The organism is Staphylococcus sp. GDY8P126P (genome assembly GCF_017891965.1).
Classification (GTDB): Bacteria; Bacillota; Bacilli; order Staphylococcales; family Staphylococcaceae; genus Staphylococcus; species Staphylococcus saprophyticus.
In genome coordinates, this window is record NZ_JAESKG010000001.1 from 173,015 (window position 1) to 230,685 (window position 57,671).

Consider the following 57,671-nt stretch of genomic DNA (forward strand, 5'->3'; position numbering starts at 1 on the left):
CGTACCCTGGATGAACACCGTCGCATCCAGTAGAAGTTGCTATTGATAAAATGTTTGGGATGTTTAAGTAAGAATCTTTAGATTGAGTTGGGCCAACGCAATATGCTTCATCAGCAATTTGAGTATGTAGTGCGTCTTTATCTCCTTCAGAGTATATTGCCACTGTTTGCAATCCAAGTTCATGACATGCACGAATGATTCTTACTGCAATTTCTCCTCTATTTGCTATTAAAATTTTATTCATTATTTCACCTTAAATAACGGTTGGCCATACTCTACCATTTGACCGTCTTCTACTAAAATTTCTGCAATTTCCCCAGTTACTTCGGCTTGAATTTCATTAAACAATTTCATCGCTTCTAATATACAGACAGTTGATTCGTTTGTAACAGAATCACCAACTTGTACGTAAGCACTTTCTTCTGGTGATGGCGATTTATAAAATGTACCTACCATTGGCGCATTAATAGTTTGTAGGTTATCGTCAGTTGTACTTGCATCGCTAGTAGTTTCTTCTGTACTACCTGTAGCTACTGGATTTGATGCTACACCTTGTTGCGGCGCTAATTGTTGCATCGGTTGTTGTGAAATTTGTGGTGTAATGATTTCAGTTTCTTTTTCTTTTTTTAAATTAACAACATTGCCCTTGTCTTCTATATTAATTTCAGTCAAACTTGATTGATCAAGAATTTCAATTAATTCTTTAATTTCTTTAAAATTCATAAATACTGACTCCTTCAGATTGTTTTCATTTACCTAGTTTATTTTACTTTAGAGATATGCTCAATTCAAGCATATACATACTCTCTATATTAAACTGATTCACTTTTGTAGTGTTCCATATAACTATACCTTATTTCAAAAGTAAACTATTAGTGCAATTTTAAATAATATTATTTGATTCTATCTATTTTAACACAATAAAAACCTTTCCAAAGTATAGCGCATTGGAAAGGTTTTTTTAAATGTAATTTCGATAAGTAAATACAAAATTAAACTATTATGCTCTTGAGATGTAACTACCGTCACCAGTATTAATCACAAGTACATCGCCTTCATTTACAAATAAAGGTACATTTAACGTATACCCTGTTTCTACTGTTGCTGATTTAGTTGCACCATTTGCAGTATCACCTTTGATACCAGGTTCTGTTTCAGTTACAGTAAGTTCAACTGTTTTAGGTAATTCAACACCTAATGTTTCATTTTCATAAGACTGAATTTGAACTTCCATGTTAGCTTTTAAGAAGTTAAGTTCATATTCTAAATAGTCAGCTGGTAATTCTGTTTGTTCAAACGTTTGATTATCCATGAAAACATGTGTATCACCATCTGCATATAAATACTGCATACGACGGTTTTCAATTAAAGCAGTTTCTACTTTCTCTCCGCCTCTAAATGTTTTCTCCTGGATTGCACCCGTTCTTAGATTACGTAACTTAGAACGTACAAAAGCAGAACCTTTGCCTGGTTTTACGTGTTGGAAATCTAATACTTTCCAAATACCATTATCTACTGATATTGTTAAGCCTGTTTTAAAATCATTAACCGAAATCATTCAGTTTCCTCCTCGATTATAAGGTCTTCTATAAAATAATAAGGTTTTTAGTGCATTTAGTAAAGCGTTCACAGCCATTTTCTTTAATTAAAATGTCATCTTCTATACGAACGCCACCTAGACCATCTATATAAATGCCAGGTTCAATTGTAACACAATTATTGACGTCTAATTCAGTTTCAGATTTTCTAGAAAGATTGGGACCTTCGTGAACATCTAACCCTATACCGTGACCTAACGAATGTCCAAAGGCATCTCCATACCCTTTTTCCGTAATGTAATCTCTTGCTACTGCATCTAGAGCTTTACCTGTAATGCCTTTTTTAGCTGCTTCTATTCCTTTTAAGTTCGCTTCTAAAACAATATTGTAGATTTCTTTAAGTTGTGGGTCTGGCTCACCGATTGCAAATGTTCGTGTAATGTCCGAACTATAGCCCTTGTAATAAGCACCAAAATCTAAGGTGATCATTTCACCATGATTAATTACTTTATCGCTAGCTACACCATGTGGTAAAGCTCCTCTTACGCCTGAAGCAACTATGGTATCAAACGATGTCCCTTCTGCGCCTAATTCTAACATTTTACTTTCTAACTTTGCTTTTAGTTGCTGTTCCGTCATACCAGCTTTTGCAACAGTTAATATATACTCAAATGTTTCATCAACAATGTCTGAAGCTTTTTGTATTAGCTGAATTTCTGCTTCATCTTTTACTTCACGAATTTTTTCAATTACACCACTAATACTAATTAAACTAATGTAGGCTTTACTCAATTGTAAGTAAGTATCATAACTAACTAGATTACCTTCAAATCCGACATTTTGCACACTTAAGTTTTCAAGTTGTTGCTTTATTTCATCAATTAAGAAACCTTGTTGTTTGATGATTTTAAAATCTGGTGCTTGCGCAGTGGCTTGCTCTATGTATCTAAAGTCAGTAATTAATAAATTTTGTTCTTTCGTTATTATTAATGCACCACTTGTACCTGTGAAACCGGATAAATATCTTCTGTTAAAATCTGATAATATGACTGCTGCTTCTAAATGTTTTGTTTCTAATGCAGAATTTAATTTTTCAATTCTAGTCATCTTTCTTCCTCCTATTCAATAAATTTGTACATTTTCTATTTATACATTAAAATGATAGCATAATTATTATATAAATTTATAGTTTTTGAATTAGGAGCGTATTATGAAGAAAAAAATTGTAGCTATTTTAGGTGCTTCATGTTTGTTAGTTGGTTGTGGTAGTCAAAATTTAGGGCCACTAGAAGAAAAGACCACGCAACTTCGCGATGAAAATCATAAGTTGAAAAGTAACATTCAGGATTTAAAACAACAAATTAGTAAAGAAAAAAGTAACATCACAGCTTTGGAAAAAGATAAAAAAAACATAGCTACAGCTAAAAATAACAATAAGAAAGTTACAAACTTAAAAGCATCTTCTACATATTATCAAGACATTGCTAAATCTATTAAACAGTACGATGAAATTGAAAGTGATGTCACGAAAAATAAAGGTGATAAAAAAATTCAAGAAAAACTTACCGATATCACTAATAAAATTGATACAGCCTTTACTACGTACAAAAACGATATAAATAAAGAAAAAATGAGTAGTGATGACAAGGAAAAAAATAAAGACATTACTAAACTTAATAAAAAATTAAGTGATGCAATGAGTGATATTAGAGAAGGTTACAATGGCAAAGATAAGAAAAAAATTCAAAAGGGACAAAATGCTTTATCAACTATAAGTATCAATAATAGTCAAAGTTAGAATCACATAGGAGTGTTTTAAGTGAAACAAGCGATATTTTATATTGTCATCGCTGTGGCAGTAGTTGGATTAATTCTTAATTTAGATGCATTTATTTTTAGTTTTGTAAGAATGGCAATTAGCTTAGCGATATTTGCTGGAATTATTTACGCAATTTATTATTTCTTCTTTTTGACAGAAGACCAACGTAAATATAAGCGTGCGCAACGTAAATATAAAAGACAAAATAGAAAGAAAAAATAAGTGCTATTTTAAAAGCGCAACGACATTGAATGTCGTTGCGCTTTTTAATACTTTTTCATTTATTTTCTATAATTCCATTCATCCGATTTATACTTTTCAATTAAGGTATTTATTTCTTCTTTTTGGTTTTGATTAAGCTCTAGTGGTTTGAAATTGATGTCTAAGCCTTTTTTAAATCCAATTTCAAAAGCTTCTTCCATCTCTTCTAGTGTAATATATCGATCTGAAATATCATTAATGGCGACTGCTTTGTCTACAAAGGCTTGTTTCATTTTATCTTTTAAACGCTCATTTTTGAATATAAACATGTCAAATAGATCGTCAATGTCCACATCTTGCAATAACGAACCGTGTTGTAAAATAACGCCTTTTTGTCTAACTTGGGCGCTACCTGCTATTTTTCTACCTTCTACTACTAATTCATACCAGCTCGGAGCATCGAAACATACAGCACTTCTTGGTTGTTTGAGTTTAGCTCTTTCTTCTTTCGAGCGAGGAATGGCAAATGAAGCATCAAAACCTAAATGCTTAAACCCTTCTAACAATCCCTCAGAAATTACTCTATAAGCCTCTGTAACCGTCGAGGGCATGTCTGGATGTGATTCTGGAACAATGACACTATAAGTTAATTCTTTGTCATGTAGCACACCTCTACCGCCTGTTTGACGTCTGACAAGTCCATATCCTTTTTCTTCAACTTTATCGATATCAATTTCTTTTGTAAGCCTTTGAAAGTAACCAATAGATAATGTTGCAGGATCCCAAGTATAAAATCTAATGACAGGATCTATTTCCCCTCTGGAAACAAAATTCAGTAAGGCTTCATCCATCGCCATATTAAAATAAGGATCTTTACTCCCAGTATTGATAAAATTCCATGTTTCTGTCACATTCAAAACTCCAATCGCTAAATTAAATTGTGATAACATATATTTTGTGTTATCGTTTTCAATAATTGTATAAGTTTGTCAGTCTTTCTTATTAATCAAAAGCAAAAATATTTTGATAAATTGGGCTAACAGTCTTATAATATATAATATCGGTTAATTAGGGAGGATGCAAGATGAGTAATTTTTGGTTTATAGCGTTAGCAGTTTTAATAATTATTATCGCTTACATGCTAATCAATTATCTTCTTAATAAAAGAGCAGTCACAGAATTAAACCAAAATGAATTCCATAATGGTTTGCGTAAAGCTCAAGTTATTGATGTAAGAGAAAAAGTAGATTATGATTACGGCCACATCAATGGTGCGCGTAACATACCAATTACTATGTTTAAACAAAGATATCAAGGTTTGAGAACAGATCAACCTATTTATCTGTGCGATGCTAATGGCATTGCCAGTTATCGTGCCGCTAGAACTTTAAAGAAAAATGGGTATAAAGATGTTTATATGCTTAAAGGCGGATACAAAAAATGGACTGGTAAAATCAAATCTAAAAAGTAGTTTAAATATTTCACTTAATAATAAGCGAGTAACTATATTTCATATATAGTTACTCGTTTTTTATTAAAATAGACAAAAATAAATCCGGATAATTAATTATCCGGATTTATTTAATATAATACTTATTCTTTTTCAGAACGAAGATTTTCAAATTTTAAAACAGGTTGTCTAGCTGCTTTAGTTTCATCTAATCTATCAATGATTGTTGTATGTGGTGCTTCTAAGACTTTATCTGGATCTTCTTTTGCTTCATTTGCAATTTCAATCATTTTATCACAGAAATAATCAAGGGTTTCTTTAGATTCTGTTTCAGTTGGTTCAATCATCATACCTTCCTCAACATTAAGTGGGAAGTAAATTGTTGGTGGATGAACACCGAAATCAAGTAATCGTTTAGCCATATCTAACGTTCTGACACCGTGTTCTTTTTGTTTTGAACCACTTAATACAAATTCATGTTTACAAAATTGTGGATAAGGGATTTCGAAATGATCCTTCAATCGAGCTTTAATATAATTTGCATTTAATACAGCTGCCTCAGAAACTTCTTCAAGTCCTTTATTCCCCATCGTACGAATATAAGTATAAGCTCTTAGATAGATACCAAAATTACCGTAAAAAGGTTTTACGCGTCCTATAGAATTTTCGATATCATTATCATATTTATATACATCGTCTTCTTTGACTACCATTGGTTTTGGTAAGAAACTAGCTAATTCTTTTTTCACACCGACTGGTCCAGAACCTGGTCCACCGCCACCATGAGGCCCAGTAAATGTTTTGTGCAAGTTAAGATGTACCGCATCAAACCCCATGTCTCCTGGTCTTACTTTGTCCATAATGGCATTTAAATTCGCACCATCATAATATAATAATCCGCCAGCTTCATGAACAATATTTCTTATATCCATAATATTTTTTTCAAATATACCTAATGTATTAGGATTTGTAAGCATAATTGCTGCAGTGTTTTCATTTACAACTCTTTTTAAGTCGTCAATATCAACTTCACCGCGTTCGTTCGATTTAACTGTAACCGCTTTGAAACCAGCAAATGCTGCAGAAGCTGGGTTAGTACCATGTGCGGAGTCAGGTACAATAACTTCATCACGATGTCCTTCACCATTTTTTTGATGGAATGCCTTGAATATCATCAATGCAGTCCATTCACCATGCGCACCGGCAGCTGGTTGCAACGTTACTTCATCCATACCGGTTATTTCTTTAAGTTCTTCCTGTAAACTATGAATTATTTCTAAAGAACCTTGAACTTGTGATTCATCTTGCAGTGGATGTGACTCGGCGAATCCTGGTATTCTTGCTATTTTTTCATTGATTTTTGGATTGTATTTCATTGTACATGAACCTAAAGGATAAAATCCTGAATCAACACCGAAGTTTTTATTTGAAAGCTCAGTATAATGACGTACTAAATCTAATTCAGCGACTTCAGGTAGTTCTGCTTTATTTTTTCTTATAAATTTGTCGTCTAATAATTTTTCTACTGCACCGTTATCTATTTCTTTTTTGGGTAACGAATATGCATAACGACCTTTTTTAGAACGTTCAAATATTAATGGACTAGATTTACTTACTACCATTTAATTCACCTGCTTTCTTAACAAATGTATCTATCTCATCTTTAGTTCTTAATTCTGTCACTGCTACTAACATTTGATTTTCATAATCCTTTGAGACTTCACTTAAATCAAAACCGCCAATAATATCTTGTTGTAGTAATGCATCATTAATATCTTTTACAGGTTTATTAAACTTCACGACAAATTCATTAAATGATGTGCCATTTGAAACTTCTAAACCAGCTTCTTTAAATTGTGCTTTTGCATAATTAGCATTTTCAAAGTTTTGTACTGAAATGTCATAAATACCTTGTTTACCTAATGCAGACATGCAAATTGAAGAAGCTAATGCATTTAACGCTTGGTTTGAACAAATGTTTGAAGTGGCTTTATCTCGACGAATATGTTGTTCACGTGCCTGTAGCGTTAAAACGAAACCACGATTTCCATCTCCATCTTCAGTCTGTCCAACCAAACGTCCCGGTATTTTTCTCATTAATTTTTTCGTTGTTGCAAAGAAACCACAATGCGGACCACCAAATTGCGCTGGTATACCAAATGGTTGTGTGTCTCCTACAACAATATCCGCTCCAAAACTACCTGGCGGTGTCAATAAACCTAAAGCAAGTGGATTGGCATAAACAATAAACAGTGCCTTTTTGTCTTCAATAAATGAATGTATTTTTTCTAAATCCTCAATAGATCCATAAAAGTTTGGATACTGCACAGCAACTGCCGCTGTATCATCGTCAATTGCATTTTCTAATTTTTCTAAATCTGTAATTGTACCATCAAGGTCTACTTCTACAACTTCAAATTCTTCTCGAGTTTTAACGTAAGTTTTTAATACTTGCAAAGCTTGATAATGTAGTCCTTTTGAAACAACTATTTTATTTTTACGCGTTTGATTAAATGCTAAAATACATGCTTCTGCGAAACTTGTAATACCATCATACATAGATGAGTTTGCAATATCCATATCTGTTAATTCGCAAATTAATGTTTGGAATTCAAAGATAGCTTGTAATTCACCTTGCGAAATTTCTGGTTGGTATGGAGTATAAGCAGTATAAAATTCAGAACGAGAAATCATTGCATCTACAACTGCTGGTGCGTAATGATCATAAACACCTGCGCCTAAAAATGAACTATGCGTTTCTTTAGTTACATTTTTGCTTGCAATTCTGCTTAAGCGTTTTGTCAATGTCGTTTCAGCTTCACCATCTGGTATGGCCAACTCTCTATTTAATAAAATATCTTTTGGAACATCTCCAAATAATTCACTTATAGAGCTTGCTCCGATTGTATCCAACATTTCTTTTTTATCTTGTTCAGTTAATGGAATATAACGATGACTCACAGTAACACCCCTTTGATTTATTTACTAATCTGATTTTTTTTAACAATTTTAGCTTTAACTTGTCTTTTTCTAACCTGTACAACAACTTCTTTTCCCATTTCAAAAGCATCTCGATTGATTAGGGCTAGTCCAATTGATTTACCAGTTAAAGGTGATTGCGTACCTGAAGTAATTTCTCCAATTTGATTACCGTCTAAATCATATACTTCATACCCTGTTCTTGGAATACCTTTGTCGATCATTTCTAATCCTACTGTTCTTCGTTTAGAACCATTCTCTTTTTGATCTTTTAGTACTGATTTACCAATAAAATCGGCTTCTATTAATGGTTTTGCAGCAAATGCTATACCCGCTTCATATGGTGTGATTTTTTCGCTTAAATCTTGACCGTGTAATGGCAGTCCAGCTTCTAATCTTAATGTGTCTCTAGCACCTAAACCGCATGGTGTCACATCATTTTTTAGAATTTCATCCCACAAATATGGTGCATCGTCTGCATTACAGTATATTTCAAATCCATCTTCACCTGTATATCCAGACTGTGACAGTATTACATTTTTACCAAAGAATTCAACGTTTTGTTCAAATTCAAATGGTTTCATTTCAGATACATCAATATTTACATGTTGTTGGACTAAATCACGTGCTTTTGGTCCTTGTATAGCTAGTTGGCCATATTCAGTTGATACATTAATAACTTCAGCATCAAATACTTTAGCTTTTTCGCACATCCACTCAAAATCTTTTTCAGTATTTCCAGCGTTAACAACTAAAAGATAAACATTTTCTTCTAATTTATAAGTAATTAAATCATCAATGATGCCACCTTGTTCATTACATAAAGCTGTATACTGCGCTTTATGCGTTGTTACATTGTCTGTATCATTTGAAAGCAAATATTGTACTAAATTAGAAGCATCTGAACCTTTTATGATAATTTCTCCCATATGACTTACGTCAAATAAACCTATTTCAGTTCTAACTGCATTATGTTCTTCTTTAATACTAGAAAATTGGACTGGCATTGCCCATCCACCAAATTCTACTATTTTAGCCCCACTATCTACAAAAGTTTGATATAGTGGTGTTTTTTTAAGTTCATTGGACATGAAGAAACCTCCTAAAAATTATATAATAAAAAAACAGGGTAGCCTAAACTACCCTGTTGTAATATTCCAGGAATGCGTTACAGTATTATCCTTTTGCCTGAGAGTTTCGTAAAAACTTGCACCTTCGGCGATGGACTAAAGTTAAGTTATATTAAGTATAACTACCATTCTCTCTAATACTGATCATTCGCAAACAATCGCTTCCATGATATCATTTTGTAAATCTGAAAGAGATTGACTACTATTTACTTTTATGAATGCGATTTCATTATATCTTGAAACCCTAGATGAATACAAGCTTTTTAATTCAAATAACGATTTATTATTTGCATTTGGTCTATTGCTGTCATTTTTAATTCTTTTGTAAAGAATTTCTATATCACAATCTAACCAGATTACTTTTGGCTGTTCTTTTAATATTCGGAATGATTCATCGCCTTCTATTATACCACCACCGGTTGAAATGATATCATAACGTTGAACACATTCTTGTAGATATTCATTTTCTAATTTTCTAAATCCTTGCTCACCAATGGCTTCGAAAATTTCAGGGATAGATTTATTTTCCTGTATTGCTATATGTTCATCTAAGTCAATATAGGAGAGTTGATTATTACTTGCTAGAAATTGACCCAAAGTTGTCTTACCTGTTCCCATAAATCCAATAAGTATGAGTGGTTCTATTTTATTATTCAAAACTAACTTCCTTTTTTATGTATGTGTTTATTTGATCTTTATAATACGATTCAATATTATCTAATGTTTTTAATTGTAATCCAATTTGAAATGTATAAATCGTAATTAAAGATAAATATAGCATAAATATGACTAGCATAAAAGGATACATATAAGCAGGATGATTAGAAAACAATTTTCTTTTCATAATAAATACCTTTCTCAAAAATTTTAAAATTAATTACTACAGATTTATCATTAATAATTTTGAACTTTGCACTAACAACATTATGTAATGTAGTAATGTTTCCTTTTCCATCTAACGTTTTAATTAATTTGTTATTTTTAAATTCATAAATGATGTTTCTCTGTTTATTTCTAATTACAATATGGTGTTCATCGGATTGATTTTTAAGAACATAAGCATTTTCTTTAATTAAATCTTGTGTCAAATCTCTTGAGAAAAATGCCAAGTCTACTTCTTGAGCATTCATAATTTGCTCATTGATGGTGCCTGTCGTTCTAATTAATGTGGGTAATATTGAAAAAATGAGTATAGTTATAAAAAGTGCAAACAAGACTTCTATATATGTAAAAGCTCTAAATTTATTTGAAGAAACATTTTTCATATGTTTCTCCCTTTTTGAAAATACAAATTTTGTCGTTACTCATTTTAACGCTATAATCTTCAATCATAATTCCACTTTTCAATTCCTGTCTTTTATAGTGGTAAAGTGAATTAAGTAATATTCTAGTTAGATCTATTTCATGGCTTTTGTGTTGAATATCCAACTTTAATTGCAATATCATAGGTATAAATAAGATACAAATCAGTGTGATAATTGAAAAAGATAAAAGACTATCCATCAATAACGAGGCATTAACATTAAATTTTCTCATATCTAATACGTCCTTTTTCAATATGAAATATGATTTTATAAAGATTTTTATTCGTTTTTAGGTAGACACTTCCAAATTTGTTTGTTTCTCCTTTTTTGTTAAATGTTATAAATTTCAAATTTGTTCTTGGATGTATAAAGCTATTTAAAGGGAGTATTATTGCTTTGGCCCTTTTATTAGAGGGGAATTGTTCATTAATAATAATTTTATTAGAGTAATCATTAAAGACCAGTGTAATTGATTGGTTATCTTTAATCGCTTTAGATTTAATATAGTTGAATTGCATAATTAAATTATTAATTTTACGCTGTTCTATTTTGTTATTATTAGTATCGAAAGCACTGATATTAGATAGTTGGAAATATAAGAGTAAACTAATAATACAGACCACAAAAAGCATTTCTATATAAGTAAATGCGCTTTTAATTTGCAACAGCTTCACCATTGTTAATAGTGATGGCTGCACCAGATTTACATGACTTTTGATTTTCTTTAATGTATCCTTCTGTAACTAAGTCTTCTATAGACGATGGCTTTTTATTAAACTTTAAAGCATACGCTTCAATTTGGCTATCAATCATTTTAAGTTGTGCCTCACATCCAGTATTTTGCAAGTGAGACGATTGTTTAGCTATATTGGGTATAATTAATATTAATAATAAGCTAATTATCAATAATACAAGTAACATTTCTATTAATGTAAAAGCTTTTCTATTAATTTTTAGTTTTTTCATAATTGATTTAACTTCCTCTATTCGTAATTATTTAATCGTTTGCATTAAATCAAACATAGGCAACATAATAACTAGATATAATGACACTATTAATATAGCAATTAAAGAGAAAACAATAGGTTGTATGAACTTTATGATTAAATGAATCAACTGTTCTATTTGAGACAGTATCATTTCACTATATAGTTTCATTTCTATCTCTAGCCTTCCTTTTTTCTCACCTTCTTCAACAAAAATAATCAAATTTTTTTCAAAACACTGTAAATGCTTTAATACTTCACTTAAATTTAATCCTTGTTGTATCCCTTTTGAAATTTCATTTGCTAAAAATATTAAATATTCATCTTGCTGTTTAGCGTATATTTCAACAATCTTTTGTAAAGTTATACCATTTTTATAGAATAAAGATAATTCAGAAGCTAAGCAAAATGTTTTATAATACTTGAAAAATTTCGAAATAATGGGTATTGATAAGAGGATTTTATGCTTTATTTCTATAGATGACTTTCTATATATGATGAAAATACCTAAAATGATTAGTATAAAAATTATTGAACTATATAGGAGATACGATGGGAGGTTTGTGATGAATAAAGATAGATAGAGTTGTAATGGGGAAATACTTACATCCATACTACTATATAAATTTTGAAACTCGGGGATGATTGTATGGTTTAAAATAATTAACATTATCAAAAAAACGATAAGTAACAACGCGGGGTATTGTATTGTTTTTAAAAAGCGTTGCTTCGATTTATAGTTTTTTACTAAATATTCATAAGCGTGTGGCAAAGTAATAGTTAAATCTCCAAATATTTCTGCAAAATTGATTAACGTTAAGATGGATTTAGGATAATTTAGTAACCTTAATATTTTTGCGCAGCCAGCACCATTATTTAATTCTGCTTCAATTTGCAACTTTAATTGGCGATTTTTAATGTTTGTATATTGAATTAAAAAAAGAAATGCTTCACTTAGCGTATAACCGCGGTCTAACAAATCTTTTAATTTTATCAATAACGTTATTTTGTTTTTTTCTGATAAATTGAAAATATTTTTAAATTTAAATATAGCGCTCCATAGTTTCCTCACAAATAACACCTGCTTTGGCTAATTGAGTTAATTGAGTAGACAAATTAGAAAATGAACTAGGTAATGTATAGTCATTGTCTATTAAATGATTTATTTGTGCTTTAGTAAGTTGTTCATATACAAGTTTTCTTTGATTATTATAAGTCGTAATTAGTCTTTGGTTTAAAACGGTTAATAAAGCTTGTTTCATTTCTTGCATCGTTAGTCCCATTTCTTTAAGCCTTAATAATGCGCCTTTACAGTTATTAGCGTGAATTGTTGTTAATACTAAATGACCACTTAGACTCGCATGCATTACTTGTTTAGCTATTATGGCATCTCTAATTTCACCAATCAAAATAATGTCAGGATCACATCTTAAAATCGCTTTAAAAGTATTTGCATAATTGATACCTGCTTTTTTATTAATCGATACTTGTGTAATTCCAGATACTAGCTGCTCCACTGGATCTTCAACTGTTATGATATTTAAATCTAACTGCTCTTTTGCATGCATGACCATTTGATACATTAAAGTGCTTTTTCCGGAACCAGTGGGTCCACTTAATAATATAAGCCCCTGTTTTTTATTCATTAATTTATATAATGTACCTAAATTACTTGTATCACTTCCTTTTTGAAAATACTGTGGAACAATTCTGATAACACAACTTTCTATTCCCAGAGATAAAGGTAGCGTGGATATTCTTAAAAAGTAAATTTGCTTGAATTTGTAAGTATATCTACCACTTTGAGCAACATTATGTTTAGACACATCTAAACCAGCTTGATATTTCATATAGGTTAATAATTTCAAATAAATATGTTGCTGTATGGATTCAATTGGTGCAAGCGTATCTTGAACTCTGAATTTAATATATATTTTGTCATTTGAAGGAATAAAGTGCACATCAGTGGCCTTTGTACTAATCGCTTTTTTAAGTATATTATTAAATAAAAGTTTCAAAAAATCCACCTCCTACTTATATACACGTAAGAGATGGATAAATTACTTCTAATCTACTTATAAAGTTTGCGTTAAATTGAAAGCTATTCACCCATGCAAATATGGGTTAAGTTGTTCATCTTCAACAGTTGTATATGGTCCATGTCCAGGGAATAATGGTAGGTCCTCTTCAAGCGTAAATAATTTATCAAGTATCGAATCTACTAAAGTTTCATAATCTCCTTTATATAAATCCGTTCTACCGATACCTTGTTTAAACAAGGTGTCTCCTACAACTGCAAAATCTTTAAATACAAAAGTTAAACTACCTGGTGAATGACCTGGCGTATGCAGGACATTGAAATCAAAGTTAACAATATTTGTCTGGCCTTCAGTTAATGATTGTGGTGTGACTGAACTAATAACTTGTGGAAGGCCATATTGTTTGAATTTTTCTGAACCGTTTTTTTGAGTATCTGTTAAAAAATCAAATTCTGCTTTATGCATGTACACGGGTACTTGATACTTTTCTACAATAGCATCTAATGCACCTATATGGTCAAAATGTGCATGCGTTAATAAAATTGCAGATAATGGCTTATTAATTTGATTTAATTTTTTAATAATCAAGTCGCTATCACTTGCAGGATCAACTAAAAGTACATTTGTCTCATTTTCTATAAAATAAGCATTTGTATCGACCAATCCTAAAGTTAAACTTGATATTTTCATTATGCTTGCCCTCCATTATTCAAATGGTTTTCCACAGATTTTAGTTTATCATTCATTTTACGTGATTTATCTCTTCTATCATCAATTCTAATATTTGTACAAACACGATCTAATCCTTTGTCAAAAGGTAACTCATGAATTGCTTGCACAACTTCGAATAAATCTTTCAAGTCACCTTCAATTAAAGTATTCATAGGTGTCAGTTGATAATCTATTTTCCCTTGATTTTTATACTCTTTTAATTTCGTTTGTATTTCAGCAATATATTTACTTACACTTGGCCCTTCTGTACCAACTGGTATAACGACTACATCTACAATTGCCATTATTTTGCACCTTCCTTTTCAATTACATAAGTATATATTAAACCTGCAGCACCTGTAATGCCTGCATCATTGCCAAGTTGCGCTTGTACGATTTCAGTATCTTTCTGTGCTGGAGTGAAAGCTAAATTATGATATTCCGTTTTAATGTTTTCAATCAAAATAAGTCCCGCAGTTGACATACCACCACCTAAAACAATGTATTTAGGGTTACTCGTTACACTTAAAATACTACATAAATAAGCAATATAATTAGCAACGCGTTCTGTGATAAATATGCAGAATTGATCTCCTGCTTTCGCCGCATCAAAAACAGCTTTTGCAGTTACATTATTTTCTTTTATTAATTGGAGTATAGATGACTTAAAAGTTAATTTTGGATAATAAAAGTTAACAAGATTAACTACGCCTGTAGCAGATGCAACTGTTTCAATACAACCCGATTTACCACAATTACATTTAAAACGTTGGTCATGGTCTACTCGGAAATGACCAATTTCAGCTCCTGAACCATTGTGTCCATGTACGATTTCGCCATTCGAAATAATACCTCCGCCAAGTCCTGTGCCAAGTGTAATTGCAACTACATCATCAGCACCATTACCTGCACCTTTATGTTTCTCTCCTAGTGCAGCTACGTTAGCGTCATTATCAACATAAACTGGACAATCAACAAATTGTTTGAAAATATTCCTAACATTTACTGGTTCCGTCCAATATAAATTGACTGCACCGTTAACTTCACCCGTTTCAAAATTAACAGGACCAGGAACTCCTATACCAACACCGATAACATCAGAAAAAGTATAATCAGATTGATCAATATATGCGACAAAAGTATCATAAATATTTTTCAACAATTGATAACCCGTTGTATCTGATGTATCCGTGTTAATTGACCATTTTGAAATACGATTTAAATTTTCATCAAAACAACCTAATTTACAAGTTGTACCACCTATATCTGCTGCTAGTATGATTTTATTCATATATTACTTACTCCTTCTCTGACTAATGATTAATCTGCATTTTAAATATTCATCTTTTGATATAAGATTATAATCATATAAAGATTTTATCTCTTGTTCCATCATTTCATACATATCCACTTTATCTTTAAAGTATATAATAAAGCCGAATTTTTTTAAAAGTTGCTGAACATCGTAAAATGAATTAATTTTCTGAATCACTATTATCGCTCAATTCTTTATTTAAATTAATATAGTCTCTATTATTTGGATCAGCTTTTAATGCATTTTTGATATACTTTTTAGCTTTATCATTATTATCCAATGATCTATTTGCAATTGCGAGTTGGTAATTTAAGATACCTGAATTAGGGAAATATCGTAAGCCACGTTCCCAAGATGCGATGCCCTCAGCTTTAGAATTTTGTGTTGTTTTAATCAATCCACTTAAATAATATGTTTCATCATCTGCATAGCTTTTATTGATTGTACGTTGAACCATATTTTTCGCTTCATCATAATTACCTTGTTTCATTTCTTTAGTAATAATGCTGTTATAGATATTATCTTCCTTAATGGTGAAAATTCTAACCTGAGCAGCTAAAAATAAAACAAGAATAGTAATTAAAATAATCCAAAAACGTGTTTTATTCATTTTGAAATAATATCCCATTAATGTAATCAATAATCCGCCAATAAATCCACCAATATGGGCCACGATATTTATATTTTGCATAAATAAAGATAAACCAATCATAATGACAAGTACAATTAATAATTGACCGATAAGCTTACGATTAAATTGTTTGCCTATATACATAAATGTGAAAATTGCACCAATAAGGCCAAAAATCGCACCGCTAGCACCTACCGAAACGGTATCAGTATTAAAAGATAAAGAAGCAAAGTTACCAAATAAACCAGCTACCAAATAGATAACGAACATACGCCAATGACCTACAATTGATTCAACTATTTTACCAAATATGAATAAACTCAACATATTCATTAATATATGTTCAAAATTATAATGTAAAAATATAGATATTATTAAACGATACCATTCACCATGAACAACATTAAAATGCACTAATCCACCAACATCTAAGAGCTTTAAATCTGAGAAACGATTTAAAAACAATACCATAAATAACCAAATCACAACATTTAATATGATTAAAGCATAGGTCACTGGTGAAAACTTCAACATGTGTTTTTCAATTGGATTCGTATTTAAAGCACGCTGTTTATAATACCCTTTTGTTTGCTTTGTATTTCTTTTATATAATTGTCTGATAAACACATTAGGGAGCAAGCGTTCCATATGATCTGCTTCTCTAATTATCTTGACCTTAAATTTTACTGGATGATTTTCATTTAAATTTTCATCTGTAAAATGCTTATCAGTAAAAATAAACAATTCATAATTATTAGGTTCAAAACCTAGAAAAGTACTGATATCTTGCTGATTTTCTTGGATTCTGCTTTTATCAAATCTCACTTCTTGGGTTGAATTTGCTCCATATTTGAAAATAACGATACTACGCTTACGTTGATTCGCTAACCAAACTTCGTTAGTTTCTTGATTTTTATGTACAACATGATAATTTAGATATTTAATCCAAGTGTAAATACACTTCCAATAATGCTTTTCTGTAATCATTTTCCCCTCCATTATCTTGTTGTCGCTATGATTAGTTTTTCTACAGGTTGATCATGTGTTTCAACTTTAAAGTCACTTAATTGAAAATCATAAATTAAACTCATCGTTGGTTGATTATATGTACTGATAAATTTATCAAAGTAACCGCCACCATAACCAATTCTATAGCCACTATCATTAAAAGCTACCCCAGGAACAACTAATAAATCTAATTCATTGGATATTTCAGTCTTTGTATTTACATGATTCATCCCTTTAGCATCTTTACCAATATGCTTTAAATCGTCAATATGTTTAAAAGACATTTCACGCAATTGGTAATTTGTTTCAGGTACAAATACTTGTTTACCATCGTCTAGCATCTGTTGAATCAAAGTATATGTATTAACTTCGTGCGGCATGGATAATACAATACCTATACGAGAAGCAGTGCGGTATTCATCGGTATTAAAAAATTGATTAGCTAAAAACTGATCTGCTCGTTGTTTTTCCTGTTTGTTTAACATAAAAGATTTCATTAATTCAATATGTTTTTTTCTCAATAATTTTTTATCCATTTTGTACACCTTCCCGTAATTCATACTTTTATTATTATAACGTTAATGAATCATAATGTCATTAAACTGCAATTTGAATCACAATTTTTTTATAAGATTTAAGTTATGAAAATTTAAAATGTTAATTATAAATTGATTTATTCACTCATTTTAATAAACCACATAAAAATAACCAGATTCTAATAGAATCTGGTTTAAATAATATTAATTATTTTGTTTCACGGTGCATAGTGTGCTTATTATCACGTGCACAGTGTTTTTTCATTTCTATACGTTCAGGATTAGTACGTTTATTTTTTGTAGTGATGTAGTTTCTTTCTCCACATTCTGTACAAGCTAGAGTTACGTTTACGCGCATGCTAATTCCTCCTTACCTTTTCAAAATACGACTAATTAATCATACCATTTAGTTATAAAATTGAAAAGTATTATTTTTCAATAAAGGCGACTATACCAGTATTTTAAATAAAATTGATGCTAAAATATTAATCTTTTGACTTTTCTTTGAAATAGTAATTAATAACATCTCGTCCTAAATCGCCACCATTTAACCATGGCTCAGGTACTGGTTGGTTTGTATATACAATAGAAAATGCAAGCTGTGGATTTTTGATTGGCGCATAACCAATGTAAGTTGAATTAACTCTTGGTTCGCCATCTTGAAATACTTCCGCAGTTCCAGTTTTACCAGCTGATGGCACTTCTGTATCTTTGAAACTTTGATAACCAGTTCCATCTTTTTCGTTAAATGCCATTTTGAATCCTTCTTGTACTTCATTCACTTCATTTTGTGTATTATTAACTTTATTCAACACTTGACCTTTCACTTTTTCTTTAACTGGCCCAAGCGTTTCTTTGTTAGTCGCTTTTCTAATTTCTAAACCAACATGTGGTTGAACTCTATAACCATTATTACCGATTGTTGAAACGTATTGAGATAATTGCATAGGAGTGTAGGTATCATATTGTCCTATGGCTAAATCAAGGTAATTACCAGGATTGTCTGTTAATGGCTCAATTTGTCCGTTTGTTTCATTTGGTAAATCAATACCTGTTTTCACTCCTAAACCAACCTGATTTAAACCTTTACGCAATTTTTGTCCAGCACTCGTAATATCGGTTGGTAATGACATATTCGGAGTATAAGGTGATCCGGCTAATTTTAATGCTGTTTTGAACATATAAACGTTTGATGAATGCATGAGTGCTTCTTTATCGTCAATTCTTACTTTACCATCTTGGTTGAAATAAGAATGTTTTGTTAAACCACCAGCGAATTTAAGCGGCTCATCAATCATTTCTTCTCCAACTTTAATTGCATTATTTTGATAGCCAGCAAGTAGCGTGCCGCCTTTTACTGAGGAACCAACTGCATATTGAGAAGTAAATGTTCCAATATCATAATCTGTTAAATCACCATTTTTATCTATTTGCTTACCTGCCATTGCTAAGATATCACCATTATTTGGGTTTTGCACAACAATTAATGCATTGTCCATATCTTTAGCGCCTTCACTACGCAATTTTGAGATTTGCTTTTCTAAATATTCTTCAGTTTTCTTCTGTAAATCTACATCAATACTTAATACAAGATCATCGCCACGTGAACCTGGATTAATTACTTTAGAGTCTATAACTTCACCTGATTTATCAGTGGTATATTTCATTTCTTTTTTCTTACCTTTTAAAATATCATCATATTGATATTCTAAATATGATTTACCTACACGATCGTTTCGAGAATACCCTTTGGCTAAATACTGCTCAGTCAATTCTTTTGGAATACCTTCTTCAGTCGTAGAAACGTCACCGAAAATGCCTCTTAACGTATCACCATATGGATATTTTCTATCCCAATCCATAGTCGTATTTACACCCGGCATATCAGATAATTTTTGCGAAACGGCTGCATACTCTTCATCACTTACATCTTCATTTTTAATTGTTTGTGGATCAAGTGCAGAACCAGACATCATTTCTCTATAAATAGCAAGGATTTGTAAATCTTTATCATTTAGTGAGTTAATTTGATTTTTACCTACTTTTTTATATAAAGCATCATCATATTCATCTTGGGTAATATTACCGTCATCTAACAATACTTGCTCGTTTTTCATTAAACTTTTAGCTTTATTTGGATGAAGTTGTATCCAATAATCTTGTTTATCACGATCAGTAATTTTATCTGTATCCATTTTAATAAGTTTTGATAATTTTTCAGCAGTTTTCAATACTTCTGATTGTGAAGTTTTTCTTCCTCTTGCATATGTAATCGCTTTTTTAGAAGCATTGTCGACAAGGACTTTGCCATTCCTATCTAGAATACGACCTCTAGGAACAGCTTCGTTAACTGTCAGGTTTTCACTATTTTTAATAAGTTGCTTATAATGAGAACCTTGTGCAATTTGTAAATATCCTAATCTTAAAATAATTATCGCAAAAATGAATACAATGATTCCAAATATAAAGCTAATTCTTTTATTCATCGTATTTCTAATTTTTTCATCATTTGATTTTTCTTTTAATCTTTTTAGCAAAACAGCATACCTCTATTCAATAGTTCTCACTACAAATGATATATGAAATCAGTCAATATTTCTATTATTTTAGTTAAAAAAAATGACGACCTTTGAAAAGGCCGTCATAATCGTACGCGCAATTATTTTGCAGCGTTATATAATTCGTCAACTTTTTCCCAATTAACAACATTCCAGAAAGCACTAATATAGTCTGGACGTTTATTTTGGTATTTAAGGTAATATGCGTGTTCCCAAACATCTAATCCTAAGATTGGTGTTTTACCTTCAGTTAATGGGTTATCTTGGTTAGGTGTTGTAACGATTTCTAAGTTACCGTTATTCACAACTAGCCATGCCCAACCTGAACCGAAACGAGCTGCTGCTTTGTCAGCAAATTCTTCTTTAAATGCATCTAAAGAGCCCCATTGTTCTTTAATTTTATCAACAACAGTACCTTTTTCTTCTGAGTTTGGAGTTAATAATTCCCAGAATAGTGAGTGGTTTAAGTGTCCACCACCATTATTTCGAACAGCTGTTTGAATATTTTCTGGAACACTGTCTAAGTTTGCAACAATTTCTTCGATTGATTTAGATTCTAAATCAGTTCCTTCTACTGCTGCATTTAATTTAGTTACATAAGTGTTATGGTGTTTGTCATGGTGAATTTCCATTGTTTGTTTATCAATGTGTGGTTCCAATGCATCAAAACCATAAGGTAAATTTGGTAATTCAAAAGCCATAAATAATCATCCTCCTAATTAATCTTTAAATAAAGCATAACAATTATTAATGATGACAACAATTAATATGCTTAAACATTAATTGTAATGTCATAATATAGTATTTGTTATCTTTAGTTACTTTATTAGTATATCTCAAAAACAGCTTATTTAAACATGTTTAGCAAACAATTTTAAAAATTCACTTTAATTCATACTAATGACCTATGTTTAAAAAGAGATAAGCTTGTAGAAAGAATGAATTTTTCACGTTTTACAATAAATCAATTACTCATATATTATGCTTTTTGGCACGATTCGCATATGCCATAAACTTCTAATTTATGTGTGTGAATATCTACTTTTGGTAAAAATGCTTTAATTTGATCAATTGGACAAAAATCTATTACTTTTGTATCGCCACAGGATTCACAAATAAAGTGATGGTGATGATGATCAGTACATGCAATTCTGAATTTCATTTCTCCATCTAGTTCAGTACCTTCTACAATACCTAAATCTTTAAATAAATGTAAGTTTCTATAAATTGTATCGAATGAAATGCCAGGGTAATTTTTGTCCATTTTTTGTTGTATTATTTTTGCATTGATGTATTTATCTTCTTCTACAAAAATATCAATCATTTCACGTCTTTTATTTGTATATTTGTGTCCATGATTTTTAATAATGCCAATAGCTTCTTCAGTCTTCATCTTTAGCAACTCCTTTAATCGATTTTACTTTTAATCTTTGATACATCATCGTTATTGCTAAAATAAGTACAAGTAGTACTACTATTACACCGCCAGGAGATATATTCATATAAAATGCTAGAACAAGTCCAGCGATAACAGAAAACTCTCCAATAATCACGCTCAATATAATTAATTGTTTAAATCCTTTAGTTATTCGCATTGAAACTGCTACTGGTAACGTAATTAAAGCACTTACCAATAATATGCCTACAACACGCATAGAAGCAGAAATTACCATTGCAACGATAATTATAAATAAAAATTGTATCCATTTTGGAATTCCAATTACTTTACTATATTCCTCATCGAACGATAATATAAATAGTTCTTTATAAAATGAGAAAATAAATATGAGTACGATAACTACAATCACGATAATAGTTGATAAATCACTTAATGTAACAGCACTGATTGAACCAAATAATAGCCCAACTATTTCTTGGTTAAATCCATCAGCGAGTGATATAAAGATAGCACTTAATGCAATACCTGCGCTCATGATGATAGGAATCGCAATTTCCTGATAATTACTATAAGATGTTCTTAAATTCTCTATAAGTAAAGCGCCTATAATAGCAAATAAAATACCAAACCACATTGGGTTAATAAATACAAATGCAGGTATCACCGTTATAATGAACATGCCAAAGGAAATACCTCCCAGTGTAACATGACTGAGTGCATCGGCAATGAGTGACAATCTTCTAACAACGATAAAAGCACCAATAAGTGGTGCAATGAAACCAATTAATATACCACTGATAAGTGAATATCTCATAAAATCAAAATTCAGTAGGGCTTCTATCATGATGAACAACACTCCCTACTATGTTGATGATCAACAAATTGTATTGGATGACCATAAATTTTTGAAATTTCTACTTCGTCTAGAGATTTAAATGCTTCTGTTGTTCCATGGAAATGTATATGTTTATTGAGACATGCAACCTCTGTAGCTGTATCGGCAACCACACCAATATCATGAGTTACTAGTATAATTGTTACGCCTTCATTTTTGAGTCTTTCCAACGTTTCATAAAATTCACTAACATGTTTTGCATCAATACCACTTGTCGGTTCATCTAAAATTAATACCGAAGGCTCACTTATAAGTGCTCTAGCTATTAACACGCGTTGTTGTTGACCTCCGGATAATTCAGCAATGTTTTTATCTATTAAATGTTTTATATTCAGTCTTTTTAATACAATTTCTACTTTTCTCTCATCTTTTTTATTGAACCATTGAAACAGTCTTTTACGTTTAGTTAGACCACTTATCACAACTTCTTTAACACTTGCAGGGAACCCCGCTTTAAAGGCTTGTGCTTTTTGTGAGACGTAACTTATTTTTAACAATGATTGTTTGCCATTATAATCTTTTCCATCCACATATATTTGACCTTTTTGGATGGGTAATAACCCTAGGATAATTTTCAATAGTGTTGATTTTCCAGCACCATTGGGTCCTACAATTGCAACAAACTCTCCTCGATTAATTTTTATATTTATATTTTCAAGTACTTGTTTGTTATCAAAATAATAATCAATATTTTTTAATTCGAATACTGGTGTAGTCATGTTTTCACCTCATTCCATACTATACAACGTCCAATCCAATATGTAAATAGTAATGTTTCCGAATTAACAAAAAAAGAGTAAGCACAAGTACCCTATTTTATATCTAGGATACTTACGCTTACTCAATTCAATATATTAATTTAATTTTAAACAAACATTATTGTTGTAATATTTTATTTTTTAAATCTTCATCAAATTTTTGCTGTTTTAACATTTCAATTTCTAATTTATATGGTGGTTTTTTATTTTTTTTATCTTCACCTACATAAGGTGTTTCTAATATCTTAGGTATATCTTTAAATGTATCATGATGTACGACATAATTTAATGCATCAAAGCCAATATATCCAAAACCGATATTTTCGTGTCTATCTTTATGTGCACCAATATCATTTTTACTATCATTGACGTGTACTACTTTAATTCTATCTACACCGATAATTTTATCAAATTCATTTAGTACACCATCAAAATCTTCTTTAACATTATAGCCAGCATCATGTGTATGACATGTGTCGAAACAAACCGATAAACGATCATTATGGTTTACACCATCTATAATTCTTGCTAGCTCTTCAAAGTTTCTACCTACTTCAGAACCTTTTCCAGCCATCGTTTCTAATGCAATTCTTACATTATTATCGTTCGTTAAAACTTCGTTTAAACCTTCTATAATTTTTTTAATACCAGCATCTGTACCTTCTCCTACATGAGAGCCTGGGTGTAAAACAATATCTTGTGCACCAAGTGCTTGTGTTCTTTCGATTTCACTTTGAAGAAACTCTACCCCCAATTCAAAGACATGGGGTTTAACAGTATTTGCGATATTTATAATATAAGGTGCGTGAACAACAATATTGGAAAGACCATGTGCTTTCATTATCTCATGACCTTTTTCAATATTTAATTCTTCGATAGGTTTTCTTCTAGTATTTTGAGGTGCACCCGTGTAAATCATAAAAGTAGATTCGCCAAATTTATGTGCTTCTTCAGCTGAACCTTCTAACATTTTTTTACCATTCATAGATACATGTGATCCTACTAACATAAAATTCACCTATCCTTTTCTATTTTTTCTATCTTGACGACTTTTCTGTTTACTAAATTGTTTACGTTCCTTACGTTTTAAATCATCTAAATCTCTTTTGAATTTTTTCTTATAGCCTGGCTTTACTTTTTTCTTATTCGTTTTAACTTTATATTTCAATTGATTTGTTAAGTGATCGTCTTTATTTTTACGCGTTTGTCGCATATTATGCGCTTTTATTGGTTTTAATTCATCGTCTTTGATATCTACATTTTCGAATTTATAACCTCTTTGCTCAATTAATGCAATATTATGCTCTTCATCAGGACTGTACAATGTAATTGCTACACCTTTGTATTGACCACGTCCTGTACGTCCAACTCTATGTGTAAAGAAATCAATATCATTAGGCACATCGAAGTTAATTACATGGCTTACACCGTCAATATCTATACCACGTGAAGCTAAATCACTTGCAATCACAAATTGGAATTCTAAATTTCTAATTCTTTTCATTTGTTGTTTACGTTCTCTAGGTGTAAGACCACCGTGAATCATCCCTAATTTTAAACCAGCAGCATTTAATTGTTTTGCTAATTCATCTGCACTATCTCTACTGTTACAGAATATAATACATAAATATGGATTTAATATATCGATCAGTTTTAGTGTTTTTTCTATTTTTGCTTCACCTTTTGTAGGTATTAAATAAAATTCGATATTTTTCTTATTTTTTTCTGTGTTTTCAATTTCTACAAATTCTGGATTTTCTAGATATTTATTTAAAAATGGGTGCAATGACTTAGGAATAGTTGCACTAAATACTGCAATATGTGCATTTTCATCTAGTCTTGTTGCTACGTAATCCACTTCATCTATTAGTCCTAAATCAATCATTAAATCTGCTTCATCAATCACCAAATAAGAAGCTAAGTGTACATGTAAATCCCCATGTTTAGCTAAATCGTTAATTCGAGTTGGTGTGCCTATGATAAGTTGCGGTTGGTTCTTAACTCGGCTACGATCTTTTTCGATATCTGTGCCGCCAATGAAGAGTTTTACAGATACGTCTTCTTTGAATCTTGTTAAATGACTTGCTACATCAAATAGTTGTTGTGCTAGTTCACGTGTTGGTGCAACAACTATTGCTTGTGGTTCTTTATAGTCTGTATCGATTGAATTTAATAATGGTAATAAAAACGCATGTGATTTTCCTGTGCCTGTTTGTGATTGACCAATTAAATTCACTTGTTTAATTATCTTTGGTATGACACGTGTCTGTATTTCAGTTGGTTGATTAAAATTCAAATCTTTCACAGCATCTATAAGACCTGCTTCTAAATTAAATTTTTCAAATGGGTGATTTGCCATGTCTTGGCCTCCTTAAATCTTCATCTTGTCTATTATAAAGCAAAACACTATAATTTTGAACTAAATTATTGATTTGGAATCTGACTTTGAACCTTTAAGTAGTCTTTGTAGAGAAATACGCACCTTATCAAAATAATTTCGCAGAACAATCTTACTTTTTACTCTACAGCATTTAAAATGGTTGAGATACTTATTTATATCTCAACCACTTATTAACTTATTTAGTGTATCTACCATAAAAAAGTATCCCTAATAATTCATATAGTATTTTACTATTTGTTGTTTCTATTGATTCAGGCATATTTTGGTTTAAGATAACCTATAAATTTTTAAAATTTTAATTATAGATAGTTGAAGGGATCTGTATTAAGTTTTGACGCTATAATTTTAAAATCTTCTGTTTCATTATTTAACCAATCTACTAATAACTCACATAAACCTTCTTTCATTACATATTCGCTGTAATGATTAATATCTAATAGATTCATACCTGCGATTTTTGCATCTAAAGCATCATGGTGTTTTATGTCTCCTGTTACAAATATATCTGCACCTTTATTTATAGCGTCAAATTCAAATCCAATACCTGAACCACCAATAATTGCTACTGTTTTAATGTCTGCATCTAAATTACCTGTAAATCTAACACTAGGCATTTTCAAATTCGTTTTCACATGGTTTACAAATGCCATTGTATTCATCGTTTCTTCCAATTCACCAAGCATTCCCAAGCCATAATCAGCTTCTTTTTGTAATTCTATAAAATCAAATACAGGTGTTTCATATGGATGGTGTTGCATTATAAGTTGTTGAGCTAGTTGTTTCTGATTATAATCAATCATAAATTCTAATTTATATTCTTCAACAGATGAAATTTGGTCTAATTCACCAATGTGCGGATTGGCACCCTCAATCGGTTTGAATTGTCCATTTCCTGGGGTTTCAAAGAAACAATATTGATAATCCCCTTCTTCTGCTAATCCTGCTTCACTTAATTTATTTTTAAAGTCTATTAAATTTTCTTTAGGAATAAAGACTTGAACTTTATAATAGGAGCGTAACTCAGGATTTAAAATACGTTGATGATTTAACTTAAGTTTATTGGCAAGCATTGCATTAACGCCTTTAGGGTAAACATCTAAATTTGTATGTAGTGCAATGACATTTATATCATGTTTAATTAATTTTCTTAAAATTGCACCATAACCATCATCTTGTGTTATTTGTTTGATTCCTTTGAAAATAAGTGGATGGTGGCAAATAATGGTATTACAGTGATTTTTTAATGCGTCATCTACTACTTCTTCCGTACAATCAAGTGCAGTCATAATGCCTGAAATCGTTGCGTTTTTATTGCCAATTAACAATCCTACATTATCCCAAGATTCAGCAGAAGCAAATGGAACATGCTTATTAATGATATTCAGTAAATTTTCTATGTTCATTTAAATCACCTCATTAATTAAATTAATATCCTTATCAATTTCTCTTAAACGTTCTGTATGTACATTTGGATTCAAATTACTTTTTATTTTTAACAATGCGTCATGTTCGCGTTCCCATTTTTTATAAAATAATGGGGTTTTATTTTGGAGTAATTTTGGGCCAAATTTTATTTCTTGTTCAGTCATAGGTTCACAATGATTATTATAATCAGCAACAAGTATTTCATAGATGTGACCTTTTTCTTCCAAAATTTCTTCTGCGATTATAGTGTAGTTTAACTTTAATAGTTGCTCTCGTATTGCGCTAGATTGAATATTACTTTGTAATATCAGTCTAGGTTTGTTTTCTAATTTTTCAGTGCCTTCATTTAATATTTTAGCGATTAATGGACCACCCATGCCACAAATTGATACAGAAGTGACATGGTCTTCGGGTCTTATAACAGTTAAGCCATCTCCGAGCCTAACATCAATTTCATGACTCAGTTTATAATCTCGTACATTGCGAATAGACGCATCAAATGGTCCTTTAATCACTTCCCCAGCAATTGCAAAATCAATTAAATGATTTTCAATGGCATAAATTGGTAGGTATGCGTGATCTGATCCAATGTCAGCTAAACAATTACCTTGAATAAAAGTACTTACTTTTTTTAATCTCTGATTTAATGGAATCATATTGTTACTCCTCTGATATATGTAAAAAAGGAGCGGGATTGAAATCTAAAAATGTAATTAGATTTCGTATGCCCGCCCCCTACAAAGATAAATTGATTTCAAAATACTTAGCGTGAGTGAATTTAGAAATCAGTCAGTCATTGCTTTAACAATTTATACACAATAACGTGTGGTTTCCAATTTATGTTTATATTACTTGTTAGTCCATAAAGTCTTTTAGACGTTTACTTCTGCTTGGGTGTCTTAGTTTTCTAAGCGCTTTTGCTTCTATTTGACGAATACGTTCTCTAGTAACGCCAAATACTTTACCTACTTCTTCTAATGTGCGCGTACGTCCATCATCCAAACCAAAACGTAAGCGTAGTACATTTTCTTCACGGTCCGTCAATGTGTCTAAGACATCTTCTAATTGTTCTTTTAACAATTCATAGGCCGCATGATCAGAAGGACTTTGAGCCTCTTGGTCCTCAATAAAATCACCTAAATGACTATCATCTTCTTCACCAATTGGTGTTTCAAGTGATACAGGTTCTTGAGCAATTTTTAAGATTTCTCTTACTTTTTCTGGTGGTAAATCCATTTCTTCCCCTATTTCTTCAGGTGCAGGATCTCTACCTAAATCTTGTAATAATTGTCTTTGAACACGAATTAATTTGTTAATTGTTTCTACCATGTGTACTGGTATACGAATTGTACGTGCTTGGTCAGCAATCGCACGAGTGATTGCTTGACGAATCCACCAAGTTGCATAAGTTGAAAATTTAAATCCTTTATTAAAATCGAACTTTTCTACTGCTTTGATTAAACCCATATTACCTTCTTGAATAAGGTCAAGGAAAAGCATGCCACGACCTACATATCTTTTAGCAATACTTACTACAAGTCGTAAATTGGCTTCAGCTAATCGAGATTTCGCAACTTCATCGCCCTGCTCAATTTTTTTCGCCAATTCAATTTCTTCTTGAGCGTTTAATAAATTTACTCGTCCGATTTCTTTTAAATACATACGCACTGGATCATTTATTTTTACGCCTGGAGGTGCACTTAAATCATTTGGATTTAATTTAAAATCTTTATCTGAACTATCTTTTTCATTAACTAAACTTATGTCATTATCAGTTAATTGATCAAATAATTCGTCCATTTGATCAGAATCCATTTCGAAATTTTGCAGTTTTTCTGCAATTTCTTCATGACTAAGGTGCCCTTCTTTTTTACCTTTTTCAATTAATTGTTTTTTTACATCTTCTAAAGTTAGAGATGGATCAATCGTTTGTTTTTTAACTTTAACGTTATTTCCAGACATGAAATGGCCTCCCGAATATAATATCAAATTGATATCAAAATATTTTATAGATAAAATTAGTGAAATCTACTCAAAATATTTACTTAGTATACATTTTAGCAACCCCATATAAATAAATATACAGACAAATACATAAAAAATTAATTCATTCTATTTTTATTGTGATTTACAATTTTTTCTAAATAATATTTTTGCAGTTCTAAATCACCTAACCTGGAAGCTTCCCGCAACTTTTGATTAAGCGATTCAATCGTTTCTTCATTTCTATTAGATGTCAGTGTATTTATATAATCGTCAATCTCATATTCATAAGGTTCTTCATTTATCATATAATTATCTAATGATATAAATGCTTCTTTGATTTCATTGATATCGATATACTGTAACACATCACTAATATTAAACGTATCATTTTCAGAGTAAAACTCATGTAAAACATTAAATATACGCTTAAAATATTGATTTGTAAAGTCTTCTGTTTGAAGTAATTTATGATAATTCAAGAAAGTGTCTTTATCGTTCATAAAATGTTTTAATAAAGCACGTTCTGCTTTTTCATGTTTGCTCAAATTATTAAATTCAGGAACAGTGGGTATTTGATAATTGTGTGGCTGATAATAATCTTGTTGCTGTCCTACTTCATTATTTAGACTATCCAAGCTAACTTTAAACAATTCAGATACTTCTTGCAATATTTTTTTGCGTAAAATCGTTGATTGCATAAATGAAATATCATTAGTTATCTCTTTTAAATATCTTTCATATGCTAGATCATTGTTTTCTATTTCGTCTTGATGCGTGTGAATTTTGTAAATGATGAATGACTTCTTCTCATGTTCAACAAAATAATTAAAAGCGTCTGCGCCATGTTTACCAATATATTCATCAGGGTCCATATTTTTAGGAAGTTGTACTACAAAGACGTTAAAGCCTTGTTGTAGTAGAGCCTGTCCTGATTTCAAAGTAGCTTCAGTACCCGCAAAATCACCGTCGAACATCAAAGTGACATTTGTTGTTAATTTCTTTATAAAGGCAATATGTTCATTTGAAATCTGTGTACCCATACTAGCAACAACTTGTTTCAATCCTGCTTGATCTGATTTGATTACATCCATAAAGCCTTCTAATAAAATAATTTCATCATTTTTACGTATTGATTTTCTTGCTTTATCTACATTGTAAAGTAATCTTCGCTTTTGAAATATGGGTGTTTCTGGACTATTTAAATATTTTGGTTCTTGATTTGTATATGTTCTACCAGAATAACCAACAGTTCTTCCTTGTGCATTATTTAATGGAAACATGACACGATCACGAAATCGATCATAATAACTAAAATTCTCTTCATTTCGTGACAACAAACCAGATTCATAAGCTAGTTCAATGTCATATTCTTTTTTCTTTAAAAAATCATGACAGAAATGCGCATTATTAGGTGCATAACCAATTTTTCTTGCATCTATTAATTCATCTGTAAAACCACGTTCTTTTAAATAATTTAATGCCGCTTCACCTTCAACAGTTTTCTTCAGTGCGTAATGGTAATAATCTTGCATTAATTCATGCATTTCAATCATTTTTAAATCATCTGAAGCGACTTGATGCCCATTGTCTTGATTAGCATAACTTTGATCGGTTTCAACTTTAATATTTACACGTTCACCTAATTCTTTTACTGCTTCTGTAAATGGGATATCTTTAATTTCTTGTGTGAATTGAAAAACATTACCACCTTTTTTACAACCGAAGCAGTGACAAATTTGTTTATCTTCAGAAACAGTAAATGAGGGTGTTTTTTCATCATGAAAAGGACACAAACCTATATAATTGCGTCCTCTCTTCTCTAACTTCACATACTCACTAACTAAATCAAGTATATCCGTTTTATCTTTTATTTCATTTATCGTGGATTGATCGATTCTCAATATTATCACCTATTAAACATTAGTCATACTATTATAATTGTTTTCGTTAATTTTTGAAATTATTTTGCTCAATAAGACTGATAATATCATTTGCTGTTTCTTCAATAGCCTTATCTGAAACATCAATTACAGGACAACCAATTTTATCAACTAATTCATGGAAATAATTCAGCTCTTCTTCTATGCGTTGTTCAGTAGCATATCTTGCACTTTCACCTAAGCCAAGTTGTCTGAGTCTTTCTTTACGAATTCTATTTAATTTTTCTTCACTAATTTTTAAAGCGATACATTTAGAAGAATCTATATCAAATAAATCATCTGGAGGTGTTACTTCAGGTACGATTGGAATATTCATAACTTTGTAACTTTTATGTGCTAGATATTGTGATAACGGCGTCTTAGACGTTCTTGAAATCCCTAACAATACAATGTCAGCCTTGAATAAACCTTTTGGATCTTTACCATCGTCATATTTAACTGCAAATTCAATTGCATCAATTTTTTTGAAATAAGCTTCATCTAGTTGATGGACTAAACCTGGTTCAAAATACGGCTTTTCATCTATTTGATCTAATAAAATATTCATTAGTGGCCCCATAATATCCACTGCTTTAATTTTAAATTCTGCTAATTTCGCTTCCATGTATTTTCTAATTTCTGGTTTAACTAGTGTATATACCACTATCGCTTCGGTATCTTTCGCTACTGAAATCACTTCATCCACATTTTCTAGTGCTTCTATATAGGGATACCTACTTATTTCACTTTCACATTGTTTAGGATTAAATTGTGAAATACAAGCTCTTGCTACAAGTTCGGCTGTTTCACCTACCGAGTCGGACGCCACGATTATTTTAATATTTTTCATTTACTTAAAACCACCTATTCATTTAGTAAGGATACAAAGATTTTAGTGATCGTAGTTTTAGAAATACGACCTTTAACTTCATATTTATCATTATCTTTCTTTACTACAATTGGTAATGAATCAATTTCTTTTTCGATCATAAGATTTGCTGCATGTATGACTTTCTCACCTTCAAGTACAAAACTCAAATTCGGCATTCGTGTCATAATAATATTAACTGGCATTGTATGTATATCATCACCAATCATAGAAGCTCTCAGTAAATCTTTACGAGAACAAACACCCATAAAGTCACCATCACTATTAATAACAAACAATGTGCTGACATCTTCTAAAAATATGGTGCAAATTGCATCATAAACTGACGTCTCACTTTTAACGACGACAGGGTGAGACGCATAATCTTTCACAACATATTGCTTCAATTCATCCGCAATTAATTTATTCTGAGGTTTGCCAGAATAATAATAACCTACACGTGGTCGAGCTTCTAATATGCCAGACATTGTTAATATGGCTAAATCCGGTCGCAATGTAGCTCTAGTCAAGCTCAGACGATCAGCAATATGTTCTCCTGTAATAGGCCCATTACTCTTTACTATTTCAATTATTTGTTGTTGCCTTTTACTTAGTTCTATAACACTCACCCCTTTATTCATTCTTCTTAATTATACATTGAATTTTTAATTGCTACAAATACATATATTTACTTGCTTATAAACTATCAATACATTAAAATTAGACTTAAAGCGAGTTAAGGATGGTGAAAGCTTAACAAGTAACAATGGCTACAATTAAATGATAGTTAAAAGCGAGTGTACACACTAATTTGGGTGGAACCGCGGGTTAACATGAATCTAGTAAATAAACACATATATTACATATGTGATTAAAAAGATTAACTCGTCCCAAGATATAGATTAAACTTTTTGGCTTATTCTGTGTCTTGGGGCGTTTTCATGTAAAAAAGGAGAGTTATATTTAATGACAAAAGATATGGAAACAATCGTCTCATTAGCAAAACATAGAGGTTTTGTATTCCCTGGTAGTGACATTTATGGTGGTCTATCAAATACATGGGACTACGGCCCACTTGGTGTCGAATTAAAAAATAATGTTAAAAAAGCATGGTGGCAAAAATTCATTACACAATCACCATATAATGTTGGTATTGATGCTGCAATTTTAATGAACCCTAAAACTTGGGAAGCATCAGGTCATTTAGGTAATTTTAATGATCCGATGATCGATAACAAAGATAGTAAAATTCGTTATCGTGCAGATAAAATCATTGAAGACTACATGTTAAATGAAAAAGGTGACGAAAACTTTGTCGCTGACGGTTTAAGCTTTGATGAAATGAAACGCATTATTGATGAAGAAGGTATCGTTTGTCCTGTAAGTGGCACAGCGAATTGGACTGATATTCGTCAATTCAACCTTATGTTTAAGACTTTCCAAGGGGTTACTGAAGATTCTACTAACGAAATTTTCCTACGCCCTGAAACTGCACAAGGTATTTTTGTTAACTATAAAAATGTACAACGTACTATGCGTAAAAAATTACCTTTTGGTATAGGACAAATCGGTAAATCATTCCGTAATGAAATTACGCCTGGTAACTTTATCTTTAGAACACGTGAATTCGAACAAATGGAATTGGAATTCTTCTGTAAACCTGGTGAAGAAATTGAATGGCAAAATTATTGGAAAACATTCGCGAGTCAATGGCTTAAAGATTTAAATTTAAGCGAAGAAGCAACGCGTTTACGTGATCACGATGCAGATGAATTGTCTCACTATTCAAATGCGACTACTGATATCGAATATCGTTTCCCATTTGGTTGGGGTGAACTTTGGGGTATCGCGAGTCGTACAGATTTTGACTTGAAAAAACATAGTGAACATTCTGGTGAAGATTTCCAATATCACGATCAAGAAACAGGAGAAAAATATATCCCTTACTGTATAGAGCCTTCATTAGGTGCTGACCGTGTTACTTTAGCATTTTTATGTGATGCTTATGATGAAGAAGGAGTTGAAGGAAGCAAAGATTCAAGAACAGTACTTCACTTCCACCCTGCACTTGCACCATATAAAGCAGCTGTATTACCATTAAGTAAAAAATTATCAGGCGATGCAATTAAAGTGTTCGAAGAATTAAGCGCTGATTTTGCAATTGATTTTGATGAATCACAATCAATTGGTAAACGTTACCGTCGTCAAGATGAAATTGGAACACCATACTGTATCACTTTTGATTTTGATTCTTTAGAAGATGAAAAAGTTACAGTTCGTGACCGTGATACAATGGAGCAAGTTCGTATGCCAATCACTGAATTAAAATCATTCTTAGCTGAAAAAGTTAAATTTTAATTTTAAGAATGATATATTCAAAATCAAATAAAACTTAAATAGCAATTTAAATATTTATGGGACAAGAAACTAAGATTATTTCATTGTAATGGATTAATTTTTCTTGTCCCATTTTTTTATAAAAAAAACAAACCTATGGTCTGGGCCAATAGGTTTGAATATAAATAATTATTATAAGTTATCTAATCGATATAATTGATTAATTAGTTTTTGACTTTTGAAATACATACCCGCATACTCTTTATACAATAAGATAACAAGTTCTGACATTTCATCGACAATTGTTTCGTGTATGCTCAATGAACTCATTTGATTAATTGGTAACTTCTGAAGGATATCTAATAAATACAACGTTTTGTTTGATAACTGAAATGCGTGTGTATCTTTATATGCAACATTTTCAGAAATTGCACCATCATATTTAAAACTATAACCGACTAATTTTGATTGATCTTCACTTTGAGTTATCACACATCTGTCAAATACTGCATTAAATCCAAATTTTGTCATACATTTTAACAATACAACAACTGACATGAGTTGTGCTGAAATCCCCTGCCTAATCTTATCTAATACAAAATGCAATAATTCGTAACTATTTTTAGAGATTTCATCTGTTTCCATGGAACGGTCGATCGTTTCAGTACACAAACTTGCATAGCTACTTTCATATATATCTAGTCGCAGATGGTAATTTTGGTCAATGACATCAACTGAACTTAAGGTGCCCATACCTTTCCACTTTGAATAAATAAACAAGCCATACACAAATAATTGCGTATTAGCCTGCAAGCCGCTCTTACTTTTCTTGGCTCTTCTTACCATAAGTGGGACTTTAGCACCATATTCATTTAAGATAGTTATAATTTTATCGGATTCGCCATAATCAATGGTTTTTATAATAATCCCTTTTTGTTTGATTAACACACGAATTCACCGACTTTCAACTTTAACTTAATCTCTATCTTCTAAATAACCCATTTGGCGAATGAAATTAACTTTATTTCGCCAGTCTTTTTGTACTTTAACCCATAGTTCCAAGTAAACTTTCGAGCCTAATAAACGCTCTATATCTTGACGCGCACGTTTACCAACCTCTTTTAATTTTTTACCGCCTTTACCAATGACAATCCCTTTTTGAGAATCTCTTTCTACGTAAATAGTAGCTTCAATTCTCACTCTATCTTCATCTTCTTTAATCATACGGTCTACATTAACACCAATCGCATGAGGAATTTCTTCACTTGTTAAATGTAAAATTTTCTCTCTTATCAGTTCTCCAACAACAAATTGTTCTGGATGATCTGATATTTGATCATCAGGATAATATTTAGGGCCTTCTGGTAAATATGATTTTATAACATTAATAAAATGATCTACATTTAAGCCTTCAAGTGCAGAAATAGGTACGATTTCTGTAAAATCCATATATTTTTTATATTTTTCAATTCTAGGCATTAATTCATCGGGATGAACCAAGTCAATCTTATTTAACACTAAAAATACTGGCGTTTTGATTGTTTTTAGCATATCCATAATATATTCGTCGCCTCTACCAATATCCTCATTGACGTTTACCATAAACATAATGGCATCTATTTCAGATAGAGTATTCGTCGCAACGCGCATCATATAATCTCCTAATTTGTGCTTAGGTTTATGAATACCTGGTGTATCTAGGAAAATAATTTGCGCATCTTCTTGTGTCATGACACCTTGAATTTTGTTTCTAGTTGTTTGTGCTTTATCGGACATTATCGCAATCTTATGTCCTATTACACGATTTACAAAGGTTGATTTACCAACATTGGGTCTACCAATGATAGATATAAAGCCTGATTTGTGTTCTGTCATTAATTTAAATCCTTTCCTGAAAATCCTAAAGGCAATAACTCGCCTACTGATAATTCTGTCATATCACCTTTATGATTGGTCATATAAACTGGCATTTCGTCATCACAAAGCTCTTTCATTACTTGTCGACATGCGCCACATGGTGAGGACGGTTCATCTGCATCTACAGTTACAGTAATTGATTCAAAATCTCCTGGGCGGTATCCATCAGCAATTGCCGCAACTAAACTTGATCTTTCAGCACAAATCGCCATTGGATAAGCTGCATTTTCAACATTACCACCGTAATAAGCTTTGCCATCTTTCGTTCTTAAATACGCACCAACTTTAAAATTACTGTAGGGTGCGTACGCATTTGCCTGTGCTTTTCTTACTTCTGAAAAATAATGTGGTTGGTATGCCATTGCTTCATCTCTCCTGTTCAATATTCAACACCATGGAAATGGGTGTATAACTATATTTTATTAAAAGCTTTATTCATTAAGTATAAACAACTTTTGTGAATTTGCACTATTATTTAAAAATATACGGTAAAAAAACAATCAGCCCAATTAAGACAGCTATAATAGACGCAATAATCACGCTAAAAGCAGCAACATCTTTCGCTTTCTTAGCTAAAATATGATAATCCGTTGTTACCAAATCGACTACATATTCAATAGCTGTATTTATCGTTTCAAATGCTAGCACAAGTCCAATCGCTAACAATATAAAAAGCCATTCCACTTTTGTAATATGAAATATAAATCCACAAACAATGACTATCAAACCAAAAATAAGATGAAGTAAGAAATTCTTATCTTTTTTTAATAAAACTATCATGCCTTGAAATGCATATTTAAATCTATCCATACGCGCCTCTAATCTCTAGTTAAGCCGTATGCATTAAGAATTTGATCTTGGCGTCCGAACATTTGTTTCTCATCTTGCTCATTCATATGATCATAACCTAATAAATGTAAAAAGCCGTGTAATGCAAGGAAGCCCAATTCTCTTTCAAATGAATGTCCGTACGAGTCTGCTTGTTCTTGAGCAACATCAGTACAAATAATAATATCGCCTAAAACTCTCGGCATTTCTATACCAGTTATTTCAGGTTCATCTTCCTCTAATGCAAAAGATATAACATCTGTGACTTTGTCTTTATCTCGATACATTTTATTAATTTCTTGAATCTCATCTTTATCTACAAAAGTAACTGACAATTCAGCCTCTTCTTCGATATTTTCTTGTTCCTTTGCAAACGTTAGCAGCTTGTCAATTTGTGTAAACCAATCCTCTTTCACTAAATTAGTATGGTCACTAAAATCTATCGTAAACATTTATTCATCTCCCTCATAACGATCAATAATTTTACTTACTAATGGATGACGTACCACATCTGTTTGGTCTAAATGATGAATACTTAAACCTTTAACTTTTTCTAATTTTTTAATCGCTTCTTTCAAACCACTCTTTACACCTTTTGGTAAATCTACTTGTGTTTTGTCACCAGTGACTACCATTTTTGATCCAAATCCTAATCTAGTTAAGAACATTTTCATTTGTGCATGTGTAGTATTTTGAGCTTCATCTAAAATGACAAACGCATCATCTAATGTTCTACCTCTCATATAAGCTAATGGGGCAACTTCAATGATACCTCTTTCTATAAATCTAGCAGTTTGTTCTCTACCTAAAACAGTATTTAACCCGTCATAAAGCGGTCTTAGATAAGGATCTACTTTTTCTTTTAAATCTCCTGGTAGAAATCCTAAAGATTCGCCAGCTTCAACTGCAGGTCTTGTCAAAACAATGCGTTTTACTGACCCTTTACGTAACTGTTTAGCAGCATAGACTACAGCTAAAAATGTTTTACCTGTACCAGCTGGTCCCACACCAAAAACTAAATCATTATGGTGCATCGCATTTACGTATAAACGTTGTCCCATTGTTTTAGCACGAATCGTCTTGCCAAATGCATCTTTAGTAATTTCATCTTCATATAAATCTAATAAGTATTGAATCGTACCATTTTGTGCCATTTTCACTGCTGCTTCAACATCTTTAATCGATATTGTTACACCTTGTTGTATGACTTTTAATAAATTAATTAGTACGGATTCCGCTTTTTCAACATGCTCAACTTGCTCTCCTTTTACAGCAATTTCTTGACCACGAGCATGTATAATGACATCAAATCCTTCCTCAATTGATTTAAGGTGTTCATCATTATTACCAATGAGTGCTTGCGCTTCATTGATGTCATTTATTTGAATAATTCCAGGCATATAGGTGCTCCTTTACAAATATATTCGTTTCTTTTATTTTATTCTATTAGATTTTAAGTTACAAAATGATTGTTAACAAATAAATAATCAGCTTGTATAAAAATATACAATTACTGTTTAAAACTATTGATTATACATCTCTATTATATCACGAATACTCAATATATTATTTTAAAGTGAATTGAATAGGACAGAATTTCATTAATTTTAACAGAAGATTTACATTCTATCTAATTTTATAATAAAACGAAAGCTTTATAATGTATAAATATGATTGTGATAATCAGATAAATAAAAGTTCTTACTACGATTATAATATTAAAAACGCCTTATAACATCAAATTACATTGATTTATAAGGCGTTAACTTAAAACATTATATTATAATTGTTTCGGTCTTTCTAATACTTCTGACCAAATAATACCATTAACAACTTCGTCCTCAGCAAACCTGAATTGTTCATTTGTGGCTGTTCCTTGTATCGCATGAGCATTCATAAGTTGTTTTAAACGAAAACGCTTTGTTCTTTCTGATAAATATTTATCAGCTATAATTGCACGTGCTTTTCGTTCAGTTCGTTGCAACTTCTTCTCAGTTTCGCGATCAATTTCACTACGTACATCTTGCATTTGTCCTATTAAATCGGATTCTAATTCTTGTTGTAATTTATCATCTTGCTGTTGTTGTGAACGTTTTGCTTTTTCAGCTTCAGTTTCATTATCCGTTCTCATCGTTCTTGATGAGCGCTCAGGACTCGGTGTTTCCATTTTTTCTGCACGTGTTTCAACCGGTTCTGCTTGTGTCTTAGTAGGTTGAGGAGCGCGTGGTTTTTCACGTTCTTGCGACATAGGGTCTTCATTTAATTGTTTCTCTATTTCTTTAAATGTTTTTCCTATTTCATCAAAAAAGCCACGTTTCTGTGGTTCTCCTCCATGGTCATTTGACCGTTTGTTGACTGGTGGTTTTTGGTTTTGTCTTTCTTTATGGCTATTATCACTAATAGCACCAATTATTGTCACAATCACAGATATTACAAAGATAATAATACCTATACTCATTTAATCACCCCTAATTATTTATCCGGTGATTCATCATCTTTTTGATTCGTACGTTGATTAATAGAATTTCTCATGCCTGTGTCAGCTTCAACATTTTTTAAATTGTAATAATCTTTTACGCCTAAGTTGCCAGAACGTAAAGCTTCAGCCATAGCCAATGGTACTTCTGCTTCTGCTTCAACCACTTTAGAACGCATTTCTTGTACTTTTGCTTTCATTTCTTGTTCTTGAGCTACAGCCATCGCACGACGTTCTTCTGCTTTAGCTTGTGCAATATTCTTGTCTGCAAGCGCTTGTTCAGTTTGTAAATCTGCACCAATATTTTTGCTAATATCAACATCAGCAATATCAATTGATAAAATTTCAAATGCTGTACCAGAATCTAATCCTTTACTTAAAACAGTTTTAGAAATATTATCTGGATTTTCAAGAACTTGTGTATGGTGTTCACTTGAACCTATTGTTGAAACAATACCTTCACCAACACGTGCGATAATTGTTTCTTCACCTGCACCACCAACTAAACGAGCAATGTTGGCACGAACTGTAATACGTGCTTTTGCTTTAACTTCGATACCGTTCATTGCTACACCAGCAATAAATGGTGTTTCAATGACTTTAGGATTAACTGACATTTGTACAGCTTCTAATACGTCACGACCCGCTAAATCTATAGCAGCCCCACGTTCGAATGGTAAGTTGATATCAGCTCTTTGCGCTGCAATATTAGCATCAACAACGCGATCAACATTACCTCCAGCTAAATAATGCGATTCAAGTTGATTTGTAGTTAAATGCAATCCAGCTTTGTGCGCTTTAATTAGCGGTGAAATCACTTTACGTGGAGATACTCTACGTAATCTCATACCTACTAAAGTACCGATGCCTACTTTAACACCAGCAGCAATTGCTGAAATCCATAATCCTACTGGAACAAATGAAAATAGCAACAACAATGCTACTAATACAATAACGACGATTATAATTAATCCGATCATACTTTCTCTCCTTTATGATTCGATTTCTCTTACAACAACTCGTGTACCTTCAACTTCTAAGATGGTAACCTGTTTATTCCTTAAAATAAATGAACCATCTGAAACAGCATCGATTCTTTCATTATCAAATGTAATAATCCCTGCTGGTCTTAAGTCCGTTGATGTTGTTGCAGTTTTTCCAACTAAATGAGAGCGATCTTCATGTGAAGTGTAACCTGCCTCTGCATTTGTAGAATCTTTCAGTACAACTTTGTCTAAAAATGGAATTTTGCGTTTAAATCCTTTCACAAGTATCACCCACTCAATAATAGATAAGATTAATGCAAAGACAACATTAGCAATCATGAAGATAAAATTGTCTCCTAAAGTAATAATACTGAAAATAATAAACCCCATACCAATGATGCCAATAACCGCACCGACAACAAATAATTCAATGATAACTAATATGACTCCTACTCCAAAAAGTATCACAGAATAGAAATTAACGTCGCCTTTCACAAAAAATCCTAAGAAAAATATCAATAACGCTATCGTTGATATGATACCAACAACATTAATCTTATTAGAATATAATTGATATAGAAAACCAAGAAAGATAATACAAGTTAAAATCAAAGCGCCAATTGGATGTACTATAAAGTTAGCTATATTATCAATCCAATTTCCATCCTCGACTAAATTGGAAGGAAAAATTGTATGTAAACTACTTGAAAGAATCACTCTATCACCTCGCTCTCAATTTGATTATACATGAAACTAATATGCGATTATACCGTTTACACTATAAAAATCTATTATCTTCAAAGAAATTTTCATTATTACTTTTTACTTTAATAATGATTAAGTACTACATGGTTTGTATAATAAAAAATATATTGATTTAAAAAGTACAATGATTTTTTATAAAAAAAATAATAGCCTTAGCTGTATATAACAACTAAGGCTATTATGGTTTATAATTAATGTTGGTGTTGAGGGAGTCAACGAAACTATTAATTATTTGAATTTACGTTTACGTGCAGCTTCTGATTTCTTTTTACGTTTAACGCTAGGTTTTTCGTAAAATTCACGTTTACGTACTTCTTGAATAGTACCGCTTTTAGAAACTGTACGTTTGAAACGACGTAACGCATCTTCAAGTGATTCGTTCTTTTTGACTACTGTTTTAGACATGTGTATTTCCCTCCCTCCAAATATCAACGAAACTTTATTATCAATACACGGTATGAACCATGTATAATCTAGTATAATATATCTGATTAATGTGGTCAATTACTAAAATTCAGATTTTGTTATTTTGAATAAATTCTATTAATACATGAATAAATTTATCCGGGTATGGATTTTTATCGTTGTATCACCTTATTCTTTATAATTCATATAACACGCTATTAGCACACATCAATACATTAAACTAATTGTGTAAATCCTTTTCGAAACTCAAAGCACTCAAAACATATAAAGGTGCTGTTTCAGCCCTTAAAATTCTAGGACCTAAGCCAATTTGGTAACCAACATCTTGTAACAGTGAGACTTCATCCTCATCAAGGCCACCTTCAGGTCCAAATATAATTAATACTTTATCATTTGGTTTGAATTGTTGAACTAACGATTTAAATTGACTTACTTCACCACTTTTAGCGGCCTCCTCATAGGCAATTAGAATGTAATCATACGCTTTGGCACTTTTAAGTACATCGTTTAATGTTGCTTGATATTGAATCGTTGGAATAGCTAATCTATAACTTTGTTCTGCAGCTTCCTTGATAATCTTCTGCCAACGTTCTAATTTCTTTGCAATTTTATTTTCTGTAAGCTTGACAACAGAACGTTTCATACCTACAGCAATAAATTCACTTGCACCTAATTCCGTTGACTTTTGTAGCATCCATTCATATTTATCAGACTTGATTAGTCCGCTACATATCGTTACATTTTGTGGTAATTCTGTATCCACATCAATACGTTCTTCTAACGAAACCATGATACCATCTGCACCAATATTATCCAGTTTACATTTATAAACATAATGATCAGCAAATGTAATAATGATATAATCATCAACTTGATGTCTCATGACATTTGAAATATGATGTATATCACCTTGATCAGTTATACAAAAACGCTGATTTACATCAGCGTTTTGATCTATAAAATATCTTTGCATGTCAATCGCTCACTTTCTGTCCGACGATACAAACCCAACTATTGTCATGATTAATAGAAACTATTTCAAATCCACTGCGTTTCATATGTTCAACAATAGCCTCGTGTTTTTCTTCTATAATACCAGAAGTTATAAAATAACCGTCTTTATTAAGTGTATTATAAGCATCATCTATCATTTCTTCAATAATATGAGCTAAAATATTAGCGATAACAACATCAAATTTTTCATTTTCTTCTTTTAATAAATTACCTGGGACTGCTTCAATAGCATATTCACAGTTGTTTTTTTGAAAGTTTTCTTTAGCTACTCTAACAGCCATTTCATCTACATCAAGTGCTTTTATACGTTTAACGCCTAACAAATGTGCCGCAATGCTCAGTATACCTGAGCCTGTGCCGACATCTATAACTGAATCACTAGACTTAACATATGCTTCAATTGCTTTTAGACACATACTCGTTGTCGGATGATCACCTGTTCCAAATGCCATACCTGGATCTAACTCAATGCATAATTCACTATCATCTTCTTGTTGGTATGTTTCCCAACTCGGAACAATTGTGAATTTTTCAGATGCGCGAAATGGATGAAAGTAATGCTTCCACTCATTCTCCCAATCTTGCTCTCTAATTGTTTGCTCATCAAAGCTAAACAAATCTAAATCAAGACCTTCAATGTCTTTTAATGATTGAATTAATTTTTCTTGAAAATCTTTTGTATACTTAATTTCGTTAAAATATGCTTTAACTCTCACACCTTGTGTAGGATAATCTTCTGCATTTAATGCATATATTTCACCATACTTATCTTCGAAATCATGTGTTAAATCTTCTGAATCTTCCATAACAACACCATTAGAGCCATAATCTTCGAGTAAATTGGTTATGATTGGTGATACCTCATGGTTAGCAACGATTGCAACTTCAGTCCAGTTCATAAGTTATTCTCCTTTGAAGAATCTTTTTGCTTTATCTCTAAAATTTGATGGCTGCTCAGAAAGCTCCTCGCCATCTATTTCAGCAAATTCTCTAAGTAATTCTTTTTGGCGATCACTAATTTTTGTAGGCGTAACTACATTGATGTTAATAAATAAATCGCCATAACCGTAACCATGAACATTTTTAATGCCTTTTTCTTTCAGACGGAATTGTTTTTCAGTTTGTGTACCGGCAGGAATTGTTAGCATGACACTACCTTTAAGCGTTGGTACTTTAACTTCATCACCTAAAGTAGCTTGAGCAATACTGATATCTAATGAATAGTATATATCGTCGCCGTCTCTTTCAAATTTTTCAGATGGTTTGACTCTAAACACAATATATAAATCACCTTGTGGTCCACCGTTTTCTCCTGGAGCACCTTCACCAGCTAATCTAATTTGTTGTTCATTGTCTACACCTTCAGGAATCGTCACACTAATTTTTACATTTTTATTTTCAGTACCTTTACCATGACAAGTTGGACAAGGTTCTTCAAATTCTTGGCCTGAACCACTACATACTGGACATACTTTTTCAGTTCTTACTCTACCAAGAATAGTATTTTGTTCAACTGAAACATGACCAGAACCATTACAGTAATGACAAGTTTTTTTCTTAGTTCCAGGTTTAGCACCTTCACCATCACATGTGTGACAAGCAACATCTTTGCGAATAGAAATTTCTTTTTCGCTACCAAAAACAGCTTCATCAAATGTGACAGTCATCGTATATTGTAAATCGTCACCTTTTCTTGGGGCATTTGGATCTCGTTGCTGTCTGCCACCACCAAAGAATGAACTAAAGATATCTTCGAATCCGCCACCGCCGAATCCACTAAAGTCTTGGCCACCGAATCCTTGGCCGCCAAAGCCACCTTGTGGTCCATCGTGTCCGAATTGGTCATAATTTGCACGTTTATTTTCGTCACTTAATACTTCATATGCTTCTGAGATTTCTTTAAACTTCTCATCAGCGCCCTCTTCTTTATTTATATCTGGATGGTATTGTTTTGATAATTTACGATAAGCCTTTTTAATTTCATCTTTAGAAGCGCTTTTGCTAACACCTAAAACTTCATAATAATCTCTTTTGGCCACTCATACCTCTCCTTTCACGGTTTTATTAAATCTATTATAAAAAGGAAAAAGTCAAAGCCAATGTTCAATTGACTTTGACTTAATTTGGCTAAGCAATTGTGTCATATATTTCTGTTAATAACAATTATTTAGTCAATGACTCGACTTATTTTTGGTTATCTTGGTTGTCATCATCTTTAACTTCTTTGAAATCAGCGTCTTCAACATTACTATCTTGAGAAGCATTTGCATCTTCACCTTGAGCTTGTTGTTGAGCTTGAGCTGCTTGTTCATAAACTTTTGTAGACAAGTCTTGAACTACTTTTTCTAAGTCTTCTTTTTTAGCTTTGATATCATCAATATCTTCGCCTTCTAGTGCTGATTTAAGTGCTTCTTTTTTGTCTTCAGCATTTTGTTTATCTTCTTCACTGATGTTTTCGCCTAAATCAGTGATTGTTTTTTCAACTTGGAATACTAAGCTATCTGCTTCGTTTCTCAAGTCACTTTCTTCGCGACGTTTTTTATCTGCTTCAGCATTTTCTTCAGCGTCTTTAACCATACGATCAATTTCGTCGTCTGAAAGTGCAGAGCTAGATTGTATTGTAATATTTTGTTCTTTGTTTGTACCTAAATCTTTTGCAGTAACGTTTACAATACCGTTTTTGTCGATATCAAATGTCACTTCGATTTGAGGTACGCCACGTGGAGCTGCTGGAATATCAGTTAATTGGAATCTACCAAGTGTTTTGTTATCTGCAGCCATTGGGCGTTCACCTTGTAATACATGGATATCAACTGCAGGTTGGTTGTCTGCTGCTGTTGAATAAACTTGAGATTTAGATGTTGGGATTGTAGTATTTCTTTCGATAAGCGTATTCATACGTCCACCCATAATTTCAATACCTAATGATAATGGTGTTACGTCTAATAATACGACATCTTTAACATCACCAGTGATAACGCCACCTTGAATTGCTGCGCCCATTGCAACTACTTCATCTGGGTTCACACCTTTATGAGGATCTTTTCCAACTTCTTTTTTAACAGCTTCTTGAACTGCTGGGATTCTAGTAGAACCACCAACTAAGATAACTTCGTCAATGTCAGAACTTGATAAACCAGCATCTTTCATTGCTTGACGCGTAGGTTCCATAGTTCTTCTGATTAATGAATCTGCTAACTCTTCAAATTTAGAACGAGTTAAAGTTAATTCTAAGTGTAATGGACCGTTCTCTCCTGCAGAGATAAATGGTAATGAAATTTGTGTTTGAGATACACCAGATAAATCTTTTTTAGCTTTTTCTGCAGCGTCTTTAAGACGTTGTAACGCCATTTTGTCTTTAGATAAATCTACACTGTTTTCTTTTTTGAATTCTGCAACTAAGTGATCAATAATTACTTGGTCAAAGTCATCCCCACCAAGTTTGTTGTCACCTGCTGTAGAAAGCACTTCAAATACACCGTCACCTAATTCAAGGATTGATACGTCAAAAGTACCGCCACCTAAGTCGAATACAAGTACTTTTTGATCTTGTTCAGTTTTGTCTAAACCATATGCTAAAGCAGCTGCTGTTGGCTCATTAATAATACGTTCAACTTCTAAGCCAGCAATTTTACCAGCATCTTTAGTAGCTTGACGTTCACTATCATTGAAATAAGCTGGAACAGTAATGACTGCTTTATCTACACTTTCACCTAAATAATCTTCAGCTGTACTTTTAAGATTTTGTAAAACCATTGCTGAAATTTCTTGTGGTGTATATGATTTTCCATCAACATCAACTTTATAATCAGTACCCATGTGACGTTTGATAGATTGTATTGTATTTGGGTTAGTAATTGCTTGGCGTTTTGCAACTTCACCTACTTGAGTTTCATCATTTTTGAATGCTACTACAGATGGTGTAGTTCTAGCGCCTTCAGGGTTTTGAATTACTTTTGGCTCATCGCCTTCTAAAATTGCAATACATGAATTTGTTGTACCTAAGTCAATACCTATTACTTTACTCATAAATAAATTCCTCCTGATATATTTAAAAATTTGGTGTTTTCAACAATAAAACGAATTATTGATTTACTTTAACCATTGAAGGTCTTAAAACTCTTTCTTTCAATTTGTATCCACTTTGTAGTTCTTGAGTGATTTGACCTGATTCGAAATCAGGATTGTCATCTTGAACTACTGCTTGATGTACATTCGGATCAAATTGTTGACCTTCTGTCTCAATTTTTTCTAAACCATTATTTTTTAATGCATTTAATAGACTTTCATGAACCATTTCTACACCTTTTTTAAGTGATTTAAATTGTTCATCTTCGCCATCTATTTGTAAAGCACGTTCAATGTTATCTATTGTTGGTAAGATATCATTTAGTACATCTTGTGCTTTATATGCTTTCATTGTTTGATTTTCTTTTTGGATTCTACGTTTATAGTTTTCAAACTCAGCGTATAATCTTAAATATTTTTCTTCATTTTCTTGAACATCTTTTTTTAATTGTTGAATTTCTTCATCTTTAGGATCTACGTCTTCTGCAATTTCTTGTGAATCGTCCTCCTGCAGATTATCTTGTGATGTTTCTGTAGTTTCATTATTGTTTTCAACTGAATCGGTTTGTGAAGTTTCTTCATTAACTTCTTCATTTTCGTTGAAAGCTGATTCGTTTTGCTCTGTCATAGTCTGCCCTCCAATACAATTCTTAATTACCAAATCGTATTTAGTAATCGAATTACGTTCTGATAATTCATTGCTGTTGGTCCGATAACCGCAATTTGACCTTTCAGCCTATCATCAATATGATACTCACTTGTTACGATAGAAATATCACTTAAACTTGATTCAATTTCATGTCCAATTTTCACATTGATGGAAGTATTGGACATTTCATCAAGTAGTTGTGTGATTTTGTTCGATTCTATATACTGTAGAATCGGTTGAATAGATGATACGTTTGATTCATTCAACGCATCTATGAGTTTAACCTTTCCGCCCATAAAAATGCCATTACTTTGATTATCAAAATGAATATCAATCATATTTAGCATGTCTTTTATAAAATCTTTTTCAGTATCAGATTTTACAAAAGCATTTAATTCATTTTCAAAACGGTGGTTATTCCATTCATTATATTTAGCAGTAACAAAATTTGATATTTTGGTTAATTCGTCATTAGATAAAGGTACTTCAGATGCTAAATGTAAATGTTCAACATGACCTGATGTAAACACAACCACCATAATAACCAAATAAGCATTTGCTCTAATCAAATGAATATTATTGATTATATCTTGTTTATGATTTGGACGCATTACCAGCGTTGTGTATTGTGATGCAATTGAAAGTTCATTAGCAAAATCACTCAATGTAGAGGAAATATCATAATGATTTTCAATTACCAAATCTTTTAAACGCTGCATTTTAGTTTGTTGTTGATGAGATGTTTCTTGTAATAATTGATTCACATAATATCTGATACCTGATTCTGATGGATATCTTCCTGATGAAGTATGTGTTTTTTCTATTAGTTCGAGATCTTCTAATTGTTTCATCTCATTTCTAATAGTAGCAGGGCTAACATTTAATTTATGTCGTTCAATCAGTGTTTTAGAACCAATTGGCTGACCTAAATCAACATAATCTTCAACAATTGCATTTAATATGCTTAATTGTCTATCACTAATCATGTTTTCACCTCATTAGCACTCTTTTGTTTCAAGTGCTAATTATAATTTATCAAATTGGTCAAAGTAAGTCAATGTTAAAGCCTCGGTTTTTAATAAAAACTTATACATTTAGTAAAAAAGACTCAAATACAAGGTTTCCGATGACTTTCCCTCTCTCAGTCATTGAAATAAAGCCTTGGTTATCTACAATAAGTTCTCTTTTAAGTAAATCCTCAATTGTTGTGCCATATACTTCATCTATAGATAAATCAAACTTTTCTTTAAATCTAGCTTTATTGACACCTTGGTTCATTCTTAAACCTAAAAACATTTCTTCTTCCATTTGTTCATTTTTTGTTGGTCTCGTGGACTCTAACAAAGGTCTTTCATTGTTCTTTATTTTCTTTATATAGTGATTTACAGGATTAACGTTACTGTACCTTTCACCGTCAACATAGCCGCTTGCACCTGCGCCAAAGCCATAGTAACCTTCATTTTTCCAATAAACTTTATTATGCTCTGATTCGTGACCCATTTTTCCAAAATTAGAAATCTCATATTGATGTAACTCAGACCTTTGCATGCGTTCTAAAAGATATTCATACATTTCTTCCCCGATATCTTCATTAGGTATTTTCAATTTGCCTTTTTTATACATATTATAAAATTGAGTTTTAGGTTCTAAAATAAGACCATAACTAGAAATATGATCAATATCCATCGCCAATGCTTTTTCTAAACTATCTTTAAAATCATCGATGGTCTGTTTTGGTAAGTGATACATTAAATCTAAACTAATAGAAGGAATACCTACGGCTCTCGCATTTGTAACTGCTTGGTATATATCAGATGTATTATGTGTTCTTCCTAATATTTCAAGCAACTCTGGTTTAAAAGTTTGAACGCCCATAGATAATCTATTCACACCAAAATCCTTTAATAATTGAACTTTTTCCAAAGTCAATTCATCTGGATTTGCTTCAAAACTAAATTCTCCTTTGATTTCGAAAATATCAGTAATAGCTTTAAGTAAACGTTTAAGTTGTTCATAACTAAGTGCCGTTGGCGTTCCTCCACCAACAAAAACAGTTTCTAACACTTTCGTTTTACTATATTGCATTTCTTTAATTAAACAATCTAAGTATTCATCAACTGGTTGGTTATGAATAAAATATTTATTGAAATCACAATACGTACATATTCTTACACAGAAGGGGATATGTATATATGCACTTTTCACTTCCATATTGTGTTCACCTACTTCCCTATTTAAAAACATGATGTTTCATAAAAAACTGGGGCATAAATCGTTCGGATTTAAGGCCCCAAGTTTAAAGTATTATTAATCTTCATCCATTTTGAGTACTGCAAGGAAAGCATCTTGTGGAATTTCTACATTTCCCACTGCTTTCATTTTAGCTTTACCCGCTTTTTGTTTTTCTAATAATTTTCTCTTACGTGTAATGTCCCCACCATAACATTTAGACAATACATTTTTCCCCATAGATTTAATGTTTGTTCTTGCGACAATTTTTTGTCCTACAGCAGCTTGTACTGGTACTTCAAATTGTTGTCTTGGTATTAATGTTTTCAACTTATCGACAAGAGTTTTACCACGTTCGTATGCAAATTCTTTATGCACGATAAAGCTAAGAGCATCGACTTTTTCACCATTTAATAAAATATCCATCTTAACCAGGTCACTTTCTTTATTATCAATAAATTCATAATCAAAAGAAGCATAGCCTTTAGTATTAGATTTTAATTGATCGAAGAAATCGAATACTACTTCTGATAACGGAATTTCATAAATAATATTCACTCGAATATCATCCATGTATTCCATATTAATAAATTGACCACGTTTACGTTGACATAATTCCATTACAGCACCGACATAATCATTTGGTACCATCATAGTCGCACGTACAAACGGCTCATAAATGGTTTCTATTTTATCGCGATCTGGCATATTCGCTGGATTATCTACAGATACTTCCTCACCAGATTTTAATATACATTGGTAAATTACCGATGGCGCAGTTGCGATTAATTCAATACCGAATTCACGTTCAATTCTTTCTTGAATAATTTCCATGTGTAACATACCTAAAAAACCAGTACGGTAGCCAAAACCTAATGCTTGAGAAGATTCTGGTTCAAATTCTAATGAGGCATCGTTTAATTGCAGCTTCTCTAAAGCTTCTCTTAAATCGTTATAGTCTTTGTTATCAATAGGGAATAATCCACAGAATACCATTGGATTCATTTTTTTATAACCTTGTAGTGGCGCTTCAGCAGGTCTCTCTGCATGCGTGATTGTATCACCTACACGGGAATCATCAACATTTTTAATACTAGCAATGATATAACCTACATCACCCACTGTTAATTCATCTACTGATAATTGTTTTGGGGTGTTAATACCTACTTCAGTTACTTCAAATTCTTTTCCAGTAGCCATCATTTTGATACGATCTCCAGCTTTAACAACGCCTTCCATAACACGTATGGATGAAATGACACCTCTATATGGATCATACTCAGAATCAAATATTAAAGCTTTTAAAGGTGCTTCTGGATCACCTTCAGGTGGTGGTACTACCTCAACTATTTTTTCCAATATATCTTCAATACCTAAGTTTGATTTTGCACTTGCAAGTACGACATCCTCTTTATCAATACCAATAACGTCTTCAAGTTCTTGTTTAACGCGTTCTGGCTCAGCTGCAGGCAAATCAATTTTATTGATAACAGGTAGAAGCTCTAAATCATTATCCAGTGCTAAATAGACATTCGCTAGTGTTTGTGCCTCAATACCTTGTGCTGCGTCCACTACTAAAATAGCACCCTCACACGCCGCAAGTGATCTAGATACTTCATATGTAAAATCTACGTGTCCCGGTGTATCAATCAAATGGAACGTGTATGTTTCTCCATCCTTCGCTTCGTATTTCAATCGTACTGCGTTTAGTTTTATAGTAATACCGCGTTCTCTCTCTAAATCCATAGAATCTAGCAACTGTGATTGCATGTCTCTTGTTTCAACTGATTTAGTATTTTCTAAAATTCTATCAGCTAAAGTAGATTTACCATGGTCTATATGTGCGATAATAGAAAAGTTTCTTATATTTTTGCGTCGATTATAACGATCTTGTTTATCCATGTATTATCCTTCTCACTTTCATAATTCTAGCCCGTTTGTATGTATGACATTCTTTGATATAATAACGTTTTTACAAGTCAATTGCAAACTTGCAAAGCCATTCGTTTATAATAATTCAAAATATTAATTCACTTGTTAACACTTTATCAGAATATTTTATAAAATAAGTGTTTCATAACTTTATACATTATTGTATCATTTATATTGAATTTACGGGCGGCTCATAAATAAATGATTGCAGAAAGTCGCTTGTTTTGATAAAATATTTCTTGTTGTAATCAAATTCATTTTGATAGCGAAGATCACTTTTAGGAGGTGACACACATGCCAAACATCAAATCTGCAATTAAACGTGTTAATACAACACATACTGCTGAAGAACGTAATATTTCTCAAAAAAATGAAATGCGTACAGCAGTTAAAAGAGCTCATTCAGCTTTAGAATCAAATGCTGATAACAAAGCTGACTTATTGAGTTTTGCTTTGAAAAAAGTAGATAAAGCTGCACAACGCAACTTAATCCACGACAACAAAGCTGCTCGTATTAAGTCATCATTAATGACAGCTGCTAAATAATATTAAAGTTCAAGCAATTGCTTGAACTTTTTTTATATCTTTTTTAAATAAGTATCCTTTTAAAATACGCCCAATTTAATGTATGCACAACGGGATAATATTGCTTTGTTTAAAACTACAGCGATAAAATAAATAACTCTAATATGAGATGTTTATCCATATAAGATGATTTTAATTTATAATCCGTTTCAGCACAGGAATCTATAATATTTAGCAAACTTTCAAGTTGGTAGTTTCTTGCTTGATTAAGCGCTAATTTTACTCTGTATTGGTGTACATTTATTGTCTTGGCAATTTGTTGACCACTATAACCCTTTTGACTTAATATTTTAGACTGATAAAAAAGTCGATAATTACTGGTAATTAATGCTAATAACTTAATTGGTTCTTCTTTCATTGCAATCAGATCATTAACCAATTGAATTGCATTTGATTTTTTATTTTTTTGAATATAATCTGTTAGTAAAAACACATTTTGTTCTAAACTTCTATTAACAATTTGGTACACATCTTGTTTATTAATTGTTGATCTGTCACCTAAGAAAAGGATTAATTTTTCGAGTTCTTGTTTAACAATATTAAAATTAACGCCTGTTAATTCTATAAATAGGTCAAGTGCATCTTGTTTGATATCTTTAAAATTTTCATGAAGCTCTTTTTTCATCCACTGCATAATTTCTTCTTCTGACATTTGCTCTATTTTTTTTAATTGGGCATTCTTTTTTAATGTTTTCACCAATTTCTTACGCTCATCTAATTTACTATGATATACCTCAAAAATAATCAACGTATCTCCATCATATTTTTCAATAAATTCAATGAGTTGATCTATGTTGTGATTCAAATCTTTAGGAGGTTTTTCACCAGTGAATAGGTATGCATTTTGAACAAGTACTACTTTTTTATCAGAGAAAAAAGGCATGGTCAATGATTCTTCTATTACGGGTGCCAAATCATGTTCGTATAAATTATATTTCACGAAATTAAAATCATCTTTAGGTGCATTTAAATAGTTATTTATTTCTTCTGCTGACTTTTTTTCTATAAGTTCCGGTACTTCTCCGTAAATTGTTATTATATTGTTGCTCATATATAGCACCCTTTCATCTCTATTACACATTAAATTATTATATCACGCAGTATTTGTTCTCTCTACCCAAATCATTTACCAAATTGTGATTTAATTTGTATCGAATTTGATAAAGTAATTGTAACTTCCCCAGAGAGACTCGTCATATATATTTTAGATCCTATTGCTTTCAATCTAGTAATAACTTCGGTACTAGGTAATTTATATCTATTATTTTGTCCAACTGAAATTAAGCTGATTTTAGGATGCATTATATTGACAAAGTTAGAACTAGAACTTGTTTTACTTCCATGATGACCTACTTTTAATACATCCAAATTATTAAGTTTGTACTTATTAAGTAAAAGAGATTCATTATGTTTTGAAGCATCGCCCATAAATAACATTTTATATTTATTATATTGTATGTAGGTAATAATAGAATGTTCATTTAGATCGTCTGAATTTTGTATTGTAGCATCTAACAAACGAATATCTGCTTTGCTAAGTACGATATGATTAAAAGTTTTAAAATCTAATAATTTAACCTTATGTTTTTTACATTGTAACGTTAGCGCTTTTAATTGTTCTAAACTAAAGCTATTTGCATTTATTATTATATGATCTATTTGATATTTTCCTATTAGATAGCTTAATTCTCCCATATGATCAACATGTGGGTGTGTAATAATCAAATAATTAATTTTAGGTAAACCATGCTTTTTTAAAGTGGGCAGAATCTTTCGTTTTGATAGCATGTGGTTGTCTTTCATACCTTTTTTAATCAATACACCCCCAGTATCTATGAGCATAGATTCCTGTTTATCCGTTTCAAATAATATAGCATCTCCTTGGTTCACGTTTAACATAGTTAATCTGTAATCATTTGATTTCGGTAAAATGGTTAAAATGAAAAATATGCTTATTAGAATCAATAAAAAAAGAAAATAATGCTTATGAACGAATAAAATAAGTGCAACAATGATAAGAAACACAGCAATCGCAATAAAAAATGAAGATAATTCGGGGGTGAACCATTTTAAAGTAGAGAATTTCATAAAAATAGAAACAAAGTAATCATGAATCAAGAGCAATATATTTAGGCATTTTGTAAAAATTGTAACTTTAATAGGGAAATGAAGCGAAGCAAAATAAATTAACGAAGCAGGAAATAAAATTAATGTGTAAAACGGAACAAAGAATAAATTAGCTAAGATACCTATCCATTGGATTTGATTAAAATGGGCTGCACTAATAATGGAAGATGAAAGTTGTGCTATAACACTGACAAAAATCATGCTTTTGACGATATTAGCGTCTTTTAAAATCGGGAGTGCAAAAAGAATACAAAAAGTTATAAAAAATGAAAACTGAAATCCAATATTATATATTAATTGTGGAGAAATTAGTGTGATTAAAATAAAAACACCAAAAAGAACATTCATAGAATGTTTGTACAACTTTTTCGGAAGTAATAGAAGAATAAGCGCAACTAACACTGCACGAATAGCACTTGGAGCCATACCAGTGTAAATAGTATAAATGGGTAACAAAATAAAAATAATAGCTTTTATCAAAAATAAGGGACATCTGACTTTAGTCAAAGTATAAAAAATAATACTAACTAAAGCTGTGATATGTGTCCCACTTATTGCTAGTAAATGATAAATACCAATTTCTCTAATTTGATCTAATTGGTGGTCTTTTATCCTGGAAGTATCTCCCGTAATCAATGCAATTATTTTACCTGGATCATCGTTGTGTTCTGTAACAAGACGCTTATAAATATATTGCTTATGTAAATCGACCAGAGACATCCAACCCATTGATATTGACTTACAACTTGATAAATCGACGCTTTTTATATTGATATATAATTTTCTACTTATTCCTTCCCCATTATATTTAAAAGCACCATGGATTTTACAATCGCGTCGGTATAATTCAGACGAATCCGAAGATTTAACTTTACTGTTCGGCTTAAAATAATATTGATAATAATCGCTATCAATTTGGAGTTTACCACTTAGAGTATTGTCGCTAATGACAGGTTTAGTGATAAATTTTGCATTAGCAATTAAAGATTTACTTAACATATCATTTTGAAATTCTAACGTTTGATGATAATACCTATAAAATAATCCAAAAGCTATAAAAGGAACAATTATAATCATAATAACTTGCTGCCATTTGAACTGCTTTATTTTAAGTAAAAATATAAGGAATATAAAAAGAAGTATTGAAAGAAATTTGAGATGTAGCCAAAGAATGCCAACTAAATATGCTATGCCATAATAAACCGTGGCTATTTATTTAATAAGTATTGTGCTACATGCTCTTGATCAAATGAAATTTTTTTATACTCAATACCTGCTTGTTTCAATAACTCCAATGCATATGTATGGTTATGATAATCTTCGGCATAATATATTGTATCAATACCAGATTGTATGATTGATTTTGTACAGTTCAAACAAGGGAAATGAGTAACATAGATTGTAGCGCCATCTGTAGAAACACCTTGTTTAGCACATTGAAGTAAAGCGTTCATCTCAGCGTGTATTGTTCTGATACAATGGCCATCCTCTAATAAACACCCTTCATCAATACAATGAACTTCACCTGAAACCGAACCGTTATAGCCCCCTGCAATGATTCTATTATCTTTCACTATAGTAGCACCAACTGACAAACGTTCACACGTAGAACGCAAAGCCAAAAGATGACTTTGAGCCATAAAGTATTCTTCCCATTTGATACGATCCATGATGATTTACCTCCATATATGTATTATATTTTTTGATTAATTATAGATTAATTTGAATTGAACCATAATGCAACTAAAAGTTATATAGTCAGCTTTGAACCGATTTTTTCTAAAGTCTTAGCTCCAATACCTTTTACGTCTTTTAATTGCTCTACAGACTCAAAAGGGCCATGTTGTTGTCTATATTCTATAATAGCCTTAGCTTTAGTCGGTCCAATCCCATTTATCGTTAATAACTGAGATTCTGTTGCATCATTAATATTTATTTGTTCTGAGTTTATTGTACTATTACCTTTTTTACTATCTTCTGTGTGGTTATTCTTTAAAGCAAAATGATTCATATTAATGTCTTTTTGATCTTTGTCACCAATTTTCGGAATATAAATGACTTTCTGATCTTGTAATTTTTCAGCTAAATTCACACTTGAAAGATCAGCATCTTTTAATAAAATTGCTTTGTCCACTAATTGCTTAACCCTATCCGTATCTTTCATCTTATAAATATCAGGATGCTGTACAGCACCTTTAATATCAACAAAAATAAAGCTACCCTTTTTATCATTTTTTACTGATTTTGCATTATCATTATTAGTAGCAATTGTTTTACTATTGGTATTTTGTTCATTAATTAATGTGGAATCATCATTTGTACTTAAGTTTGCATTGCTGTTGTCATCTGTATTGCTGACATTTAAAAATTTATAACAACAAATAGCAAGCAATAGTACTAACGCGCATCCAACTATGATTACTAATTTATTTTTCTCAAAAATTACTTTCCATTTTGACCAGTCTAATTGCAAAAAATCACTCCTTTATACTTAACACGTATAAGGGAGTGATTTTACTTTTATTTTTTAGCTATGAAAAATAATCTATAACCATTTTCAGTGTGATTGTTTATGTCAAAGTCAACAAAAGTCTGTATATGGTTAAAACCTACTTCTTTTAACATCGCTGTATATTCATTTTCAGTATAAGTTTGCTGATAATGTGATTCATCAAACCTAGTATAATGCGTACTATCTTGTTTAATAAAAAACGACATATCGTGCCAAACACTCAGAGGTTCTTCGCCTTGGACAGCTTCCCACCCTAAGAAAACATCTTCGGATTCGTCAATATAACTTTGATTATTAAACAATGTATTCATTTTATAAGCTGTGTGAACATCAAACATAAAAACACCATCTTGAGATAAATGTCGATAAACATTTTTAAATGTATCTGAAACATTTTCTCTTTCAGGTAAATAATTCAAAGAATCACAAAATATTGTAATGACATCAAAATGTTGTTCAAGCTCAAAATCAGTCATATCTGCTTCAATCCAATTAACAACATTAGATTTTTGAGCAGCTATGGCTAACATATCAACACTAAGATCCATTCCTGTCACTTGCTCAAATTCAGTGAACAGCGATGTTAAACTACCGGTTCCACAACCAATATCTAAAATAGAATGCTTTTTACCTGCAAAATGATTAACAATGCTTAGCCAATCTTCATACGGTTGATCTAAGGTTAGCTGATCATAAAACAAGCTCATTTCTTCATATTGTGCCATTTTTAATAAACAGCCTGTCTGTATGATTCAAGAGGTGCATCTCTATATAGTTTTTCAATATTATAATAATCTCTTTCATCTTTATGGAATACGTGTACGACTACATTTGCCAAATCAATAAGGATCCATCTCGCATCATTAAAGCCTTCCATTCGTTTAACTTCAATTTCCGCTTCATTAGCTGCATCTTTGACTGCACGTGCGATAGACTGAACTTGTTTTTCATTATTTCCGTGGCA

The 57,671-nt window shown here is 31.6% G+C and carries 63 protein-coding genes and 1 riboswitch (2 of these 64 running past the window's edge); of the genes, 5 read left to right on the forward strand and 58 right to left on the reverse strand.

Features of this window, described 5'->3' with window-relative positions; translation table 11 throughout:
• The 4 genes from accC to KA893_RS00855 form a co-directional block, all read right to left on the reverse strand.
• Nucleotides 1-244, reverse strand: partial view of an acetyl-CoA carboxylase biotin carboxylase subunit gene (accC, locus tag KA893_RS00840; RefSeq protein ID WP_210125525.1) — the 5' portion only. The gene continues 1,115 nt to the left of window position 1, outside the view; the window shows 244 of its 1,359 coding nt (coding positions 1-244); its start codon is at nucleotides 242-244; its stop codon lies off the left edge, out of view.
• Nucleotides 244-723, reverse strand: coding sequence for an acetyl-CoA carboxylase biotin carboxyl carrier protein (gene accB, locus KA893_RS00845; protein WP_002483202.1), 480 nt, complete (start codon nucleotides 721-723; stop codon nucleotides 244-246). The genes accC and accB overlap by 1 nt, the downstream gene beginning before the upstream one ends.
• Nucleotides 724-1,000: 277 nt before the next feature.
• Nucleotides 1,001-1,558: an elongation factor P gene (efp, locus tag KA893_RS00850; RefSeq protein WP_002483201.1), complete on the reverse strand. Its 558-nt coding sequence runs from the start codon at nucleotides 1,556-1,558 to the stop codon at nucleotides 1,001-1,003.
• Nucleotides 1,559-1,586: 28 nt separating this feature from the next.
• Nucleotides 1,587-2,645: a M24 family metallopeptidase gene (locus tag KA893_RS00855; protein WP_069822008.1), complete on the reverse strand. Its 1,059-nt coding sequence runs from the start codon at nucleotides 2,643-2,645 to the stop codon at nucleotides 1,587-1,589.
• 103 nt (nucleotides 2,646-2,748) lie between these two features.
• Here KA893_RS00855 and KA893_RS00860 point away from each other — a divergent pair, with 103 nt between their 5' ends.
• Both KA893_RS00860 and KA893_RS00865 read left to right on the forward strand, forming a co-directional pair.
• Nucleotides 2,749-3,336: a hypothetical protein gene (locus KA893_RS00860; RefSeq protein ID WP_002483199.1), complete on the forward strand. Its 588-nt coding sequence runs from the start codon at nucleotides 2,749-2,751 to the stop codon at nucleotides 3,334-3,336.
• 21 nt (nucleotides 3,337-3,357) lie between these two features.
• Nucleotides 3,358-3,579, forward strand: coding sequence for an SA1362 family protein (locus tag KA893_RS00865; protein ID WP_002483198.1), 222 nt, complete (start codon nucleotides 3,358-3,360; stop codon nucleotides 3,577-3,579).
• 59 nt (nucleotides 3,580-3,638) lie between these two features.
• Here KA893_RS00865 and KA893_RS00870 read toward each other — a convergent pair whose 3' ends face one another.
• The gene (locus KA893_RS00870) at nucleotides 3,639-4,469 is read right to left on the reverse strand and encodes a lipoate--protein ligase family protein (protein WP_011303031.1); all 831 of its coding nucleotides are present in this window, start codon (nucleotides 4,467-4,469) and stop codon (nucleotides 3,639-3,641) included.
• Nucleotides 4,470-4,642: 173 nt separating this feature from the next.
• Here KA893_RS00870 and KA893_RS00875 point away from each other — a divergent pair, with 173 nt between their 5' ends.
• A complete protein-coding gene (locus tag KA893_RS00875; RefSeq protein ID WP_011303030.1) occupies nucleotides 4,643-5,029 on the forward strand; it encodes a rhodanese-like domain-containing protein in 387 nt (128 codons plus the stop codon).
• Between the two features lie 122 nt (nucleotides 5,030-5,151).
• Here KA893_RS00875 and gcvPB read toward each other — a convergent pair whose 3' ends face one another.
• From gcvPB to ccpN, 29 genes are all read right to left on the reverse strand, one after another.
• Nucleotides 5,152-6,630: an aminomethyl-transferring glycine dehydrogenase subunit GcvPB gene (gcvPB, locus tag KA893_RS00880; RefSeq protein WP_041080631.1), complete on the reverse strand. Its 1,479-nt coding sequence runs from the start codon at nucleotides 6,628-6,630 to the stop codon at nucleotides 5,152-5,154.
• Nucleotides 6,617-7,969, reverse strand: coding sequence for an aminomethyl-transferring glycine dehydrogenase subunit GcvPA (gene gcvPA, locus KA893_RS00885; RefSeq protein ID WP_011303028.1), 1,353 nt, complete (start codon nucleotides 7,967-7,969; stop codon nucleotides 6,617-6,619). The genes gcvPB and gcvPA overlap by 14 nt, the downstream gene beginning before the upstream one ends.
• A gap of 17 nt (nucleotides 7,970-7,986) precedes the next feature.
• The gene (gene gcvT / locus KA893_RS00890) at nucleotides 7,987-9,078 is read right to left on the reverse strand and encodes a glycine cleavage system aminomethyltransferase GcvT (protein WP_041080630.1); all 1,092 of its coding nucleotides are present in this window, start codon (nucleotides 9,076-9,078) and stop codon (nucleotides 7,987-7,989) included.
• 75 nt (nucleotides 9,079-9,153) lie between these two features.
• A riboswitch (glycine riboswitch) is annotated at nucleotides 9,154-9,265 on the reverse strand.
• Complete coding sequence (locus KA893_RS00895) at nucleotides 9,262-9,735, reverse strand: shikimate kinase (protein WP_002483192.1); 474 nt, start codon at nucleotides 9,733-9,735, stop codon at nucleotides 9,262-9,264. It overlaps the preceding riboswitch by 4 nt.
• Before the next feature lie 203 nt (nucleotides 9,736-9,938).
• Nucleotides 9,939-10,382: a competence type IV pilus minor pilin ComGF gene (comGF, locus tag KA893_RS00900; RefSeq protein ID WP_002483191.1), complete on the reverse strand. Its 444-nt coding sequence runs from the start codon at nucleotides 10,380-10,382 to the stop codon at nucleotides 9,939-9,941.
• A 257-nt stretch (nucleotides 10,383-10,639) separates the two neighbouring features.
• Nucleotides 10,640-11,095, reverse strand: a complete 456-nt coding sequence (comGD, locus tag KA893_RS00905; RefSeq protein WP_232334845.1) for a competence type IV pilus minor pilin ComGD — start codon at nucleotides 11,093-11,095, stop codon at nucleotides 10,640-10,642.
• Nucleotides 11,076-11,387 carry a competence type IV pilus major pilin ComGC gene (gene comGC / locus KA893_RS00910; RefSeq protein WP_037538386.1) on the reverse strand — a complete coding sequence of 104 codons (312 nt, stop codon included), beginning with the start codon at nucleotides 11,385-11,387 and terminating at the stop codon, nucleotides 11,076-11,078. The genes comGD and comGC overlap by 20 nt, the downstream gene beginning before the upstream one ends.
• A gap of 27 nt (nucleotides 11,388-11,414) precedes the next feature.
• On the reverse strand, nucleotides 11,415-12,479 hold the full coding sequence (gene comGB, locus KA893_RS00915; protein ID WP_041080625.1) for a competence type IV pilus assembly protein ComGB: 1,065 nt from the start codon (nucleotides 12,477-12,479) through the stop codon (nucleotides 11,415-11,417).
• Nucleotides 12,451-13,425 (reverse strand): competence type IV pilus ATPase ComGA, encoded by a 975-nt coding sequence (gene comGA / locus KA893_RS00920; RefSeq protein ID WP_194440726.1) that lies wholly within the window; start codon nucleotides 13,423-13,425, stop codon nucleotides 12,451-12,453. The genes comGB and comGA overlap by 29 nt, the downstream gene beginning before the upstream one ends.
• Nucleotides 13,426-13,512: 87 nt before the next feature.
• Nucleotides 13,513-14,136, reverse strand: a complete 624-nt coding sequence (locus KA893_RS00925) for an MBL fold metallo-hydrolase (protein WP_041080623.1) — start codon at nucleotides 14,134-14,136, stop codon at nucleotides 13,513-13,515.
• Entirely contained in the window at nucleotides 14,136-14,462 is a 327-nt protein-coding gene (locus tag KA893_RS00930) for an MTH1187 family thiamine-binding protein (protein ID WP_002483185.1), read from the reverse strand. Before KA893_RS00930 ends, KA893_RS00925 begins: the two co-directional genes overlap by 1 nt.
• The gene (locus KA893_RS00935; protein WP_041080621.1) at nucleotides 14,462-15,448 is read right to left on the reverse strand and encodes a glucokinase; all 987 of its coding nucleotides are present in this window, start codon (nucleotides 15,446-15,448) and stop codon (nucleotides 14,462-14,464) included. Before KA893_RS00935 ends, KA893_RS00930 begins: the two co-directional genes overlap by 1 nt.
• A gap of 3 nt (nucleotides 15,449-15,451) precedes the next feature.
• Nucleotides 15,452-15,649: a YqgQ family protein gene (locus KA893_RS00940; protein ID WP_041080619.1), complete on the reverse strand. Its 198-nt coding sequence runs from the start codon at nucleotides 15,647-15,649 to the stop codon at nucleotides 15,452-15,454.
• The gene (locus KA893_RS00945; protein ID WP_194375707.1) at nucleotides 15,633-17,090 is read right to left on the reverse strand and encodes a rhomboid family intramembrane serine protease; all 1,458 of its coding nucleotides are present in this window, start codon (nucleotides 17,088-17,090) and stop codon (nucleotides 15,633-15,635) included. The genes KA893_RS00940 and KA893_RS00945 overlap by 17 nt, the downstream gene beginning before the upstream one ends.
• An 11-nt stretch (nucleotides 17,091-17,101) precedes the next feature.
• Nucleotides 17,102-17,647, reverse strand: a complete 546-nt coding sequence (locus KA893_RS00950) for a 5-formyltetrahydrofolate cyclo-ligase (RefSeq protein WP_041080616.1) — start codon at nucleotides 17,645-17,647, stop codon at nucleotides 17,102-17,104.
• A 208-nt stretch (nucleotides 17,648-17,855) separates the two neighbouring features.
• Nucleotides 17,856-18,005: a 50S ribosomal protein L33 gene (gene rpmG, locus KA893_RS00955; protein WP_002483181.1), complete on the reverse strand. Its 150-nt coding sequence runs from the start codon at nucleotides 18,003-18,005 to the stop codon at nucleotides 17,856-17,858.
• Nucleotides 18,006-18,132: 127 nt separating this feature from the next.
• Nucleotides 18,133-20,184, reverse strand: a complete 2,052-nt coding sequence (locus tag KA893_RS00960) for a peptidoglycan D,D-transpeptidase FtsI family protein (RefSeq protein WP_194375708.1) — start codon at nucleotides 20,182-20,184, stop codon at nucleotides 18,133-18,135.
• Between the two features lie 122 nt (nucleotides 20,185-20,306).
• Entirely contained in the window at nucleotides 20,307-20,906 is a 600-nt protein-coding gene (locus KA893_RS00965) for a superoxide dismutase (protein ID WP_011303014.1), read from the reverse strand.
• Nucleotides 20,907-21,184: 278 nt separating this feature from the next.
• Nucleotides 21,185-21,598: a Fur family transcriptional regulator gene (locus tag KA893_RS00970; RefSeq protein WP_002483178.1), complete on the reverse strand. Its 414-nt coding sequence runs from the start codon at nucleotides 21,596-21,598 to the stop codon at nucleotides 21,185-21,187.
• Nucleotides 21,588-22,448: a metal ABC transporter permease gene (locus tag KA893_RS00975; protein WP_041080610.1), complete on the reverse strand. Its 861-nt coding sequence runs from the start codon at nucleotides 22,446-22,448 to the stop codon at nucleotides 21,588-21,590. The genes KA893_RS00970 and KA893_RS00975 overlap by 11 nt, the downstream gene beginning before the upstream one ends.
• Entirely contained in the window at nucleotides 22,445-23,218 is a 774-nt protein-coding gene (locus tag KA893_RS00980; protein WP_041080608.1) for a metal ABC transporter ATP-binding protein, read from the reverse strand. The genes KA893_RS00975 and KA893_RS00980 overlap by 4 nt, the downstream gene beginning before the upstream one ends.
• Before the next feature lie 157 nt (nucleotides 23,219-23,375).
• Nucleotides 23,376-24,266 (reverse strand): deoxyribonuclease IV, encoded by an 891-nt coding sequence (locus KA893_RS00985; protein ID WP_041080606.1) that lies wholly within the window; start codon nucleotides 24,264-24,266, stop codon nucleotides 23,376-23,378.
• Nucleotides 24,267-24,275: 9 nt separating this feature from the next.
• Nucleotides 24,276-25,616 (reverse strand): DEAD/DEAH box helicase, encoded by a 1,341-nt coding sequence (locus KA893_RS00990; RefSeq protein ID WP_011303010.1) that lies wholly within the window; start codon nucleotides 25,614-25,616, stop codon nucleotides 24,276-24,278.
• A 341-nt stretch (nucleotides 25,617-25,957) separates the two neighbouring features.
• On the reverse strand, nucleotides 25,958-27,061 hold the full coding sequence (locus KA893_RS00995) for a Nif3-like dinuclear metal center hexameric protein (RefSeq protein WP_041080605.1): 1,104 nt from the start codon (nucleotides 27,059-27,061) through the stop codon (nucleotides 25,958-25,960).
• Nucleotides 27,062-27,739, reverse strand: a complete 678-nt coding sequence (locus KA893_RS01000; protein ID WP_194375709.1) for a tRNA (adenine(22)-N(1))-methyltransferase — start codon at nucleotides 27,737-27,739, stop codon at nucleotides 27,062-27,064.
• A 199-nt stretch (nucleotides 27,740-27,938) separates the two neighbouring features.
• A complete protein-coding gene (gene rpoD, locus KA893_RS01005; protein ID WP_002483171.1) occupies nucleotides 27,939-29,045 on the reverse strand; it encodes an RNA polymerase sigma factor RpoD in 1,107 nt (368 codons plus the stop codon).
• 140 nt (nucleotides 29,046-29,185) lie between these two features.
• Nucleotides 29,186-30,970 carry a DNA primase gene (dnaG, locus tag KA893_RS01010; RefSeq protein ID WP_115338500.1) on the reverse strand — a complete coding sequence of 595 codons (1,785 nt, stop codon included), beginning with the start codon at nucleotides 30,968-30,970 and terminating at the stop codon, nucleotides 29,186-29,188.
• Nucleotides 30,971-31,016: 46 nt separating this feature from the next.
• Nucleotides 31,017-31,838 carry a pyruvate, water dikinase regulatory protein gene (locus KA893_RS01015; protein ID WP_041080603.1) on the reverse strand — a complete coding sequence of 274 codons (822 nt, stop codon included), beginning with the start codon at nucleotides 31,836-31,838 and terminating at the stop codon, nucleotides 31,017-31,019.
• Between the two features lie 14 nt (nucleotides 31,839-31,852).
• On the reverse strand, nucleotides 31,853-32,497 hold the full coding sequence (gene ccpN / locus KA893_RS01020) for a transcriptional regulator CcpN (RefSeq protein ID WP_075345136.1): 645 nt from the start codon (nucleotides 32,495-32,497) through the stop codon (nucleotides 31,853-31,855).
• Nucleotides 32,498-32,822: 325 nt separating this feature from the next.
• Here ccpN and KA893_RS01025 point away from each other — a divergent pair, with 325 nt between their 5' ends.
• Nucleotides 32,823-34,214: a glycine--tRNA ligase gene (locus KA893_RS01025; protein ID WP_002483167.1), complete on the forward strand. Its 1,392-nt coding sequence runs from the start codon at nucleotides 32,823-32,825 to the stop codon at nucleotides 34,212-34,214.
• A gap of 171 nt (nucleotides 34,215-34,385) precedes the next feature.
• Here KA893_RS01025 and recO read toward each other — a convergent pair whose 3' ends face one another.
• The 18 genes from recO to lepA all read right to left on the reverse strand — a co-directional run bounded on the left by recO (nucleotide 34,386) and on the right by lepA (nucleotide 51,453).
• The gene (gene recO, locus KA893_RS01030; RefSeq protein WP_002483166.1) at nucleotides 34,386-35,141 is read right to left on the reverse strand and encodes a DNA repair protein RecO; all 756 of its coding nucleotides are present in this window, start codon (nucleotides 35,139-35,141) and stop codon (nucleotides 34,386-34,388) included.
• A 27-nt stretch (nucleotides 35,142-35,168) separates the two neighbouring features.
• Entirely contained in the window at nucleotides 35,169-36,068 is a 900-nt protein-coding gene (era, locus tag KA893_RS01035; protein ID WP_041080602.1) for a GTPase Era, read from the reverse strand.
• On the reverse strand, nucleotides 36,068-36,472 hold the full coding sequence (gene cdd / locus KA893_RS01040; RefSeq protein WP_002483164.1) for a cytidine deaminase: 405 nt from the start codon (nucleotides 36,470-36,472) through the stop codon (nucleotides 36,068-36,070). Before cdd ends, era begins: the two co-directional genes overlap by 1 nt.
• A gap of 109 nt (nucleotides 36,473-36,581) precedes the next feature.
• Entirely contained in the window at nucleotides 36,582-36,920 is a 339-nt protein-coding gene (locus KA893_RS01045) for a diacylglycerol kinase family protein (protein WP_011303000.1), read from the reverse strand.
• Between the two features lie 8 nt (nucleotides 36,921-36,928).
• Nucleotides 36,929-37,390 carry an rRNA maturation RNase YbeY gene (gene ybeY / locus KA893_RS01050; RefSeq protein ID WP_011302999.1) on the reverse strand — a complete coding sequence of 154 codons (462 nt, stop codon included), beginning with the start codon at nucleotides 37,388-37,390 and terminating at the stop codon, nucleotides 36,929-36,931.
• Nucleotides 37,391-38,338, reverse strand: coding sequence for a PhoH family protein (locus tag KA893_RS01055; protein ID WP_069822018.1), 948 nt, complete (start codon nucleotides 38,336-38,338; stop codon nucleotides 37,391-37,393). It lies immediately after the preceding gene.
• 380 nt (nucleotides 38,339-38,718) lie between these two features.
• Nucleotides 38,719-39,396, reverse strand: coding sequence for a hypothetical protein (locus KA893_RS01060; protein ID WP_037538372.1), 678 nt, complete (start codon nucleotides 39,394-39,396; stop codon nucleotides 38,719-38,721).
• Nucleotides 39,397-39,410: 14 nt separating this feature from the next.
• Entirely contained in the window at nucleotides 39,411-40,394 is a 984-nt protein-coding gene (floA, locus tag KA893_RS01065) for a flotillin-like protein FloA (protein ID WP_011302997.1), read from the reverse strand.
• 12 nt (nucleotides 40,395-40,406) lie between these two features.
• Nucleotides 40,407-41,117 carry an NfeD family protein gene (locus KA893_RS01070; protein WP_041080599.1) on the reverse strand — a complete coding sequence of 237 codons (711 nt, stop codon included), beginning with the start codon at nucleotides 41,115-41,117 and terminating at the stop codon, nucleotides 40,407-40,409.
• 276 nt (nucleotides 41,118-41,393) lie between these two features.
• The gene (gene rpsU, locus KA893_RS01075) at nucleotides 41,394-41,570 is read right to left on the reverse strand and encodes a 30S ribosomal protein S21 (RefSeq protein WP_002483157.1); all 177 of its coding nucleotides are present in this window, start codon (nucleotides 41,568-41,570) and stop codon (nucleotides 41,394-41,396) included.
• Between the two features lie 241 nt (nucleotides 41,571-41,811).
• Nucleotides 41,812-42,564 (reverse strand): 16S rRNA (uracil(1498)-N(3))-methyltransferase, encoded by a 753-nt coding sequence (locus tag KA893_RS01080; RefSeq protein WP_075339781.1) that lies wholly within the window; start codon nucleotides 42,562-42,564, stop codon nucleotides 41,812-41,814.
• 1 nt (nucleotide 42,565) lies between these two features.
• On the reverse strand, nucleotides 42,566-43,504 hold the full coding sequence (prmA, locus tag KA893_RS01085) for a 50S ribosomal protein L11 methyltransferase (protein WP_075339782.1): 939 nt from the start codon (nucleotides 43,502-43,504) through the stop codon (nucleotides 42,566-42,568).
• Between the two features lie 3 nt (nucleotides 43,505-43,507).
• Complete coding sequence (gene dnaJ / locus KA893_RS01090) at nucleotides 43,508-44,644, reverse strand: molecular chaperone DnaJ (RefSeq protein ID WP_011302993.1); 1,137 nt, start codon at nucleotides 44,642-44,644, stop codon at nucleotides 43,508-43,510.
• A 145-nt stretch (nucleotides 44,645-44,789) separates the two neighbouring features.
• Entirely contained in the window at nucleotides 44,790-46,634 is a 1,845-nt protein-coding gene (gene dnaK / locus KA893_RS01095) for a molecular chaperone DnaK (protein ID WP_002483153.1), read from the reverse strand.
• 55 nt (nucleotides 46,635-46,689) lie between these two features.
• Complete coding sequence (grpE, locus tag KA893_RS01100) at nucleotides 46,690-47,301, reverse strand: nucleotide exchange factor GrpE (RefSeq protein WP_115340590.1); 612 nt, start codon at nucleotides 47,299-47,301, stop codon at nucleotides 46,690-46,692.
• Nucleotides 47,302-47,327: 26 nt separating this feature from the next.
• A complete protein-coding gene (gene hrcA / locus KA893_RS01105) occupies nucleotides 47,328-48,308 on the reverse strand; it encodes a heat-inducible transcriptional repressor HrcA (RefSeq protein ID WP_069820175.1) in 981 nt (326 codons plus the stop codon).
• 100 nt (nucleotides 48,309-48,408) lie between these two features.
• Nucleotides 48,409-49,533, reverse strand: a complete 1,125-nt coding sequence (gene hemW / locus KA893_RS01110; protein WP_011302991.1) for a radical SAM family heme chaperone HemW — start codon at nucleotides 49,531-49,533, stop codon at nucleotides 48,409-48,411.
• A 96-nt stretch (nucleotides 49,534-49,629) separates the two neighbouring features.
• Entirely contained in the window at nucleotides 49,630-51,453 is a 1,824-nt protein-coding gene (gene lepA, locus KA893_RS01115; RefSeq protein ID WP_002483149.1) for a translation elongation factor 4, read from the reverse strand.
• A 324-nt stretch (nucleotides 51,454-51,777) separates the two neighbouring features.
• Between lepA and rpsT the strand changes: the two genes are divergently transcribed.
• Complete coding sequence (gene rpsT / locus KA893_RS01120) at nucleotides 51,778-52,029, forward strand: 30S ribosomal protein S20 (RefSeq protein ID WP_002483148.1); 252 nt, start codon at nucleotides 51,778-51,780, stop codon at nucleotides 52,027-52,029.
• A gap of 115 nt (nucleotides 52,030-52,144) precedes the next feature.
• Here rpsT and holA read toward each other — a convergent pair whose 3' ends face one another.
• From holA to rsfS, 6 genes are all read right to left on the reverse strand, one after another.
• Nucleotides 52,145-53,119: a DNA polymerase III subunit delta gene (gene holA / locus KA893_RS01125; protein ID WP_037538369.1), complete on the reverse strand. Its 975-nt coding sequence runs from the start codon at nucleotides 53,117-53,119 to the stop codon at nucleotides 52,145-52,147.
• Between the two features lie 71 nt (nucleotides 53,120-53,190).
• On the reverse strand, nucleotides 53,191-55,272 hold the full coding sequence (locus KA893_RS01130; RefSeq protein ID WP_194375710.1) for a DNA internalization-related competence protein ComEC/Rec2: 2,082 nt from the start codon (nucleotides 55,270-55,272) through the stop codon (nucleotides 53,191-53,193).
• A 131-nt stretch (nucleotides 55,273-55,403) separates the two neighbouring features.
• Nucleotides 55,404-55,865 (reverse strand): ComE operon protein 2, encoded by a 462-nt coding sequence (locus KA893_RS01135; protein WP_002483145.1) that lies wholly within the window; start codon nucleotides 55,863-55,865, stop codon nucleotides 55,404-55,406.
• Nucleotides 55,866-55,945: 80 nt separating this feature from the next.
• Nucleotides 55,946-56,668 (reverse strand): helix-hairpin-helix domain-containing protein, encoded by a 723-nt coding sequence (locus tag KA893_RS01140; protein WP_037538367.1) that lies wholly within the window; start codon nucleotides 56,666-56,668, stop codon nucleotides 55,946-55,948.
• Between the two features lie 47 nt (nucleotides 56,669-56,715).
• The gene (locus KA893_RS01145; protein ID WP_002483143.1) at nucleotides 56,716-57,432 is read right to left on the reverse strand and encodes a class I SAM-dependent DNA methyltransferase; all 717 of its coding nucleotides are present in this window, start codon (nucleotides 57,430-57,432) and stop codon (nucleotides 56,716-56,718) included.
• Nucleotides 57,433-57,434: 2 nt separating this feature from the next.
• On the reverse strand, nucleotides 57,435-57,671 hold the 3' portion of the coding sequence (rsfS, locus tag KA893_RS01150) for a ribosome silencing factor (protein ID WP_011302986.1). 117 nt of this gene lie beyond the right edge of the window; the window shows 237 of its 354 coding nt (coding positions 118-354); the start codon falls outside the window, past its right edge — the gene reads right to left on this strand; it ends in the stop codon at nucleotides 57,435-57,437.

Coding starts and splice junctions, on each gene's coding strand:
- accB (WP_002483202.1), bottom strand. CDS start 723: ATGAATTTTAAAGAAATTAAAGAATTAATTGAAATTCTTGATCAATCA.
- efp (WP_002483201.1), bottom strand. CDS start 1,558: ATGATTTCGGTTAATGATTTTAAAACAGGCTTAACAATATCAGTAGAT.
- KA893_RS00855 (WP_069822008.1), bottom strand. CDS start 2,645: ATGACTAGAATTGAAAAATTAAATTCTGCATTAGAAACAAAACATTTA.
- KA893_RS00860 (WP_002483199.1), top strand. CDS start 2,749: ATGAAGAAAAAAATTGTAGCTATTTTAGGTGCTTCATGTTTGTTAGTT.
- KA893_RS00875 (WP_011303030.1), top strand. CDS start 4,643: ATGAGTAATTTTTGGTTTATAGCGTTAGCAGTTTTAATAATTATTATC.
- gcvPB (WP_041080631.1), bottom strand. CDS start 6,630: ATGGTAGTAAGTAAATCTAGTCCATTAATATTTGAACGTTCTAAAAAA.
- gcvT (WP_041080630.1), bottom strand. CDS start 9,078: ATGTCCAATGAACTTAAAAAAACACCACTATATCAAACTTTTGTAGAT.
- KA893_RS00895 (WP_002483192.1), bottom strand. CDS start 9,735: ATGGGAACAGGTAAGACAACTTTGGGTCAATTTCTAGCAAGTAATAAT.
- comGF (WP_002483191.1), bottom strand. CDS start 10,382: ATGAAAAATGTTTCTTCAAATAAATTTAGAGCTTTTACATATATAGAA.
- comGC (WP_037538386.1), bottom strand. CDS start 11,387: ATGAAAAAACTAAAAATTAATAGAAAAGCTTTTACATTAATAGAAATG.
- KA893_RS00925 (WP_041080623.1), bottom strand. CDS start 14,136: ATGAAAATATCAAGTTTAACTTTAGGATTGGTCGATACAAATGCTTAT.
- KA893_RS00930 (WP_002483185.1), bottom strand. CDS start 14,462: ATGGCAATTGTAGATGTAGTCGTTATACCAGTTGGTACAGAAGGGCCA.
- KA893_RS00935 (WP_041080621.1), bottom strand. CDS start 15,448: ATGAATAAAATCATACTAGCAGCAGATATAGGTGGTACAACTTGTAAA.
- KA893_RS00945 (WP_194375707.1), bottom strand. CDS start 17,090: ATGATTACAGAAAAGCATTATTGGAAGTGTATTTACACTTGGATTAAA.
- KA893_RS00950 (WP_041080616.1), bottom strand. CDS start 17,647: ATGGATAAAAAATTATTGAGAAAAAAACATATTGAATTAATGAAATCT.
- rpmG (WP_002483181.1), bottom strand. CDS start 18,005: ATGCGCGTAAACGTAACTCTAGCTTGTACAGAATGTGGAGAAAGAAAC.
- KA893_RS00965 (WP_011303014.1), bottom strand. CDS start 20,906: ATGGCTTTTGAATTACCAAATTTACCTTATGGTTTTGATGCATTGGAA.
- KA893_RS00970 (WP_002483178.1), bottom strand. CDS start 21,598: ATGAAGACTGAAGAAGCTATTGGCATTATTAAAAATCATGGACACAAA.
- KA893_RS00975 (WP_041080610.1), bottom strand. CDS start 22,448: ATGATAGAAGCCCTACTGAATTTTGATTTTATGAGATATTCACTTATC.
- KA893_RS00980 (WP_041080608.1), bottom strand. CDS start 23,218: ATGACTACACCAGTATTCGAATTAAAAAATATTGATTATTATTTTGAT.
- KA893_RS00985 (WP_041080606.1), bottom strand. CDS start 24,266: ATGTTAGTAGGATCACATGTATCTATGAATGGTAAAAAAATGTTAGAA.
- KA893_RS00990 (WP_011303010.1), bottom strand. CDS start 25,616: ATGGCAAATCACCCATTTGAAAAATTTAATTTAGAAGCAGGTCTTATA.
- KA893_RS00995 (WP_041080605.1), bottom strand. CDS start 27,061: ATGAACATAGAAAATTTACTGAATATCATTAATAAGCATGTTCCATTT.
- KA893_RS01000 (WP_194375709.1), bottom strand. CDS start 27,739: ATGATTCCATTAAATCAGAGATTAAAAAAAGTAAGTACTTTTATTCAA.
- rpoD (WP_002483171.1), bottom strand. CDS start 29,045: ATGTCTGGAAATAACGTTAAAGTTAAAAAACAAACGATTGATCCATCT.
- KA893_RS01015 (WP_041080603.1), bottom strand. CDS start 31,838: ATGAAAAATATTAAAATAATCGTGGCGTCCGACTCGGTAGGTGAAACA.
- ccpN (WP_075345136.1), bottom strand. CDS start 32,497: ATGAATAAAGGGGTGAGTGTTATAGAACTAAGTAAAAGGCAACAACAA.
- KA893_RS01025 (WP_002483167.1), top strand. CDS start 32,823: ATGACAAAAGATATGGAAACAATCGTCTCATTAGCAAAACATAGAGGT.
- era (WP_041080602.1), bottom strand. CDS start 36,068: ATGACAGAACACAAATCAGGCTTTATATCTATCATTGGTAGACCCAAT.
- cdd (WP_002483164.1), bottom strand. CDS start 36,472: ATGGCATACCAACCACATTATTTTTCAGAAGTAAGAAAAGCACAGGCA.
- KA893_RS01045 (WP_011303000.1), bottom strand. CDS start 36,920: ATGGATAGATTTAAATATGCATTTCAAGGCATGATAGTTTTATTAAAA.
- ybeY (WP_011302999.1), bottom strand. CDS start 37,390: ATGTTTACGATAGATTTTAGTGACCATACTAATTTAGTGAAAGAGGAT.
- KA893_RS01055 (WP_069822018.1), bottom strand. CDS start 38,338: ATGCCTGGAATTATTCAAATAAATGACATCAATGAAGCGCAAGCACTC.
- KA893_RS01060 (WP_037538372.1), bottom strand. CDS start 39,396: ATGAGTATAGGTATTATTATCTTTGTAATATCTGTGATTGTGACAATA.
- floA (WP_011302997.1), bottom strand. CDS start 40,394: ATGATCGGATTAATTATAATCGTCGTTATTGTATTAGTAGCATTGTTG.
- rpsU (WP_002483157.1), bottom strand. CDS start 41,570: ATGTCTAAAACAGTAGTCAAAAAGAACGAATCACTTGAAGATGCGTTA.
- KA893_RS01080 (WP_075339781.1), bottom strand. CDS start 42,564: ATGCAAAGATATTTTATAGATCAAAACGCTGATGTAAATCAGCGTTTT.
- prmA (WP_075339782.1), bottom strand. CDS start 43,504: ATGAACTGGACTGAAGTTGCAATCGTTGCTAACCATGAGGTATCACCA.
- dnaK (WP_002483153.1), bottom strand. CDS start 46,634: ATGAGTAAAGTAATAGGTATTGACTTAGGTACAACAAATTCATGTATT.
- grpE (WP_115340590.1), bottom strand. CDS start 47,301: ATGACAGAGCAAAACGAATCAGCTTTCAACGAAAATGAAGAAGTTAAT.
- hrcA (WP_069820175.1), bottom strand. CDS start 48,308: ATGATTAGTGATAGACAATTAAGCATATTAAATGCAATTGTTGAAGAT.
- hemW (WP_011302991.1), bottom strand. CDS start 49,533: ATGGAAGTGAAAAGTGCATATATACATATCCCCTTCTGTGTAAGAATA.
- lepA (WP_002483149.1), bottom strand. CDS start 51,453: ATGGATAAACAAGATCGTTATAATCGACGCAAAAATATAAGAAACTTT.
- rpsT (WP_002483148.1), top strand. CDS start 51,778: ATGCCAAACATCAAATCTGCAATTAAACGTGTTAATACAACACATACT.
- holA (WP_037538369.1), bottom strand. CDS start 53,119: ATGAGCAACAATATAATAACAATTTACGGAGAAGTACCGGAACTTATA.
- KA893_RS01130 (WP_194375710.1), bottom strand. CDS start 55,272: ATGATTATAATTGTTCCTTTTATAGCTTTTGGATTATTTTATAGGTAT.
- KA893_RS01135 (WP_002483145.1), bottom strand. CDS start 55,865: ATGGATCGTATCAAATGGGAAGAATACTTTATGGCTCAAAGTCATCTT.
- KA893_RS01145 (WP_002483143.1), bottom strand. CDS start 57,432: ATGGCACAATATGAAGAAATGAGCTTGTTTTATGATCAGCTAACCTTA.